Origin of the sequence: Acinetobacter suaedae, from assembly GCF_008630915.1 — a bacterium.
In the GTDB taxonomy this organism is placed as follows: Bacteria; Pseudomonadota; Gammaproteobacteria; order Pseudomonadales; family Moraxellaceae; genus Acinetobacter; species Acinetobacter suaedae.
In genome coordinates this window covers 1,326,443-1,384,113 of record NZ_CP043909.1, presented here as the reverse complement: position 1 = coordinate 1,384,113, position 57,671 = coordinate 1,326,443, and the positions used below count along the sequence as shown (strand labels likewise).

52 protein-coding genes (2 of these 52 running past the window's edge) are annotated in these 57,671 nt (G+C 39.1%); 17 read left to right on the top strand and 35 right to left on the bottom strand.

Annotated features, from left to right (window positions below; genetic code table 11):
* Nucleotides 1-1,518: the 5' portion of an aminopeptidase N gene (gene pepN / locus F2A31_RS06465; protein ID WP_150025680.1), read on the bottom strand. 1,089 nt of this gene lie to the left of the window's left edge; only the first 1,518 of its 2,607 coding nucleotides appear in the window; its start codon is at nt 1,516-1,518; its stop codon lies beyond the left edge, outside the window.
* Between the two features lie 414 nt (nt 1,519-1,932).
* Between pepN and F2A31_RS06460 the strand changes: the two genes are divergently transcribed.
* Nucleotides 1,933-2,190 (top strand): hypothetical protein, encoded by a 258-nt coding sequence (locus tag F2A31_RS06460; protein ID WP_150025679.1) that lies wholly within the window; start codon nt 1,933-1,935, stop codon nt 2,188-2,190.
* A gap of 129 nt (nt 2,191-2,319) precedes the next feature.
* Here the strand turns inward: F2A31_RS06460 and F2A31_RS06455 are convergent, their stop codons facing one another.
* Together F2A31_RS06455 and F2A31_RS06450 are read right to left on the bottom strand one after the other, a co-directional pair.
* Nucleotides 2,320-2,793 (bottom strand): DUF2147 domain-containing protein, encoded by a 474-nt coding sequence (locus F2A31_RS06455; RefSeq protein WP_150025678.1) that lies wholly within the window; start codon nt 2,791-2,793, stop codon nt 2,320-2,322.
* A 147-nt stretch (nt 2,794-2,940) separates the two neighbouring features.
* Nucleotides 2,941-3,414 carry a DUF2147 domain-containing protein gene (locus tag F2A31_RS06450; RefSeq protein ID WP_150025677.1) on the bottom strand — a complete coding sequence of 158 codons (474 nt, stop codon included), beginning with the start codon at nt 3,412-3,414 and terminating at the stop codon, nt 2,941-2,943.
* 267 nt (nt 3,415-3,681) lie between these two features.
* Between F2A31_RS06450 and F2A31_RS06445 the strand changes: the two genes are divergently transcribed.
* Genes F2A31_RS06445 through F2A31_RS06435 form a run of 3 tightly spaced genes read left to right on the top strand, consistent with a single transcriptional unit; the run spans nt 3,682 to nt 6,443 of the window.
* Entirely contained in the window at nt 3,682-4,842 is a 1,161-nt protein-coding gene (locus F2A31_RS06445; protein WP_150025676.1) for a hypothetical protein, read from the top strand.
* 18 nt (nt 4,843-4,860) lie between these two features.
* Complete coding sequence (thiM, locus tag F2A31_RS06440) at nt 4,861-5,676, top strand: hydroxyethylthiazole kinase (RefSeq protein ID WP_150025675.1); 816 nt, start codon at nt 4,861-4,863, stop codon at nt 5,674-5,676.
* A gap of 47 nt (nt 5,677-5,723) precedes the next feature.
* The gene (locus F2A31_RS06435; protein ID WP_150025674.1) at nt 5,724-6,443 is read left to right on the top strand and encodes an AAA family ATPase; all 720 of its coding nucleotides are present in this window, start codon (nt 5,724-5,726) and stop codon (nt 6,441-6,443) included.
* Between the two features lie 14 nt (nt 6,444-6,457).
* On the opposite strand, the gene F2A31_RS06430 is transcribed toward F2A31_RS06435, so the two are convergent.
* The 5 genes from F2A31_RS06430 to F2A31_RS06410 form a co-directional block, all read right to left on the bottom strand.
* Nucleotides 6,458-7,246, bottom strand: a complete 789-nt coding sequence (locus tag F2A31_RS06430; protein ID WP_150025673.1) for a Rossmann-like and DUF2520 domain-containing protein — start codon at nt 7,244-7,246, stop codon at nt 6,458-6,460.
* A gap of 58 nt (nt 7,247-7,304) precedes the next feature.
* Nucleotides 7,305-7,871: a hypothetical protein gene (locus F2A31_RS06425; protein ID WP_150025672.1), complete on the bottom strand. Its 567-nt coding sequence runs from the start codon at nt 7,869-7,871 to the stop codon at nt 7,305-7,307.
* 202 nt (nt 7,872-8,073) lie between these two features.
* Nucleotides 8,074-9,306 (bottom strand): dihydroorotase, encoded by a 1,233-nt coding sequence (locus tag F2A31_RS06420; protein ID WP_150025671.1) that lies wholly within the window; start codon nt 9,304-9,306, stop codon nt 8,074-8,076.
* 12 nt (nt 9,307-9,318) lie between these two features.
* Nucleotides 9,319-10,335: an aspartate carbamoyltransferase catalytic subunit gene (locus tag F2A31_RS06415; protein ID WP_150025670.1), complete on the bottom strand. Its 1,017-nt coding sequence runs from the start codon at nt 10,333-10,335 to the stop codon at nt 9,319-9,321.
* Nucleotides 10,336-10,453: 118 nt separating this feature from the next.
* Nucleotides 10,454-10,825: a hypothetical protein gene (locus tag F2A31_RS06410; RefSeq protein ID WP_150025669.1), complete on the bottom strand. Its 372-nt coding sequence runs from the start codon at nt 10,823-10,825 to the stop codon at nt 10,454-10,456.
* 265 nt (nt 10,826-11,090) lie between these two features.
* Here F2A31_RS06410 and rlmKL point away from each other — a divergent pair, with 265 nt between their 5' ends.
* Nucleotides 11,091-13,298 (top strand): bifunctional 23S rRNA (guanine(2069)-N(7))-methyltransferase RlmK/23S rRNA (guanine(2445)-N(2))-methyltransferase RlmL, encoded by a 2,208-nt coding sequence (rlmKL, locus tag F2A31_RS06405; protein WP_150025668.1) that lies wholly within the window; start codon nt 11,091-11,093, stop codon nt 13,296-13,298.
* A gap of 30 nt (nt 13,299-13,328) precedes the next feature.
* On the opposite strand, the gene F2A31_RS06400 is transcribed toward rlmKL, so the two are convergent.
* Together F2A31_RS06400 and clpB are read right to left on the bottom strand one after the other, a co-directional pair.
* Nucleotides 13,329-13,754 (bottom strand): hypothetical protein, encoded by a 426-nt coding sequence (locus F2A31_RS06400; protein ID WP_150025667.1) that lies wholly within the window; start codon nt 13,752-13,754, stop codon nt 13,329-13,331.
* A gap of 168 nt (nt 13,755-13,922) precedes the next feature.
* Nucleotides 13,923-16,502, bottom strand: coding sequence for an ATP-dependent chaperone ClpB (gene clpB, locus F2A31_RS06395; RefSeq protein WP_150025666.1), 2,580 nt, complete (start codon nt 16,500-16,502; stop codon nt 13,923-13,925).
* A gap of 263 nt (nt 16,503-16,765) precedes the next feature.
* Between clpB and F2A31_RS06390 the strand changes: the two genes are divergently transcribed.
* A complete protein-coding gene (locus F2A31_RS06390; protein WP_171490563.1) occupies nt 16,766-17,566 on the top strand; it encodes a peptidoglycan DD-metalloendopeptidase family protein in 801 nt (266 codons plus the stop codon).
* Between the two features lie 65 nt (nt 17,567-17,631).
* Here the strand turns inward: F2A31_RS06390 and F2A31_RS06385 are convergent, their stop codons facing one another.
* Nucleotides 17,632-18,054, bottom strand: coding sequence for an OsmC family protein (locus F2A31_RS06385; protein ID WP_150025664.1), 423 nt, complete (start codon nt 18,052-18,054; stop codon nt 17,632-17,634).
* A gap of 146 nt (nt 18,055-18,200) precedes the next feature.
* Here F2A31_RS06385 and crp point away from each other — a divergent pair, with 146 nt between their 5' ends.
* Together crp and F2A31_RS06375 are read left to right on the top strand one after the other, a co-directional pair.
* Complete coding sequence (gene crp, locus F2A31_RS06380) at nt 18,201-18,908, top strand: cAMP-activated global transcriptional regulator CRP (protein ID WP_005082645.1); 708 nt, start codon at nt 18,201-18,203, stop codon at nt 18,906-18,908.
* 203 nt (nt 18,909-19,111) lie between these two features.
* On the top strand, nt 19,112-19,891 hold the full coding sequence (locus F2A31_RS06375) for a M48 family metallopeptidase (protein ID WP_150025663.1): 780 nt from the start codon (nt 19,112-19,114) through the stop codon (nt 19,889-19,891).
* Between the two features lie 54 nt (nt 19,892-19,945).
* On the opposite strand, the gene F2A31_RS06370 is transcribed toward F2A31_RS06375, so the two are convergent.
* From F2A31_RS06370 to F2A31_RS06330, 9 genes are all read right to left on the bottom strand, one after another.
* Nucleotides 19,946-21,676, bottom strand: coding sequence for an acetyl/propionyl/methylcrotonyl-CoA carboxylase subunit alpha (locus F2A31_RS06370; RefSeq protein WP_150025662.1), 1,731 nt, complete (start codon nt 21,674-21,676; stop codon nt 19,946-19,948).
* The gene (locus F2A31_RS06365) at nt 21,660-23,252 is read right to left on the bottom strand and encodes a 5-oxoprolinase subunit B/C family protein (RefSeq protein ID WP_150025661.1); all 1,593 of its coding nucleotides are present in this window, start codon (nt 23,250-23,252) and stop codon (nt 21,660-21,662) included. The genes F2A31_RS06370 and F2A31_RS06365 overlap by 17 nt, the downstream gene beginning before the upstream one ends.
* Before the next feature lie 32 nt (nt 23,253-23,284).
* A complete protein-coding gene (locus F2A31_RS06360; RefSeq protein WP_150025660.1) occupies nt 23,285-24,046 on the bottom strand; it encodes a LamB/YcsF family protein in 762 nt (253 codons plus the stop codon).
* Between the two features lie 84 nt (nt 24,047-24,130).
* Nucleotides 24,131-25,060, bottom strand: a complete 930-nt coding sequence (locus tag F2A31_RS06355) for an LpxL/LpxP family acyltransferase (RefSeq protein WP_150025659.1) — start codon at nt 25,058-25,060, stop codon at nt 24,131-24,133.
* Nucleotides 25,061-25,139: 79 nt separating this feature from the next.
* Entirely contained in the window at nt 25,140-26,012 is an 873-nt protein-coding gene (locus F2A31_RS06350) for a class I SAM-dependent methyltransferase (protein ID WP_150025658.1), read from the bottom strand.
* A gap of 381 nt (nt 26,013-26,393) precedes the next feature.
* The gene (locus tag F2A31_RS06345; RefSeq protein ID WP_150025657.1) at nt 26,394-27,914 is read right to left on the bottom strand and encodes a flavin-containing monooxygenase; all 1,521 of its coding nucleotides are present in this window, start codon (nt 27,912-27,914) and stop codon (nt 26,394-26,396) included.
* 266 nt (nt 27,915-28,180) lie between these two features.
* Nucleotides 28,181-29,005, bottom strand: a complete 825-nt coding sequence (locus tag F2A31_RS06340) for an SDR family NAD(P)-dependent oxidoreductase (protein WP_004953592.1) — start codon at nt 29,003-29,005, stop codon at nt 28,181-28,183.
* Between the two features lie 36 nt (nt 29,006-29,041).
* Entirely contained in the window at nt 29,042-30,016 is a 975-nt protein-coding gene (locus F2A31_RS06335; RefSeq protein WP_150025656.1) for a metal-dependent hydrolase, read from the bottom strand.
* A gap of 177 nt (nt 30,017-30,193) precedes the next feature.
* On the bottom strand, nt 30,194-31,153 hold the full coding sequence (locus F2A31_RS06330; protein ID WP_004639504.1) for a metal-dependent hydrolase: 960 nt from the start codon (nt 31,151-31,153) through the stop codon (nt 30,194-30,196).
* 467 nt (nt 31,154-31,620) lie between these two features.
* On the opposite strand from F2A31_RS06330, the gene F2A31_RS06325 reads away from it, so the two are divergent.
* The 4 genes from F2A31_RS06325 to F2A31_RS06310 all read left to right on the top strand — a co-directional run bounded on the left by F2A31_RS06325 (nt 31,621) and on the right by F2A31_RS06310 (nt 34,110).
* Nucleotides 31,621-32,238: a TetR/AcrR family transcriptional regulator gene (locus tag F2A31_RS06325; RefSeq protein WP_004639509.1), complete on the top strand. Its 618-nt coding sequence runs from the start codon at nt 31,621-31,623 to the stop codon at nt 32,236-32,238.
* 78 nt (nt 32,239-32,316) lie between these two features.
* Nucleotides 32,317-32,889 carry a nuclear transport factor 2 family protein gene (locus tag F2A31_RS06320; RefSeq protein WP_005082621.1) on the top strand — a complete coding sequence of 191 codons (573 nt, stop codon included), beginning with the start codon at nt 32,317-32,319 and terminating at the stop codon, nt 32,887-32,889.
* A 20-nt stretch (nt 32,890-32,909) separates the two neighbouring features.
* Nucleotides 32,910-33,404, top strand: a complete 495-nt coding sequence (locus F2A31_RS06315; protein WP_150025655.1) for a chalcone isomerase family protein — start codon at nt 32,910-32,912, stop codon at nt 33,402-33,404.
* A gap of 10 nt (nt 33,405-33,414) precedes the next feature.
* Nucleotides 33,415-34,110, top strand: a complete 696-nt coding sequence (locus F2A31_RS06310; RefSeq protein ID WP_017395079.1) for a response regulator transcription factor — start codon at nt 33,415-33,417, stop codon at nt 34,108-34,110.
* Here the strand turns inward: F2A31_RS06310 and F2A31_RS06305 are convergent.
* The 10 genes from F2A31_RS06305 to adeR all read right to left on the bottom strand — a co-directional run bounded on the left by F2A31_RS06305 (nt 34,107) and on the right by adeR (nt 44,239).
* Entirely contained in the window at nt 34,107-35,435 is a 1,329-nt protein-coding gene (locus F2A31_RS06305) for a sensor histidine kinase (protein ID WP_150025654.1), read from the bottom strand. The genes F2A31_RS06310 and F2A31_RS06305 overlap by 4 nt on opposite strands.
* A gap of 22 nt (nt 35,436-35,457) precedes the next feature.
* Nucleotides 35,458-36,519: an SAM-dependent methyltransferase gene (locus tag F2A31_RS06300; protein WP_150025653.1), complete on the bottom strand. Its 1,062-nt coding sequence runs from the start codon at nt 36,517-36,519 to the stop codon at nt 35,458-35,460.
* An 8-nt stretch (nt 36,520-36,527) separates the two neighbouring features.
* Nucleotides 36,528-37,304 carry a DUF1295 domain-containing protein gene (locus F2A31_RS06295; RefSeq protein WP_150025652.1) on the bottom strand — a complete coding sequence of 259 codons (777 nt, stop codon included), beginning with the start codon at nt 37,302-37,304 and terminating at the stop codon, nt 36,528-36,530.
* A gap of 30 nt (nt 37,305-37,334) precedes the next feature.
* Nucleotides 37,335-38,531 (bottom strand): class I SAM-dependent methyltransferase, encoded by a 1,197-nt coding sequence (locus F2A31_RS06290; RefSeq protein ID WP_407643270.1) that lies wholly within the window; start codon nt 38,529-38,531, stop codon nt 37,335-37,337.
* Nucleotides 38,509-39,324 carry a DUF1365 domain-containing protein gene (locus F2A31_RS06285; RefSeq protein WP_008941343.1) on the bottom strand — a complete coding sequence of 272 codons (816 nt, stop codon included), beginning with the start codon at nt 39,322-39,324 and terminating at the stop codon, nt 38,509-38,511. Before F2A31_RS06285 ends, F2A31_RS06290 begins: the two co-directional genes overlap by 23 nt.
* Nucleotides 39,318-40,613, bottom strand: coding sequence for an NAD(P)/FAD-dependent oxidoreductase (locus tag F2A31_RS06280; protein WP_150025650.1), 1,296 nt, complete (start codon nt 40,611-40,613; stop codon nt 39,318-39,320). Before F2A31_RS06280 ends, F2A31_RS06285 begins: the two co-directional genes overlap by 7 nt.
* Nucleotides 40,610-41,596 (bottom strand): acyl-CoA desaturase, encoded by a 987-nt coding sequence (locus F2A31_RS06275; RefSeq protein WP_150025649.1) that lies wholly within the window; start codon nt 41,594-41,596, stop codon nt 40,610-40,612. The genes F2A31_RS06280 and F2A31_RS06275 overlap by 4 nt, the downstream gene beginning before the upstream one ends.
* A 195-nt stretch (nt 41,597-41,791) precedes the next feature.
* Nucleotides 41,792-42,340, bottom strand: coding sequence for a lipocalin family protein (locus F2A31_RS06270; protein WP_150025648.1), 549 nt, complete (start codon nt 42,338-42,340; stop codon nt 41,792-41,794).
* Between the two features lie 92 nt (nt 42,341-42,432).
* A complete protein-coding gene (gene adeS, locus F2A31_RS06265; RefSeq protein WP_150025647.1) occupies nt 42,433-43,518 on the bottom strand; it encodes a two-component sensor histidine kinase AdeS in 1,086 nt (361 codons plus the stop codon).
* Complete coding sequence (adeR, locus tag F2A31_RS06260; protein WP_150025646.1) at nt 43,508-44,239, bottom strand: efflux system response regulator transcription factor AdeR; 732 nt, start codon at nt 44,237-44,239, stop codon at nt 43,508-43,510. The genes adeS and adeR overlap by 11 nt, the downstream gene beginning before the upstream one ends.
* A 145-nt stretch (nt 44,240-44,384) precedes the next feature.
* Between adeR and F2A31_RS06255 the strand changes: the two genes are divergently transcribed.
* The 4 genes from F2A31_RS06255 (at nt 44,385) to F2A31_RS06240 (ending at nt 50,612) form a co-directional block, all read left to right on the top strand.
* A complete protein-coding gene (locus F2A31_RS06255; RefSeq protein ID WP_150025645.1) occupies nt 44,385-45,527 on the top strand; it encodes an efflux RND transporter periplasmic adaptor subunit in 1,143 nt (380 codons plus the stop codon).
* Nucleotides 45,524-48,649 (top strand): efflux RND transporter permease subunit, encoded by a 3,126-nt coding sequence (locus F2A31_RS06250; protein WP_150025644.1) that lies wholly within the window; start codon nt 45,524-45,526, stop codon nt 48,647-48,649. The genes F2A31_RS06255 and F2A31_RS06250 overlap by 4 nt, the downstream gene beginning before the upstream one ends.
* A gap of 78 nt (nt 48,650-48,727) precedes the next feature.
* Nucleotides 48,728-50,131 carry an AdeC/AdeK/OprM family multidrug efflux complex outer membrane factor gene (gene adeC / locus F2A31_RS06245; RefSeq protein ID WP_150025643.1) on the top strand — a complete coding sequence of 468 codons (1,404 nt, stop codon included), beginning with the start codon at nt 48,728-48,730 and terminating at the stop codon, nt 50,129-50,131.
* A gap of 85 nt (nt 50,132-50,216) precedes the next feature.
* Nucleotides 50,217-50,612, top strand: coding sequence for an acyl-CoA thioesterase (locus F2A31_RS06240; RefSeq protein WP_004639535.1), 396 nt, complete (start codon nt 50,217-50,219; stop codon nt 50,610-50,612).
* Nucleotides 50,613-50,655: 43 nt separating this feature from the next.
* Here the strand turns inward: F2A31_RS06240 and F2A31_RS06235 are convergent, their stop codons facing one another.
* The 5 genes from F2A31_RS06235 to F2A31_RS06220 form a co-directional block, all read right to left on the bottom strand.
* Entirely contained in the window at nt 50,656-51,597 is a 942-nt protein-coding gene (locus tag F2A31_RS06235; protein WP_005089984.1) for a Dyp-type peroxidase, read from the bottom strand.
* A gap of 81 nt (nt 51,598-51,678) precedes the next feature.
* Nucleotides 51,679-52,470 carry a formate dehydrogenase accessory sulfurtransferase FdhD gene (gene fdhD, locus F2A31_RS06230; RefSeq protein WP_150025642.1) on the bottom strand — a complete coding sequence of 264 codons (792 nt, stop codon included), beginning with the start codon at nt 52,468-52,470 and terminating at the stop codon, nt 51,679-51,681.
* A 49-nt stretch (nt 52,471-52,519) separates the two neighbouring features.
* Entirely contained in the window at nt 52,520-54,928 is a 2,409-nt protein-coding gene (locus F2A31_RS06225) for an FdhF/YdeP family oxidoreductase (RefSeq protein WP_150025641.1), read from the bottom strand.
* An 88-nt stretch (nt 54,929-55,016) separates the two neighbouring features.
* The gene (locus F2A31_RS15775) at nt 55,017-55,175 is read right to left on the bottom strand and encodes a hypothetical protein (protein WP_167365848.1); all 159 of its coding nucleotides are present in this window, start codon (nt 55,173-55,175) and stop codon (nt 55,017-55,019) included.
* Nucleotides 55,176-55,202: 27 nt separating this feature from the next.
* On the bottom strand, nt 55,203-56,039 hold the full coding sequence (locus tag F2A31_RS06220; protein ID WP_150025640.1) for a hypothetical protein: 837 nt from the start codon (nt 56,037-56,039) through the stop codon (nt 55,203-55,205).
* A 229-nt stretch (nt 56,040-56,268) separates the two neighbouring features.
* On the opposite strand from F2A31_RS06220, the gene F2A31_RS06215 reads away from it, so the two are divergent.
* Nucleotides 56,269-57,671: the 5' portion of an aminotransferase-like domain-containing protein gene (locus F2A31_RS06215; protein WP_150025639.1), read on the top strand. 4 nt of this gene lie beyond the right edge of the window; 1,403 of the gene's 1,407 nt are visible here — the first part of the coding sequence; the start codon lies at nt 56,269-56,271; its stop codon lies beyond the right edge, outside the window.

Here is a 57,671-nt window from a genome sequence, read left to right as displayed (position 1 = left end):
CAAGGTGTATTGCTCACCAGACTTCGCATTAAATAAGGCTAAAGCAATAGGAATAGGTACAGCTTTTAAATTCGGATATTTTGGATGTGCTTTTAGACTTTGCTTGAAACTCAAACGATAAGTTTGAGCCGTAGCATCATACGCACCATTGACTTCCAGCTTCGGTGTACCTGGTTGGTTATACCAAGTCAGGAAGTTTGATAAATCAACACCCGAACCTGCGCTAAGCGCAGCAACCCAATCTTCAACTGTGACCGCTTGTCCATCATGACGCTCAAAATATTCATCCGTACCTTGACGATATTTATCTTTACCCAATAGCGTTGCCATCATACGGTTAATTTCTGCGCCCTTTTCATAAACCGTTGCCGTATAGAAGTTATTAATTTCAACAAAATGGTCTGGGCGTGGAGGATGTGACAAAGGACCTGCATCTTCAGGAAATTGATGTGATTTTAACACAGCCACATCATCAATACGTTGTACTGCTGCTGACTGTAAATCTTCAGAAAAAGACTGATCACGGAAAACTGTCAAACCTTCTTTTAAACAGAGTTGGAACCAATCACGACAAGTAATACGGTTGCCTGTCCAGTTATGGAAATACTCATGGGCAATCACAGACTGCACTCGCATGATGGCAGCATCAGTCGTATATTCCTCATCAGCAAGCACACATGAGGTGTTGAAGATATTTAAACCTTTATTTTCCATCGCTCCCATGTTGAACTGGCTCACGGCGACAATCATATAGTTGTCAAGATCATAAGGACGGCCATAATGTTCTTCATCCCAACGCATCGAGTGCTTTAACGCTTCCATCGCAATATGACACTTAGGAATATCTTTTTCTACGGCATAAATTTCTAATGCGACATCACGACCTTCAGAAGTTGTATAACGGTCTTTGAGTACAGCCAAGTCCCCAATCACACAAGCAAATAAATAGCTTGGTTTCTTAGTCGGATCTTGCCAAATTGCGAAATGGCGATTTTCATCCACCTCACCAGTTTCAAGCAAATTACCATTTGCCAATAAAACAGGATATTTCTTATCGGCTTCAACCCGTGTCGTAAATACAGATAAAACATCAGGTCGATCAGGGTAGAACGTAATTTTGCGGAAACCTTCAGGCTCATTTTGGGTAACGTACAAATCCCCAGCCTTATAGAGACCTTCTAGTTGAGTATTGGATTCAGGATGAATAATCACCTGCGTTTGTAAAATGACCTCATCTGGTGCATCAATGATCACCAGTTGCTCACTGTCTAGCTCATATTGGTCAGAATTTAATACCTGACCATTGAGATTAATGGACTTTAACTCTAAATCACGGCCAAGGAGTGTCAGTGAGCCAGACGCTTGGCGTTTCATTACGAGCGTTGAGTCAACAATCGTATGATCCTCATACACTTGAATATCTAAGTGAATTGAATCAACCAAGAATGATGGCTTTTGATAATCTTTTAAATAAATGGTTTGATCCGTCTGTACAGGAGGTTGCGCCGCGATATTCATCAGTATTCCTTATCGTTCATAATTTCATGTCAACGGTCTTGTTGGCAAGACTTCTGGGTGCGTTTTCAATTAGCACAAATTATGCCGTTTAGTCTAAAAGTTTTGCATTCAAGATATTTAGCACATCTCAGCAAATCATACGCCAACTATGAGAACCTGTCTTTAAGACCTGCCATGAGTTTAAAATTTTTATTGGGTTAAAACAGCCCAATTTCAAATCTAATTCAGTCAAACAGTCTATTGTTTAGACAAAATTACAACATAGTTTTCCATACATATATAAAAGTGACAGAGTTTGCTGCTTTTCTTCACTTAACTTACATTTTTTTTGCCTGTTTTACATTTTGTGCACGGTTCTTGCTTAATCAATTATGCCAATGTAGGTAAATAAAATAACAAGCGAGGGCTACGACTGTGGAATTAAAAGCACACCTTTATCGTCTCGAAAACATTAAAGCAATCCATGATCTTGCGAAAGCAGGTATTGACCATCATGTGATTTCCGTTTTTCTAACAGCAGAGGGAGTTGAACTCACGACATTAGAAGTAACCAACATCGTAAATACTTACAATGCCTTAGGGAAAGAGAAAGTACCAAATAAGAAAGTACAAGCGCTTATTGCCGCTAAAAAAATTGGACAGGAGGACGAAAACTTACCATGCCCTGTTTAACCTTTTATTTTGTCTCATAAAAAAACCTCAAATCAGCCTCTGATTTGAGGTTTTTAACATCAGTAGATTTAAAACATTAAAGGTTTTCTGACATTTCTCAGATGATTAATGTCGGCAGACTCTATACGCTTAAGGAGTTCCACTATGAGTACGAATCCATACAACGGTTCGTCCAAGTGCAGATACCCCCATATAGCCACGCATTCTTACACGCTTACCTTCACCGGTTACAATACCTTTACCTTTATAAATACGACCACTCGTTGCCTCTAAAACGGTACCATCAATATACGCATTAGGGTTGTGAGGATCCTGCTTAAACCCTGATAATATTTCTAATCCAACAAGAGGTTTATTGGTATGTGGCGCTGGACACTTCACGCAATTGGTTAAAGCAATACCATGTGCATTTGGATAGCGATATACAATTTTTCCATTAAACCGGCCATCATCACCTTTTCGAATTTCCACAATAGAAAGTTGTTCCCCCGTACGCTCTTCGATACTTTTCCAATAACCTTCGATCGATGCAGCAGAGGATGTTACTGCGATAAAAGCAATAGAAAGCCCCATGATTATTTTCATGAACACATGATTTGACATCTTTATATTTTCCCCGTTAAAAACTTAAGTATGATTTATAGATTTAATAATCAAGAAAAAACTTATTTTTGGTAGTTATATCGCACAGCACCCCACCAATAAAAAATTAATAATCAAATATATAGTGCAACTGCCCAACGCCTTAGCTTAAGGATTTGGGCTATCCGTGCGAATCCAAACTTGAGTGCGCCCTAAAGCAGAAATCCCCATATACCCCCGCATACGCATACGCTTACCATCTGCACTAAGTTGTGCTTTGCCTTTATAAACATTCCCTGTTTTTGGTTCAAGAACACGGCCATCTATATATTGATTTGGATTTTGAGGATCTTGTTTTAGTCCCCATGCAATCTGCAAACCTAAGATTGGTTTATTCTTAAATGGTTCAGGACATTTCACACAATTCGTCAACACAGTTCCACCGGGTACAGGGTAACGATAAACAATCGTGCCAGTGTAAGTTCCATCGGCTTTCTTTTTCACTTCAACAATTGAAAGCTGTTCACCAGTCCGATCATCAATACTTTTCCAATAACCCTCTGGTGTTGAAGCAACACTCAGCGTAGTGAATAGGCTAAGAAAGACTCCCATGACTCCATTCATGAGAAGTTTTTTTTGCATTTAATGCCTCATTATTTCAAGTAATCCATTTGGTCTACATTTTTATTACAATGAGTCAGCATGGTCAACTAGAATCATGGATATTTCTCAAGCCAATCAGATATAAAACTTGTATTAAATCACACATTTAAGCATTAGCAATACATGGTTAGCATTCATAATCTTTGACCTTAAAATTTAAACACCTAGATCAATTCTCAACGATTTTTTGCATCACTTCATCTTTCAGCAATGTATAATCTATTTTTTTAAAAGATGATGAGATAAATGGATTTACAGATTCTACAAAAACAGTTAGATGAAAGTAGCCATTGCCCTTTATGTCAAGCCTCCATGTATTGGGTTGAAGCTGAACAATATACTCAAGACATACAATTTCATGAATGCAGTCATTGCCAACATCGTGTCTTTCAACAAGAAAGTAAGTTGAACTGTCATTGTGCTCAATGTACTGCTGCGAGAAAAAAACAAACGCAGCAAACTCGCTTACAAGAACAACGTAAATACAGCACCAAAGATGAAGTGATTTATAGCCTTAATCAGCTCAGTTTTTTGCATAAATTATTTTTACTTAGTTTGCTTGATCATTATGCTCGTGAAGATGTACAGCACGATGAAGTTATTCATTGGGAAAACGTCAAGTTCCATCATTTCACCCCTAATTATTTATTTCAAAACCAATTACTCCAAAGTTTGCTCAAATTAGGTGTCTTAAAACCACAGAATACGGGTATTGAGACCGAACATTATTATTTAAACATTCGTTTAGATGGTTATTCAGATCCAAGTCTATATAGTGTTGCCCAACAATTACGCCACTGGTTCTATGAAAACCTTAGTTTAGGTATCCCCTTTAAAACCACTGACGAAGTAAAGGATGCAATGTATTTGGTTCTGTACCAAGAGATTGTCCAATTTATGCAATTTTACTGCCGGACATGGGGTATTCAAATTGCAGGCAGTCGACCATTTCAAAGTTTTTGCTTTCGACTCATGGATAGCTTAGCCATCGGTCAGATCTATTATTTAATTCAAACAGCACTCGAATATTTATATAAGCAGAAAGCTTTACAGCCTAGAAATGATAAATTTATTAACACCAATTTATTAAAGAAAACATTAGAACAATATCGCGAACGTTCTTTAACTGAGCATTGGGAGACATCTACTCTGCCTAGGCCTCACAATATTCCATTAAGTAAGATGTCCGATATTTTACTATTTAAATTTCTAGGTTATGACGAAAATATCTTTATTCAACCAATATGGAAATCTTGGCGGAAGATTGAACCTCGTCTAAATTTTTATTCTGTAAAACGTTGTATGTATTGTGGTTCTAATGATCTCATGGTTGAGTATGATGCCTCAGATTATGTGTCCTTAATTTGTCGTCAATGCAAGCATCAGGATCATTATTTCACCCGTTAAAGCTTTAGGATTCTTATCATGTCATCAAAACAGCAATTGATTGATCAAGTCATTCAAGCTTGGCACGCGCTACAACAAAAAACACCTTTAATTCAGTGTATGACCAACAGTGTAGCTAACAATTACGTAGCCAATATACTGCTGGCAGCAGGCGCATCCCCTGCGATGATTGATAATCCTTATGAAGCTGAAGAATTTACCAAAATTAGTGCTGCTTTAAGCATCAATGTTGGCACACCGACCACAGAACAAACCCAAGCGATGTTGATTTCTGCTAAAACAGCACAACAACATCAGGTGCCATGGGTACTTGATCCAGTCGGCTACGGTCCAATATTAAAATGGCGAAGTGAAACCGTTGATCAATTGCTGCAATATTATCCAACGATCATTCGTGGAAACGCTTCAGAAATAAGTGCGTTGGCAGGTAATCACATTCAATCTAAAGGTGTAGATAGTACACTCAATAGTCAAGATGTTTATGACCATGCTCGGCGTTTATTGCAGCATACAGATTGTGTCGCCATTTCTGGTGTTTCTGATTATATTATTTCAAAGCAATTTGATATGGTGATTCAAGTCAATGGCGGCTGTCATCTACAACCGAAAATCACAGCTACAGGATGCGCGCTAGGCGCCTTAACAGCAGCTTATAGTGCAGTTGCCTCTCCTACAATTGCTGCTCTCGCTTCTCATCTACACTTTGCAATTGCAGGTAAGCTTGCTTATGACCAAGCACAAACCGTAGGAAGTTTTAATATTATGTTTTTAGACTATCTGCATATGTTAGATGATAATTTAATTCATCAATATTACAGTATTGATTGTCTATAATGCTTTTTACATCAATAAATTATTGTTCTGACCTAAATATTTGATTAATGAAACCTTTACTTACCAAAGTCGAATTACTAAATACCATCCCAGATGATTTTCCTTTTCTTCATCTCTATCCACTTGAGTTTAGAAAAAATATCACTGTAATTACAGGTGAGAACGGCAGTGGAAAATCAACGATTTTAGAAGCTTTAGCTTTAAAATTCGGCTGCTCGGCTGAAGGGGGCACTGTCAATTTTAATTATAAAACCGAAGATACCCATTTAGACTATAGCTCGCATTTGCGTATCCAAAAATCTCCACGTCGAATAAAAGATATCTTTTTTTATCGCTCGGAAACCTACTACAACTTTCTGACCGAAATGCGTCAACTCGATAATGCACCAAGTTTCGGGCCACCCATTCGAAATTTCTACGGCGGAAAAGATCTACATATGCTGTCACATGGTGAAGCAATGAAAACACTTATTGATCACCGTTTTCGTGCCGAAGGTTTATATATTCTTGATGAGCCAGAATCTGCACTTTCAGTCAATAATCAAATTAACTTTGTGGAAAAAGTAATTCAACTGAGTAAGCAAGGTACACAATTTATTATTGCGACCCACTCTCCTATTTTAATGCTGATGCCAGACATCCAACTGCTTCAATTAACTGAAAATAGCCTTCGAGAAGTCAATTTTACTGACACGCATATCTATTATATGTATAAAGAAATCATCAACTCAAACGGTGATTTTCTAAAACAAATTATTGATATTTGATAAAAAATATCCATCTAGCTTTTATTGTCAAGATGATGACGTTTGAAAATCCCTTCACTCATTAACGCATAAATCTGTGCGAAATCAGTTCTTTCAGATTGTGCGAGTAACTGCTGATGCATATTTATAATATTTTGATCCCCCCGCATTGCTGGACCTGTTTGCATAAGCTTGGGTTGATTAACAACAGCTTTACTGGCCGTTTCAGTTATCAAAGGATATAACAAACTAAAATCGACCTGTTCAGCATCTACAATTTGTTGTGCCATGTCATAGCAATAATTACTAAAATTGCACGCAAATACTGCCGCCAAGTGGAGTGTTTGACGCTGTTTAGAACTATATTGATAGACTCGATGACTTAGGCTATTAGCAAGCTCTGTCAGCAGTACCAAATCGGCTTGTGTCGATGCTTCTACAAAAATTGGTGTTTCAACCCACTCAATATCGCGATCCAAACTAAAAGTTTGTAGTGGATAAAATACCCCGCTTCGCTGTGACTCTTGCTCGAATGCAATTAAGCTCGTACTTCCTGAAGTATGCACAATTAAACTCTGTGGTACGAAGGAGGTCATTGAATTCATAATTTCAACAATCACCTGATCACTCACTGCGACAATAACTAAGTCCGTTTGCGAATCTAATTGTGTTACCTGATCAATCGCTTGTGCATTTACCTGAGAGGCTAGATTTTCCGCATGTTCTAAATGACGGCTAAAAACTTGAACAATGGTGTGCTGCTGATGTAATACTTTAGCTAAGTGAGTAGCAACGCGACCTGCGCCAATAAATGTTATACGCATAAACTCGATCTAAAAATTATTTGATGCTCAGCATGCCAATAACCGTAATCTAAATCAATTATTTACTGATCTGATATAACCAAAGGAGCGAAAAACTAGCAAAAATTAATGCAAAAAAAGGAAACGCTTTAGGTTGTTTTTGATCTTTAGGCGTCACAGGCATTGTGAGTATAGGTGGTACAAATTGTTGATTTGTAGGTTGACCCAAAATCAACACTTCATTCATCCATGTTGGTAATAGTGCATTAATGGAGTTTTTATGTTCTCGAAGATAATAAATAATGCTGACAGTATCATCACCAATCTCATTGGAAAGTACCGCTAAACTTTTAGGAATTGCCCGATTTAAAGTTTTCTCAACTTCTGCAATAGAGACTCGACCTGCTGCCAAACGTAATAATAATGCATTTTTAACCTGATCATTTTTTTCAAACAAATCATAAACTGAAGGTGTTAGTTTTTCTTTTAATTGATCAACGAGCTCAGGTTTTACTAAAAACCGAGACAATAAAATAGGATAAAATCTTGATAAAATATCATTTTTCTCATTCATTAAACTGGTTTGATCATTCACAATCACCATTGAAACCTTTTGTTTAAGTAACTCCATTGGATTTGTAGACATTGTATTAACTCCAACAATTCAAATGACTTATATCTCTTTTTTATAATTTTATGCAAAACCAATCTCATTTCTTGAATACTTTAATCTATTTTTTATCATTTTTATTCATTTTTTAAAAATTCAATACAATATACATACATCCACTACAGACTATGGAATAAACCTTCGGATTAAAGGTTTATTCCCGATAAAGCGTCCATCATCAAGCAAAAGTACAAAGTACCTTACCAATAAGCTGCGTCCCAAGTAGTGGTGTATTTTTACCTTGCGAAAGAATGCTCTCTTTCGATAGCGTCCACTCTTGTTCAGGATCAAGCAATACCCACCCTGCTTCTTGCAACCAACGTTCACGCATATTGGCAACCTCAGCTGGAATAATGGTTACTTTTTCAACCCATTCCAAAGGTTCAAATACACCTTCTTGAATCAATTGAACACCTAAAGCAACGTAAGTATCGAATGCTGAAATCCCTGGTTGCGTTTCTTCAAATGGTGCGATTTTAGCAGAACTACTTAATGGTTCATGATGTGTACAAATCGCATCAATCACCCCTTCCTTTAAACCCTGACGCAATAATGCTTTGTCCTGTTCAGAACGCAAAGGTGGACGTACATGCGCTAAGGAGTTAAAACCATCAATTAGATGTTCTGTTAAATGCAATTGATGCATAGCTACATCCGCAGTTACTGGTAAACCTTTGGCTTTTGCTGTACGAATCAACTCAACTGACGCACCACAAGACAATAGACCAAAATGAGCTTTCACCCCAGTGGCTTCAATCATCAAAAGATATTTAGCAATCGCCACTGTTTCTGCAATCGCAGGAATCATTGGTAAGCCTTGGCGTGATGCAATAAAGCCTTCATGCACACAGCCATCTTTTGCAATTTGAGCTTCTTCTGCATAAAACACAACTGTCAAACCCAAACCAGCAGCATATTCGAGTGTACGGATGACCACATCATCATTTTCAAAAGCTGCATTGGCGTTGGAAACGGCTGTACACCCACCTTTTTTCAACCCTGCCATATTGGCAGGTTGTTTACCATTCAAAGCCTGTGTTTGGGCACCGATGATTTGCATATAAATGCCACCATCTAACCATGCTTTTTCGATTAACCCATGGATCAAAGCACCATTGTCTTGAACAATTGGTTTAGAGTCTGGTGGTGTAATGACATGTAAAATACCATTGGCACGTGCTGCTTTACCTTCAGATTTTAAGGTACCATGTTGTTGTTGTCCTGGTTCACGTAGACGTGCACAAAGATCAACCATGGTCGGCATTAACCATTTACCTTGACCATTGATAACTTCATCAACTTGTTCGACAGCATCGATTAACTTGCCGTTTTCAATATAAACCGTTTTGACTTGATCAGTTTTTTGAATTGGATCGAGCACACGGACATTTTCAATTTTTACAATACTCATGTGATCTATCCTTTACAGTGCAATCGCTTCAATTAAACCTTGTTCTTGTAACTGCCCTTGCATCGCAAGTGCAAGTACAGCCATACGAACTGCAATACCATTGGTGACTTGTTTTAAAATCACCGATTGATCGCCATCAGCAACACTTGAATCAATCTCAACACCACGATTCATAGGACCAGGATGCATCACGATACAATCAGGTTTAGCCAATGCTAAGCGCTCTTTGTTTAAGCCATACATTTTATAGAACTCGGCTTGTGAAGATAAAGCAGGCGAATCAATACGCTCATTTTGAATACGCAATGCGATAATCACATCACAGTCTTTCACGCCCTGATCCATTTTATTAAACAAACGAACATGCTCACCATATTCATTAAATCCAACTGGCAATAAAGTATTTGGCGCAATCACGCGAATATCTTTACACCCCAGCGTCTGAAGCGCTGCAACATTTGAACGGGCTACACGTGAATGTTTAATATCACCAATAATGGCAACCGATAAGTCTTCAAAAGGCTTTTTGGTTTCACGACGAATCGTCAACATATCCAACATGGCTTGTGTTGGATGTGCATGACGCCCATCTCCAGCATTAATAATTGCAACATTTGGACAGACATCTTTGGCAATAAAATGCGCTGCACCAGATGACGAGTGGCGTACCACAAAAATATCGGCAGCCATCGCTTCTAGATTCCAAAGCGTATCCCGTAAAGTTTCGCCTTTAGAAGTGCTTGAACGTGCAATATCGATATTTAATACATTTGCAGATAAGCGTTTTGCCGCCGCCTCAAATGTAGTTCGAGTACGAGTCGAGTTTTCAAAGAACAGATTCATCACCGTTAACCCTTCTAATAAGGGACGGTTAATTAAATTATTATTTTCATCTAAAAAGCTTTGCGCTGTATCTAAAATTTTGGTCAGGCTTTCCTTGGAAAGACCCTCAATTGTTAAAAAGTGCTTTAAATTTCCTTGTTGATTCAATTGAACCTGACTTGGTTGATGCAGGGCTGCAATATGCATAATGGATTCCTATGGGTCGAATCACCAAAACCTGCATAGTGTAGCCCAATTCTTTTATTTTAGTAGCACAACTTTTCATCGATATGTTGCAATAAATTAGAGCCTTGCAACAAATGACTCATCGTAATGCACCAATATAGTGATGATGAACTTGAGCTTGATAGATCTCTTCTTCTGTTACTTCAGTCGTATAAAGTTCAGATACATCGAGAGATTCTGCAATCGTTTCTATTTTTTCTAGTTTCTTTGCTGGACTTCCTGTAGGCAGTAAATCAATTAATGTACTTAAGCGAGCAACATATCGCTCTAATTCCTGATCTTCAGTGGCCAAAGCAAGATCTGCAATGTATCGAGCGTAGTCTTGATTATGTACTAGATACATCACATCAATAACTCGACCAGATACACGTCGCATACGGACATACATTTGAGTTGCGATCGCAAAAGCATCGGCATTGATAACCACATCATTATTCAGATTATCTTTCATAATTCCCCCAATAAAATGCTTGAATTTCATCAACTTTAAGAAAAATAATTGTTCTGATGAACGATATTATTGTTAGCAAAATATGTACCAACTAATAAATTATTGCTCAAACTGCATTTCTAACTGACAAAGTCCGCAGCGACTAGATATTCGAAAAAAGCTGTTAATCGATGATAAAGCTGACAATCAAACAAATAAGCACCGACAGAATTGATAAAAATCAGTTAAAATAGCCGATTGCTGAACTGCTTTTTTGGAAATGTGCATGAATTCTACACAACGTCTGACAAACTATTGGGTGACCTGTGCGGATGGACTTGAAACCTTATTACAACAAGAATTGGAAAATTTAGGGATTCAAAACATTCAACGCTTCGCTGGACGTTTGGTGTTTAAAGGCACACTTGAAAATGCGTACCGCATTTGTATGTGGTCACGTCTTGCTTCTCGAGTACTTTTACCAATTCATACTCATGAGCTTGAACGAACCCATGATGCCCGCGATGTTGCTGAAGAACTCTACGAGGGCGCAATCAGCTTTGATTGGTCACTTGTCTTTGCACCACAAAGCACATTTGCGGTTCGTCTACATGTTGAGCGTGAAATCAAGGTCAATACACAATTTGCGACCTTACGTGTTAAAGATGGTGTCGTCGATTCCTTTATGGAAGCTGTGGGCAAACGCCCAAGCATTGATATTAAACAACCAGAAATCACGCTCTATGTCTTGGCTGGTAAAACTGAACATACTTACTGCCTAGACTTATCTGGTGATTCATTACATAAACGTGGCTACCGTCGTTTTATGACCGATGCTCCGATTAAAGAAAATCTCGCGGCAGCAATTTTACAAAAAGCAGAATTAGCGGAATATCAACCCGATATTATCCTTGATCCAATGTGTGGTTCAGGCACATTTATTATTGAATCACTAATGATATTAACTGATCGTGCTCCTGGGCTAGTTAGACGCTTCGGTTTTAACGGCTGGCATGGACATGATCGTGAGCTTTGGTTATCACTAAAAGCAGAGGCTGCGGAACGCCATGAAAAAGCATTAGAACGCCCCTTACCAAAACTATATGCTTATGATGCTGACTGGGAAGCTGTTAAAGCTACTCGTCAAAACATCATTGCCGCTGGTTTTGAAAAGTTACTTGATCAAATCCAAATTGAAGAACGTACTTTAGCCGATTGGGATAATTTCCATGCTGAAGGTAAAAAAGCATTTATTGTAACCAACCCACCGTATGGTGAGCGTTTAGGTGATAAAGCATCTAACCGTTCTTTATATCTTGGTTTATCAGCACTATTACAAAAGAATTTCCCAAATCAACGTGCAGCCATTATTGCGGCACAGGTTGAACAAGCTGATGTACTGGCTTTTCTTGAGCCTCAAACGCTACGCTTGATGAATGGTAAATTACCGATTTATGTGCGATTTGGTACGGTGAAGCCAGCCACAGTCACACAGCCATTTTTAGCAACATGGCAACCACAGCAATTTGAAAAAATTGAAGGTGCGGAAGACTTTACCAACCGTTTGCAAAAGAACATGCAGAACCTAAAAAAATGGGCTGTAAAAGAAAATGTTTACTGCTTGCGTTTATATGATGCAGACTTACCAGACTTCAATGTTGCAGTTGATCTATACGGTGATCGATTGCATGTACAAGAATATGCCCCACCAAAAAGTATTGATCCTGAAAAAGCAAAAAAACGTTTTAATTTAGCGCTTGCTGCGATTCGTGCTGTGACAGGTTTAGGTCGCGATGCTATCTTTATTAAAACCCGTGCACGACAAGCTGGATCAAACCAATATACAAAGCAAAGTACTGCATCTAAACGTTTTATTGTTCAAGAAGGCAATGCACGTATCCTGGTTAACTTGACCGATTACTTAGATACAGGTTTATTCTTAGATCATCGTCAAATACGCTTGAGAATTGCTAAAGAAGCCCGTGGAAAGCATTTCCTCAATCTTTATAGCTACACCTCAACAGCAAGTTTACATGCTGCTTTGGGCGGTGCAGCGAGTACAACTAGTGTAGATTTATCTAATACCTACCTGAGTTGGTCTAAAGAAAACTTTGTGTTGAATGGTTTAACTGTAGACCACGCTGATGAACAACATATGTTCTTTGCAAGCGATTGCTTTGAATGGTTAAAAGAAGGACATGAGCAGTACGATTTGATCTTTATTGATCCCCCTACTTTCTCAAACTCGAAGAAGTTCTATGGAACTTTTGACGTGCAACGCGATCATGTTTCGCTAATTAAACGTGCAATGAATCGCTTAACCAGTGATGGAACTTTGTATTTCTCCAACAACTATCGTGGTTTTGAATTAGATGAAGAGATCGAAGCCATGTACGATATTGAAGAAATTACAAATGAGACGATTGGTTTAGATTTTAAAAGAAATCATAAAATCCATCGAGCATGGAAAATTACCCATCCAGCAATAAAATAAAAATTAAGACAGTAACATGTTAGATCACGATTACTTCACCGTGATCGTGATCTCGCCATGTATATTCGTCGATTCAAATTCATAGACCATAAATCGATCAGGAGATTCTCTATGCGGTTTTATGGTTGCTCTCTTTTTATCACGGCTGTCTGAAACTGTATTTTTCTTTTGTTCTTCATAAGGCGATAGTGAACCATCTTCCAACATACTAATTCTAACTTCACGCAAAAAACGATCACTTAACGCCCGTTGAATACGCCAGCGCTCTTGTTCTGGTTGTAAAGCATCTTGTTTTGCTTTGAAAACAATATTCGGTAAAGTGCTTGTTGCTAATCCTGTTTGTAGTGCTAATGTTGATTCCGGCATTGGTTGAGCACTCCACCCAAATGAAGAAGGCAAAATACCCATGCACAAAATTACACAAATACCTGCGTAATAATGTTGCTTGTCTTTCATTTCTATTCATCCTGAATTTTTTTCTTATTTGTTCTGAAACTATCAAGTTTTTCATCAAGCCGCAATCTTATTCAGCATATTCCTAAAAAAAACTGATCAATAGCATATAAATAAAAAAAGATGGCGATTTTCATCACCATCTTTTTGTTCAATTGATAAATTTTAAGCTTAACTCAATTTGACCTTATCAAATACAAGCTGACTATTTTCACCTTTAATCAAGATGTTATCTCCAGCTTGGAATTCACCAGATAAAATTTTCTGAGCCAAACTATTTTCTACCTGTTGTTGGATTGCTCGCTTCAGTGGACGAGCACCATACACAGGATCAAAACCAGCATCTATCAATAGATCAAATGCAGTATCGTCCACAGTTAATCGCATATCACGCTCGGCCAAACGAGAACGTAAACGATCCAACTGAATATCAGCAATACCACGAATCTGAGCCTTTTTCAGTGAATGGAAAATGACCAACTCATCAATACGGTTAATGAACTCTGGACGGAAGTGCTGGCTCACAGCATTCATAACTACTGCCCGAACCTCATCATCTGTCGCCGTTTCGCCTAATTCACGTACATCTTGTGAACCAAGATTAGAGGTCATCACGATCACCGTGTTTTTAAAGTCCACTACGCGACCTTGTGAATCTGTTAAACGACCATCATCCAGTACTTGCAGTAAGATATTGAACACATCAGGATGTGCTTTTTCTACCTCATCAAACAACACCACACTATATGGTTTACGGCGAACAGCTTCCGTTAAAACACCCCCTTCTTCATAACCCACATAGCCTGGAGGCGCACCAACTAAACGACTGACTGAGTGTTTTTCCATAAATTCAGACATATCGATCCGAATCATGGCATCATCACTATCAAACAAGAAGTTTGCTAGTGCTTTGGTTAACTCGGTTTTACCGACACCTGTTGGACCAAGGAATAAGAAAGAACCACTAGGACGATTCGGGTCTGATAGACCTGCACGTGAGCGACGTACCGCATTAGAAACAGCCACCACAGCCTCATTTTGGCCAACCACACGATTATGTAAAAACTCTTCCATATGTAGAAGTTTTTCACGTTCACCTTGCAACATTTTCGCCACAGGAATACCTGTTGCCGCACTTACGACTTCCGCAATTTCATTCTCAGTCACTTTGGTACGAATGAGTTTTGGTTCTTCGTTTTCCTCAGCAATCTCAGCCTGCTCTAGTCGTTTCTGCAATTCTGGAATCACACCATATTGCAAGCGTGCCGCTTCAGCTAAGTCACCTTCACGTTTCGCTTTTTCCAAAGCGACTCGAGCTTGATCCAATTCGACTTGTGCTTTCTTATCACCTTCAACCAGTGTTTTTTCAGCTTTCCAAATCTCTTCAAGATCATTGTACTCTTTTTGCTTTTCAGCAATTTGCTGTTCAAGATGATTGACCTCAGCTTTACTGCCATCATCTTGATCTTTTTTCACGGCTTCCAATTGCATTTTCAACTGGATTAAACGACGATCAAGTTTATCTAAAGCTTCGGGCTTTGAGTCGATCTCCATTTTGATACGCGATGCTGCCTCATCAATTAAATCAATCGCCTTATCTGGTAATTGACGATCAGTAATATAACGATGCGACATTTTCGCTGCAGCAATAATCGCAGAATCTAAAATTTGCACGCCATGGTGAGTTGCATACTTCTCTTTTAGACCACGTAAAATCGCAATGGTATCTTCAACACTTGGTTCATCCACCAATACTTTTTGGAAGCGACGCTCAAGTGCAGCATCCTTCTCGATATATTGACGATATTCATCTAAAGTCGTTGCGCCAACGCAACGTAACTCACCGCGTGCCAATGCAGGTTTTAACATATTTCCCGCATCCATCGCACCGTCACCCTTACCGGCACCCACGAGTGTATGTAACTCATCGATAAACAGGATGATTTCACCTTCATGTTTAGCTAGGTCTTTAAGTACTGCTTTTAAACGCTCTTCGAATTCACCACGGTATTTTGCACCAGCAAGGAGTGAACCCAAATCCAGTGAAAGGACACGTTTATTCTTCAATCCTTCTGGCACTTCGCCATTAACAATACGTTGGGCTAAGCCTTCAACAATCGCAGTTTTACCTACCCCAGGTTCACCAATCAACACTGGATTATTTTTGGTACGGCGTGATAACACTTGAATCGTGCGGCGGATTTCGTCATCACGACCAATCACAGGGTCAAGTTTACCCGCTAATGCACGCTCAGTTAAATCAATGGTATATTTATTCAATGAGTCACGTTGATCTTCGTGATTATTGCTCATGACTTTGTCATTTCCTCTAATATTTTCAATAACTTTACGCAAGCTTTCTGAAGTTACACCGACACTATTGAGAATCGCCTTGGTCTCTCCTGTCTCAGCCAAACCAAGTAACACCCAATCCGTAGATAAGAACTCATCACCTGCTTTTTGAGCATAGCGATCAGCTAAATTCAATGCTTTTACGGCTTCAGGATTAAGATTAATATCACCCGTCGGATTTGCCAGTGTCGGTGCATTTTGTACAGCTTGATCAAGTTTTTGCTTTAGTTCTGGTAAACGAGCGCCCGCTTGTTGCAACAAACTTATATTGGCTGGCTCTTCTAACAAAGTTGTCAAGATATGAATCCCTGCAATTGCAGTATGATCCTTACCCATCGCCAAGGATTGTGCATCTGATAGCGCTTGCTGTAAGCGGTTTGTAAATTTTTCAAAACGCATTCTTGTTATTCCTCACAACAAATTTTTAACTTATCACTAAGATGGGAACGCTTTTTTAAATTTCAATAAAAATTTATATATTTTTCAAAATCTTATAAAAATATTAATCAATAAAACTCAGTGATAATATGGGTCTATAAGCAATCTATTTCAAGTATCTTTTGTATAATTTTTCAGTATGTTCCATTTTGAACAAAATCCTTATTGTGATTCTTAATTTAACGTTTTAGCTTAACACTTTACTTAAATCAAAAATGGCTCTTATGTATTTGAAAACAATATTGCTTGGCGCTATTTGCCTAGTCTCTACTCATTCGGCATTTGCCCAACTTCCACAAGATTCTCGTCGTGCTGGTGGCGTTGCTGTGATTCCCTTAACAGCAAATATCACACAAGTATTTTATCAGCAAAAGCCTGTGTTAATTACTCAAGAGGGTACACAACGTTATGCTGTATTCGGTATTCCTCTCTCTACACCTGTTGGTCAATTGCAGCTCACCACAAATAGCGCACCGATTCAAATCGAAATTCGCCCTTATAAATATGCTGAACAACGTCTCACCATTAAAAATCAAGACTATGTCAACCCAAGCCAAGCACAGTTAGATCGTTATGCACAGGAAGCTAAAGAACAAAATAGCGTTTATGAGTCATTTACAACCAGTACATGGCAAAGCATACCAAGCTTTATTCGACCAACAGCTGGGAAATTTAGTAACTCTTTCGGTCGTAAACGATTCTTTAATGGCGAGGAACGCGCTCCCCATTCTGGTTTAGATATTCCTGCACCAGTTGGACAAAAAGTGGTAGCGCCTGCTGATGGTATTGTTGTTCAGACTGGAGATTATTTTTTTAATGGCAAAACCGTATTGATTGACCATGGTCAAGGTTTAATCAGCATGTTCTGTCATCTTAGTAAAATTAATGTAGAAAAAGGACAATCTATTCGCCAAGGCGAAGTACTTGGATTAGTCGGTAAAACTGGTCGAGTCACAGGTGCACATCTGCATTGGGGAATGAGTCTCAACAATGCGCGTGTCGACCCTCAGTTATTTCTAAAATAAAAACCAATAAAAAAAGTGATCTATGCTAAATAGATCACTTTTTAGTTAAACTTAATAGTTTTCGTTTATTCCGCTTCAACAATTTCAAAATCATGTGTGATTTCTACACCACCATCAGAAAGCATCTTACTTGCAGAACAATATTTTTCTGCTGAAAGTTCCACTGCTTTTTCAACTTGCTTTGTTTTTACTGCTTTTCCTGTCACAATAAAATGCAAATGAATTTTGGTAAATACCGCAGGAATTGTATCTGCTCTTTCTGCTTTTAACTGACATACGACATCGGTCACATCTTGACGAGATTTTTTTAAAATAGTCACAATATCAAACGAAGCACACCCACCAAGTCCCATTAAAATCAACTCCATAGGACGTGGACCACGGTTTTCACCGCCATATTCAGCAGAACCATCCATCACTAAACTGTGACCACTTTCTGATTTCGCCTCAAAAGCAACATTCTCTAACCAATGTACACTTGTTTGCATTGCAACTACCCGAAAAACGTTATAAATTTACTCTGTTCTTGTACACTAACATAAAATGAGTTGATAAGGAATTTCATCTCTTCTGTGTAGAAAAAGCTCAAACGAGCCTGTGCGATCGGTTTTATCCAAATTCGGAAATTTTAAGCATGACTTCAAATTTTTCACATCTTAGCACTGATGCTTTGTCTCCAGGCCAACTACCTGAATCAGTTAAAGCTTTGCTAAAACGTGCTCATATTAACAGATACCCTAAACGCACCACGATTGTTGACGCTGGAACGGAATCAAGATCACTGTATTTAATTTTAAAAGGTTCAGTATCAATTATTTTACGTGAAGATGATGAACGTGAAATTGTTGTTGCTTATTTGAACCCTGGGGACTTCTTTGGTGAAATGGGTCTTTTTGAAAAAAACCCTCAACGTACTGCTGAAGTACGCACTCGAGATGTATGCGAAATTGCAGAAATTTCTTATGACAATTTCCACGAATTAAGTAAACAGTATCCTGATTTAAGTTACGCAGTATTTGCCCAACTGGTGCGTCGTCTTAAAAATACAACTCGTAAAGTAACCGACCTTGCCTTTATCGATGTGTCTGGTCGTATTGCGCGTTGCTTAATCGACTTATCTGCTCAACCAGAAGCAATGATTCTACCAAACGGTCGTCAGATTCGTATTACTCGCCAAGAAATTGGTCGTATCGTAGGTTGCTCTCGTGAAATGGTTGGACGTGTACTCAAAACACTCGAAGATCAAGGCATGATTCAAACTGATGGTAAAGCCATTTTAATCTTTGATGCATCTTTAGAAGAAAATACCTTCCCTGAAGATGAGTATGATGATGAAGATTGATCTAATCAAATCACCATAATATACAAGGCCAGTGTTCACACTGGCTTTGTTTTATAAATAAAAAATAGCAAAATCACTCGGCTTCTGATTACATAATTACTATGATTATAGAGATAATCAGAATGTAAAGAATGGTCAACTTTTTTTATAATTCGGCTTAAATATATTGATATTGATAAGATACTGATTTGGAGAGAATAAGTATGAAGAAGTTTGCGTTAAGCCTTTGTGCAATCACTGTGATGACCATTTCTGGCTGTGCATCTTTCGCTGAAATGGCTGGTGCTGACACTGCAACCCTCAATGCACAATCAGCACAGGGCTTTGCACAAATGACTCAAGAAGCCCGTGCAAAAAATCAACTTGATACAAGTTCTGCAACCTACCAAAGAATCAACACGGTATTTAATCGCCTAAAACCACATGCAGATAAGTTAAATAAAACAGGACAACGTTTTGACTGGCAGCTCGCTGTGTTGAAATCAGATACTGTCAATGCCTATGTAGCACCCGGTGGTAAAGTTGTATTCTATACGGGTATTGTAAATAAGCTTAATCTCACCAATGATGAAATTGCTGCAATTATGGGACATGAGATGACGCATGCTTTAGAAGAACATGCGAAAAGCAAAATTGGCGCTCAAGCATTGACTAACTTAGCAATTGGTATTGGTACCTCTTATGCAGGTGCGAATATTGGTGAAGCGGGTAATGCAGCAATCAATCTAGGCAGCCAAATTGGTATCGGCTTACCTTACTCTCGTAACCTAGAAAGCCGTGCTGACTACGGCGGTTTAATGCTGATGGCACAAGCGGGCTACAATCCTAATGCGGCTATTACTTTATGGGAAAAAATGAACCGCTTAGATGGTAAAGGCGGCTCTGCTTTCTTATCAACTCACCCATCAAATACACAACGTATTGCAGATATGCGTAAGAACTTACCTGCTGCAATGGCGATTTATAATAACAGCCGTCGTTAATCAGTCTCAGCCATTAAATCTCTAGTAGATTTAATGGCTTACATAACTCACTTGTTATCCTTCTATTCTTGCAATTTCCTCATCTGCATTTATGGTCAAATTTATACCTCTTAGATGCTGAATCCTTCCTGTGCAGTGAGCAATTACAGGAACCTCCATTTTCATCGCCTCCATCATGGCAATCACATCACCTTGTTGCACTTGATCATTCTCTTTAATTTTCCAAGCACTGATGACACCATTGATCGGTGCAAGTACAGCTTTTTCGTTTTTAGAAACTTGTTTAACATTGTTATGGACATCTGGGCGGTGCTTGTTCTCCATTTGAAAGAACGCTAAAGGCAACCCAATCTCATGCAGTTTACCGTCAATCTCAATATGATAGCGCTGCAATGTCATTTGATCCGATCTTTGACTGCGAGGCTGTACTGCAAAATCATGTGAACAATCCTGCTCAATCCAACGCGTATGAATTTTAAACTCATCCACAAAATCAGGTTCAGTTAAAATCGCCTGATGGAATGGCAATACAGAAGCAACTCCTTCTAATTGAAAATGAGCAAGCGCTCTCTTAGCACGTTGAATCGCTATTTCCCGTGTAGCTCCAGTCACAATCAATTTTGCCATCAAAGAATCAAAATGGCTGGACACCAGACTTCCATTTCCTACACCTCGATCTAAACGGATACCAATTCCTGATGGAGCATCAAACTGAGTGATTTGACCAAACGCAGGTATAAAACCACGTGCAGGGTCTTCTGCATTAATTCTAAACTCAATTGCATGCCCCTGAGGCTCAGGAGTTGTCTGAATCGAAAGTGGCTGACCCAAGGCGATTCTGATTTGCTCTACAACCAAATCGATGCCTGTAGTTTGTTCTGTCACAGGATGTTCAACCTGTAATCGTGTATTCACTTCAAGAAACGAAAGTTTGTTATCTTGACTCAATAAATATTCAACTGTTCCTGCACCCACATATTTTGCCATTCGACAGATATTGACTGACGACTGAATGATTTGCTGATAAATTTGTTCACTGATAAAAGGTGCAGGCGCTTCTTCGACTAACTTTTGATTACGACGCTGTAAAGAACAATCACGGGTACCAACGACCACCACTTGTCCATGTTGATCAGCAATGATTTGTGCTTCGATATGTCTAGGTTTTTCTAAATACTGTTCTACAAAGCATTCACCTCGCCCAAATGCAGCTTGCGCTTCACGTACCGCAGACGCATATAAATGAGCAACTTCATCTAACCGCCAAGCCACCTTTAAACCACGCCCTCCACCACCATAAGCAGCTTTGATTGCGATCGGTAATCCATATTGTTGAGCAAAAGTGACTGCTTCAGCCGCAGAGTTAAGCGGTTGTTCCGTCCCATAAACTAAAGGTGCACCAACAGATTGAGCAATTTTACGCGCTTGTATTTTATCACCTAGTTTCTCAATGCTTTCTGGCGATGGTCCAATCCAGATCAATCCAGCATCAATGACAGCTTGAGCAAAATCCGCACGCTCCGACAGAAAACCATATCCTGGATGGATCATCGTTACCTGTGCCTGTCGCGCAATCGATAAAATTTTATCAATGTCTAAGTAGGTTTCTTTGGCAGTCACCCCCGACAGCGCCCATGCTTCATCCGCATATTGGACATATAAACTATCAATATCATCATCTGCATACACTGCAACTGAACGAATATCTAAATCTTGACAAGCCTGAATAATACGAACCGCAATTTCCCCACGATTAGCGATTAAAAGTTTATGCTGTGTATTCATGTGATGCGATATCCATAAAATCTGAAATTTTTCTAAATTGAATGAAACACCCTGCTGCAAGTTGAGCAATCAGCCCCAGATGATACGGTGCTACAGCGGCAATCACTGGATACCCCCCTGTTAAAGGATGGTCGTTCATAAACAGAACTGGTTGACCATTTGCTGGAACTTGAATTGCACCCGTACAACATCCTTCACTGGGTAACTCTTGGTTTATTTGTCGTTGTAGCGGCTGCTCTCCCACGAGCCTTAGGCCAATTCGATTACTTTCTGTGGTGACCAACCAAGCTTGGCTAAATAATAGATCCACACTCTGTCGATTAAACCAATCCGCTCGAGGTCCGAGTATGACATCAACCACAACCGTCTCACCCTTGCTTGGTAGAGTAATAGCTGATTGATCTAAGTTTACAGCTTGTGTTTTTAATTGATCAGCATAAATTTGATCACCAACTTTAATCGGTAATGGTCCCAACTCAGCCAAAACATCATGACTTGCACTTTCTAGCACACGCTCAACAGCAAATCCACCACGAATAGCCAAATAGTTACGAAGTCCAGCTAGAGGTGGCGAGATATAAACTTCATCACCAGCGTCTAAAGCAATCGGTTGGTATAATGACTCTTGAACTTTGTTCGAGTTCGTATAAGTTATCCAAAGCGCTGCTGCTGCACCTGTCACTGCAATCACTGTTGATTGCAATACTTTCAATCGCAATCCACCATTCAATATTTCAAAGACAGCCGCATCAGAAGGGTTACCTACGATTAGATTCGCACTTTTAAAAGCACGATCATCCATCGCCCCCGCTCGCCCTATACCCAGTTTGGACATATTTTTACGCCCATCATCTTGCACTAAGACTTGTAAACCGACATTTTTAACTTCGAATATTGCTGATTTTTCATTCCTTTTTGGAATAGAAACGGGTTTGTTTGGGACAGAAATCTGTGTTGGATGATTACGAACATCTTTAAAGATAACCTGATCACTGGGTAACAATAAAGCAGGTTGAGCACGATGAATATCCCACATTTTTTCATCTGTTTGACCAATTAATTGCCAACCTCCTGGGCTATCTTTTGGATAAACACCACTATATTCACCTGCTAAACCCACAGATCCAGCCCGAATCTTCTTTCGTGGCGAGGCCAAACGTGGGATACTGGTGAATGGATGATCAGGACTGACCAAATACGCAAAACCTGGGGCAAAACCAATAAATGCAACCTGCCAATGACTGTGAGTATGCTTATAGATAACCTCATCAACACTGATTCCCAAATACTCAGCAACATGGGTTAAATCAGCACCTTGATAATCAACCTGTAGAATAACTTCTTTGCCTGTATTGAAAAAGTCTTGTTTTATTTTTTGCGTGGAGATCCACTGGATTAATTTCTTTACATCAATACACAAACAATCAAAATAAACCAATATCGTTCGGGCTGCGGGTATCATTTCCTGAATATAAGGATGCTGGCTATGTTGTAAAAAATGATACGTTGCAATTGTTTCTTCTAAACTAGGAAATTCAATTAACACACAATCCAAATTAACTGATAAAAACCGCATCTCATCACTCTTTTTATTATGGTCAAAAAGGCTTAACCCACAAAATTACGTATTTGAATATGCTGTGCTAACAGTATTTGTCGAATCTCTTGTGCCATTTGTACAGCACCCATCGTATCGCCATGCACACATATGGTATCGGCTTGAATCTTGGTGAACTCACCTTCAATCGATTCCACTCCACCTTTTAACACCATATCTAATACCCGCTGTGCAATCAGCCCAGTATCATGAATCACAGCATTATCTAACCGACGAGAGACCAAAGTACCATTGTTGTGATAAGCACGATCCGCAAACGCTTCTGAAACCACCGCTAAACCTTGCTTACGGGCAAAGGGAATCAACGGTGATCCAGCCAACCCAACCAACACGAGACTGGCGTCATATTGTTGAATCGCATCAATCACGGCTTGGGCTTGTTCTAAATCTGTAGCGATGGTGTTATATAACGCCCCATGTGGCTTTACATACTTAACGCGTGTTCCCGCAACCTGAGCCAAACCTTGTAAAGCTGAAATCTGATACAGCACATCTGCAAATAATTCATCATAAGACAAATCCATCTTTCGGCGGCCAAAGCCAACCAAATCAGGATAAGAAACATGTGCACCAACAGCGACGTTGCGTTGAGCTGCTTGTTTTAACGTTTTTAAAATATTCTGTGGATCACCTGCATGAAAACCACAGGCAATGTTAGCACTACTGACCACAGAAAGGATTTGATCATCATTGCCCATTTTCCATGCACCATAGCTTTCACCTAAGTCGCTATTTAAATCAATCTGAATCATGGTCTTATATCAAAATCCAAAAAGTAATCCGTTTAATTATTACACTATAGTTTCGACCATGCCAATAAACTTAAGGGTGTTCAATTAATAAATTTTTGCTTGTCCTTCGACTCTTGTTTTAAATCTACGATGAAACCACATATATTGCGTTGGCTGCATTCTGATCTGATTTTCGATAATCAAATTCACTCGCGTCGCATCTTCAATCTCATCAAGACTTGGAAAATTTTCTAAAGGTGGTTCTAATAAAATATGATATTGCGGATTTGTTATATCACCTTCACGATAAAAGAATAAAGGAATAGCCAATGCTTTGGTAATTTTCATCAATCGTCGATGCGCTGTTAATGTCGCAGCCTGAACACCAAAAAATGGCGCCATAACACCTTGCTTCAATCCAAAATCCTGATCAGGACTATACCAAATGGCATGCCCTTTTCTTAGGCTGTGAATTAAGCCTTTCATATCATCTTTGCCTATTTGATTCTTATAAATCGTCGCTCGACATCTACGAATCAACATATCAAGTAGAGGATTGTTCTGGGGGCGATAAACCACATCAAAATCAAAGAAACGACTACTTACAAAACCACCAGCATCTAAAAGTGTAGTATGTGTTCCTAACAATAGCACCCCTTGCTGTTGTGCGTTTTGAATATGTTGTAATCCATGGATATGAATTCGGTTTTTAAACCAACTTGGCTTATACCAAGCATTTAATGCCTCAAACAAACCAAGCATCATATTCAAGAAAACTTGTTGTGCATCCTTTTGTATTTCTAACTCACTTTTATTAGGGAAACAAACCTCTAGATTCCTAATTGTAGTTTTTCTGCGAGATTTCAAAGCTTTCCATGCAACTTTAGATAAAAGATCCGCTAAACGCCATTGGATTGCCCAAGGTAAAATTGCGAATACCATCAAGATCAGTAAAGCAATCCATATTCCCCAATACTTAGGCAGTAAAAAAGACCATTGAAATTTACTGGCCTCAAGTTGTTGTTCAGCGCTCATAGCGACAAGTTTCTTAAATAAAACTCACCAGCGTAGCATATCTAGTTTTTTTAATGTTCTTAATTGTGTTCTTCTCAATCTATTTTAAACACAAATGCAGCATATGCGTTGCTATGGTATGTCGAATATGGTCTGGACGCTGATGAAAATACCGTTGACTTAGACCATCACCTGATAAATCCTCTATGACCTGATAACCAAGTTTATTTACAGCGTGATGTAAGTCTTTCGGCCGAAACTGACCTTTTAATGGTTCTTTCAAAAAACGTGTAAATTGTGAAACAAACAAACTCCCAAAACGCTCAACACCATCCAACTCACGATAATCAATCGAATAATCTAAAACCACTTCACTGCCCTCGCTCGCGATTTGAGCAATACTGGATAAAGTATGTAATGTCGTTTGTGGTTCGAGATAATGGGTTGTGCCTAACCAAGAGAAAAATGCTTTTTGATCTTGTTGAAAGGAACTTCTTGCCAAAGCATCTGCAATCGACTCTTTTTCAAAATCAATTGATACAAACTCAACATTAGCTGGAATGTCACCAAACTCTTTGAGTTTCAAATGTTTTGCCGCTTGGGTATCAGGATGATCAACCTCAAAGATTGTTAAATTCGGATATTGTTGTGCTTGTCTCAACGTGAACGAATCTAAACCTGCACCCACCAAGACATATTGCTGAGTGCCTTGCTGAATCGCTTGCTGCAATAAGTCTTCTGCATAACGCGAACGACCAACAACTTGCCCTGTCAGTAAACCTAACGTTCGGTTAAATACAGTAGAATTCATCACTTTAACGGTCAGTGGAGTTTTTAATAATTTTTGCCAACCTTTACTGGTTAGCTCAAATGCAAATGGATCAGAAAAAACAGGATTTTCGGCATTTTTGAAATGATTTGCACGTAATGCTGCAGCCGCTTCAGCCGTTCGGCTTGATTGTCCATCTTTCATCTTTATTTCCTAATGTTTAGGGTCTGTTGACGTTTCAACCATGCATTGCGTTATAGGCTTAAAACAACATAAACAAGGCATGAAACGCAGGCAATGGCGACTCCCTTGTCAAGTTTCATAACATAGTTTAGGGAAGTTTTAGCCGTAACCCTACGGGACAGGGGCATTTTTGTCCGCTACGGCGTTATGTCTTGCTCACTTAGAATAACTAAGTTTCGCAAAACATGCCTTGTATCGTCTAAAAAATGCCCTCTGTCGCAATGAGAGCTGAATAGCTCGCAAGGTGAAATGTCAACAGACCCTATTTATCTTGCAAAAAAATAAGCAGCAAACTCCACCCTAAGATAAAATTTACTGCCCTTATATCACTCGACTGAAAAATTAGTTGGTTTTTTCAGTTTGATACGTCACTTGATAATCGTTTAAATCCATCTGTTTTAAACGTTGTTTTAACTTCTTCAATGACCAAGGCCAAGCAGCAAAGTTTCGACCATTTGTATCTAAATAGTAGCTCTTACATCCACCAGCATTGAAAACAGTTGTTTTAAGATGCTTTTGTACTAACTCATTGTGCTTTTTAATCACTTCAGGTTTGATGTTCAACTTGGCAATACCTTGGTCTCTAATTTTCAACAAACCATCAACGATATAATCAAGTTGAGCTTCTGCTAGACCAATAAAAGAGTCATAAACCAGAACGTTCGGCCCCAAAACTAAGAAAGCATTTGGTACATTTTCAATGCTTGTACCTAAATATGCTTCTGGAGAGCTACTTTTCCAAAGGTCATTTAAAATCTCACCTTTTTCATTCGCAACACGCTTACCAATCGGTGGATGAGAGACTTCAAAACCTGTACCCCAAATGATCACATCCACTTCATGACGCTCACCATTTGCAGCAACAACAGTATTGCCTTCCACTTTAACTAAGCCATGAGGGATCAATTTAGTATTAGGTTGCTGTAAAGCTGGATAATAATTGTTAGCGAACAACAAACGCTTACATCCGATAGTGAAGTTTGGCGTCACATTTTTACGCAATTCTGGATCTTCAACTTGGAAGCGTAAAATCAGTTTAGCTAATTCACCGACTGGTTTTAACACAGCAGGATTACGTAACCCAAAGTTAATGGCATTCAATGATTGAGCAACCGCTTGACGCCAAGTTTTTTGGATCAATGGATATTTTTCGATTAACTTTTTACTTACATCGCCTAAATCCGTATCAGGTTTTGGGACAACCCACGGCGCGGTACGCTGGAATACATACAATTCTTTAGCTTTAGGTTGAATTTGTGGCACAAACTGAATGGCTGAAGCACCTGTACCAATGACCGCGATACGTTTACCCGTCAAATCATAATCATGATTCCATTTTGCTGAATGGAACATTTCACCTGTAAATGTTTCTAAACCGTCTAGTTTTGGAATTTGAGCTTCGGTAATTGGGCCTGTTGCAAAGATCGCCGAACGTGATAAGAATTGACCTTTATTAGTATCCATCACCCACAAATTACGCTCATTATCCCATTTCGCACCGAGTAACTCTGTACCAAATTCGATTTTTGAACTTACGCCAAAATTTTCACTCACTTCTTCAAGGTAGTTTAAAATTTCAGGTTGACGAGCAAATAAGTGACTCCATTTTGCACTTGGTGCAAATGAGTATGAATATAAAGCTGACGGTACATCACAACCACAACCTGGGTAAGTGTTTTCACGCCAAGTACCACCAACGCGTGTTGCCTTTTCAATGATCTTGTAGTTACTATAACCAACTTGATCAAGACGGATTGCTGTCGCAATACCTGAAATACCTGCCCCCACGATAAATGTATCGTAAATATGCTGTGGGAGCGCTTTTTTGTCAGCAGAATTTAATTTTTTTGCTTGAGCTGTCATTCAAAATATCCTTTCATCTAAAAATAGATGTCAATAACGGTGTCTTACCGAATTCTCATCTAAATTTCATCATTAGCCTTCGGCTCGACCTACTTTTCTTTCGGGAAAAGTAGGCAAAACCATTTTCATCCGCAAAACCTGTTCACCACTTTCATTTATTTAATACTTTCTTGAATATAAAACCTTATTATCTTTTTGATACCATGCAGGTTGCGGATGATCATTACGCGTATCAAAACTCGATAGAGATTTTACATTTGCTTAGGCTATTTCATTAATCGGTATGATGTACCCAAGAATTTTGCATATAAATTCGGAGCAGTACGTTTCATCAGCCAAAATAGTTTTGCGTCAATCTGAGGGATGGTATAAAGCTGATCTTTATCCAAACGGTCTAATGTCAGCTTGGCAACTTTGTCACTAGTTGTAAAAGCCAAGTTTGTCAGTGCATAGTCCAAGATACCCTTGTGCGGTACTTTTCCGTTTTTGATGATATTGGTAGGTACCAATGTTGGACATAACACATTAACTTTGATGTTATGTTTTCTCAATTCAGCTGAAAGCGTTTCAGACAAAGCACGTACACCAGCTTTAGTCACGTTATACGCTGTCATTTCAGGTGCCGCAGTATAAGACGCCGCCGAAGCAACATTGATAATTGCACCACGACCAAGTTGTTTAAACTTTGGTACGAAATAGTGACAACCATGAATCACACCCCATAAGTTGATATCTGAAACCCACTTCCAATCTTCAAGTGAAGTTTCATCAAACTTACCACCCAACCCAACACCTGCATTGTTGATCACAAGTGTTGTTGGATGTTGCATCAATTGTTCTGCTTGGTCAGCAAGCTTTTCGACTTGTTTAGCGTTTCCAACATCACATTTCACTGCAAAAGCTTTTGAACCCAATTGCTCGATTAAGGCAACCGTTTCTTTTGCTGCATCCAAGTTAATATCGGAGCAAACCACAGTCCCGCCACGCTTTGCCAATTCAAGTGCAAAACTACGACCAATCCCACTTCCCGCACCAGTTACCACTGCATATGCGTTTTGGCTTGGTTTGGCTTTCTTTCCAAATAATTTCATATTTGTATTCCAAATTATTGTTCCAGCTTGACCAAGTTATGCAGATGCTGCACGAACAGGTGGTACAAATTCTTTTAAGAAATAAGGTGATAACAAACCTGTTTCTGGATTTAATAAACGTTCTTTGTAATATTCCATGTACTTGGTAGTGTCATGGTCATTTGGATGGAAGCTTGGACGTAAATATTCCAAAATATGCATAAAGCTGCTACCAAAGACACCTCTTTCACTACCAAATAACAATGCCGTACTTTCTACGATGTCTTTCATGTAGCGCGGATTGATCAAATTGCTTGGCTTACGAATAAACGGCATCAAGTAACCACCCAAAGACACACCACCTAAAATGGTTAAACTAGCAAGTAAGAATCCAGTGATACGAACCCAGTAATCACCCGACAACTCTAAAAACACATCATAAGCAATATCTTTATGTTCTGACTCTTCGAGCATGTGCCACATCCACATTGCACGTTGTCTTTCATCTTGCGAACCAAGTAAATATTCCTCATGCTGCATCATAAATTCAGCGAGTACAGCGGTGTAATGCTCAATACCTGCCATCAAAGATAGCTGCATAGAGTGCGGTAGTTTATAAATTCCGTACTCAAACACTTTATCTGCAATCGCACGAAGTAATTCGACTGGATAACCATTCTCTTTGAGAACTTCATCATTGAATTGATTATGAATTTTTGAGTGAATTGCTTCTTGACCAATTAATGAAGTCAATCTTTGTTTCAAAATCGGATCATTAATAAATTCACGATGGTGACGAGCTGTCTCAATGACCACATCCTCACCAAAGGTTAAGAAAATCGATAAAGCATGAAAATAAGAAGTTGCCAGCTCTTTATTTAAAAAGAACTTCTGATCCAACTCAGCTGGATTAAATTTGAAATCAAAATGACGAATTGGAATGGGTGCTTTGTTCGTAAGATTCTGAACAATTCCCTGATATTTAGTGCTTAATTTTGCTGAGAATACATTTCGGATAACTTGAGCGACCATAACTTGATCCCTCCTATAAAAGAGTAAAAAAATCAAAAACGTGTTGAGAACCTTGACAGCATAGTGCACGAATGAAATATGACTAGACCCAAACTGCTCATATAGCAATGAGCTATTTTGCCAACCAGAATCATAAATTCTGTCATGCACTTACTGAAACTCAGCTCAGAACCTAAATTAAGCAGCCTGAATTTTCGGTGTAAATTCCTTCACAAAGAACGGATGTAATGCCCCGCCTTCTGACAACAATTTCTTCTCGTAGTATTCGAAATAATGTGAGGCATCATGGTCATTTGGGTGAAAGTCACGACGCAGATAATCAAAGATTCGACCTTGTGTGCTACCAAATACGCCATCTTTCGGACTAAAGATTAATTTCACGCCACGTCGAGCATCTTTCCAAAATTTCGCAGTTAACATTTCTTGAGGTTTACGCAGAACTGGAACCAATGTTGCAGAGAATGGAATCAACCCAAGAATCGTGAAATAAGCAAGGAAGAATCCTGTAGCACGTAATGGATAATTACCATTCAGCGTTTGATAAACATCATAAGCGACATCTTTATGTTCAGATTCTTCAAGCATGTGCCACATCCACAAAGCACGTGTCTTGGCATCATCCGAGAAATAGAAATTCTGCTCATGTGCCATCATGTATTCAGCTAGAACAGCCGTGAAATGCTCGATTCCTGCCATTAGAGAAAGTTTTAATGGTTGTGGGAATTTCAAGAAAATATAATCAAAGAACTTTTCACCCAGGAAGCGGTATAAACGTACTGGATAATCTAGTTCAACAATTGCATCATTAAATTCATTGTGTAATTTCGAATGAATTGCTTCTTGACCAATCAAAGATGTTACACGTTGTTTTAAAATAGGATCTTTGAGCAAATCACGATGGTGACGTGCTGTTTCAATCACTAAGTCTTCACCATAAGTTAAGAAAACAGAAAGCGTTGCAAAGAAAATCGTTGCAAACTGGTTATTCATATAGAATGATAAATCAATCTGTTTACCTTCAAATCCGATTGCCAAGTGTCGAATGGGTATGCTTTTTTTACTCGCAAAATCGATTTGCTCAGTTATTGGGTTAGATTTAAATAAACTCAAACCTTTGTTCAACGTGCTGCTAATCATGGCTACACCTACCTACTTCACTTGAGCGTCATTTGCCCTTTTGCATTCTTTGGATTAGGCTCATCTCATTTCGTTATACTCATTCATCATTAAGTAACGAAAAAAGATTCGGGAGATTTTATTGAACCTAGTTCCCTACTAGAACCAATGTAAACCGATCTTATGTTCGGATTCAATTCGGGTAAAATCGTTTGGTTTTTGATCTTAAATCACTTACTTATAAAGCTTAAAAACATCAAAAATCCAAAACACCAAATGAGAATAAGTTGTTTAATAACAACATCTTAAAATCATTTTAATTTTTATAAGATTTCAATAAATTCAAATAGTCTATTTTATATTACAGATATGAAACATAAATTTTAAAAACTGTAATTTTATCTGTTCGGATTATTTTAATCAGTCTTTAACTTCAGATCGCAGCATGCTAATCTGACAATATGTTCGGATTTTAATAATAATGCATTATGGTTACTCGCAAACCCCGTCAATCTCGCTCAAAAGTTACTGTAGATACGATTATTGAGGCAGGATTTATCGCTGTTGCAACCAATGGTACAAGTGGCACAACCACACGTCATATTGCTGATATAGCAGGAGTAAGTGTCGGTTCTTTATATGAGTATTTTAAAAATAAAGAAGAAATTTACGATGCCATGGCCAAAACTTTTGTCAAAGAAGTACTCGACATGGTGAAAGAGCTCACCCCTATTATTGTTGAAATGGAGTTAGAGCCTTTATTTGAAATGATTTTCTATACATTTCGTGATCTGCTTACTCGTGACAATGATCGTTATTTGATATGTCTGCGATATGCAACCGAGCTCAAATATGAGCGTTATATTGGTCAGATCGAAATGGCACTCATGGAAGTGCTGATGAAATACATGATGCGCCATCCAAAATATTTAAAAGTAAATAATTTGAGCGTCACAGCCTATATCAGTATTAATAGCAGTATCTTTAATGTAGCTCGTCATCTGATATTACCAAATCCACAAATCACTTTCGATGAAATGATCAAAGGCCTAAGCACGATGATTATTAGCTATATTGAAGCTGAATTGGCCAAAGCAGAAGCCTAAAAACCATAGTATTCATCATTCACAACATTTTCACGTAACCAACTATAAGCTGGATACAATGAATATAGGAGAATGATGATGTCTACCGTTATAAAGCTTTCGATTGCTGCACTCAGCATCATTTCTTTGTCTGCCTGCAAAAGTATCCCTAGCTATACTCCTGATTATAGTCAAGCTCGTCAGCAAATCGCAGGGATTAATTTGAATGATCAACAAGCGTTGGAAGTAGGTCAACGATTTGTTGCAGCTTTCAATACGCTTGGTACCCCACAGTTTGTTGACACAGCAGGTCAACTCTATGCTGAGCAATTATTTATAAATGACACACTGGCTCAGTTTTCATCTAAGCAAGACTTAATAAAGCACTTCAATGGAATGAATCAACGCGTTAGTAATGTCTCGGTTAAGTTATTAAATACTACTTATCAACAAGACTCTGCATACGTGCACTGGCATATGACATACGACTTCAAATTTTTAGGTCGTAACAAAACCATGTCATCTTATGGAATCAGTGAAATTAAAATAAATCCGGCAAAACAAATTGTCTTCCAACAAGATTATTGGGATCCTGCCAATGGTTTGTATCGCTCACTTCCATACGTCAGTGGGATCTACGCTTGGTTAACACCGTTTAAGAAAGTTACCTAACAGAATCTTAAGGAGTTGATATGCTGATCTTTAAAAGACATTTGGCACTATTGTCATTTGGGGTGTTTACACTGGTAACAACAAGTCATGCCTCTTTACAAGCATGTGGTTCAGCGGCTTTAATTGTGACCAAAAAAAATGTGGGAACTGTCAGTTACCTCGCCGAAGATTGCAGTAAAAATTGGCAAGATCAAAGTATTCGCCTAGATTTCAACTACACTCACGATATTCCTGAATGGGCATTTAAGCGAGCAGCTCAACACTTCCTCAAAAAAAATGTTGATCGTTATAGTTCAGATTCTCCACTCAATCGCATTACCCAACTTTATCGGCCTGTACGGAAAGGTGATCTTTATCGTCTTGAATACACCGCCTCCTCAAAAACACTTGCACTAAGTCTAAACCAAAGAGTTTTAGGCTCAATTCAGGATTCACAAGCCAACCAATATTTTAAAATTTGGTTTGGGCAATCTCCATTTAATGCTAAATTAAAACAACAACTTTTAAATGAATAAATCAAACACAATGCCGAATACAAGTTATTTCATCTTGATGGTTGAAGATCATTACGAGCTAGCTTCAACCGTCTGTGAATTTTTAGAAGACCACGGTTTCGTTATTGATCACGCACGTAATCTAGATGCTGCTCGCCAATTCCTTAAACAACAGCCCTATCACCTATTATTGTTAGATATCAACTTACCTGATGGGTCTGGCTATGAACTATGCGAGTGGTTAAGAACAGAACGTGGTTTGGATATTCCGGTACTTATGCTAACAGCACGTGATACCTTGGACGATAAACTCAAAGGTTTTGCCTCTGGAACAGATGATTATTTAGTTAAACCTTTTGATTTTAATGAATTAGTCGTACGCATACGAGCCTTAATCAAACGTGCAATGGGTGAAGTGTCCAATAGTAAACTTCAAATACATGATCTTGTCCTTGATAGTGCCACTCAACAAATTACTCGTGCTGGTAAAATCATCGATTTACCCCCTATTCAGTTTAAATTATTAAAAATCCTGATGCGAAACTCACCTAAAGTGATTAGTAAACAAGAAATTGTCATGGAACTTTGGGGAGATGAAGAACCTGAAAGTGATGCCTTAAGAAGCCATATTTATAACTTACGTAAAATGGTTGATAAACCCTTTGAGCAAAAACTCATTCATACGGTATCTGGGGTCGGTCTTAAAGTTGCTGTTGCTTCTGATTAGTTTACATACACCACGACAATTAACCCTGTAGTTAAAGCCAAGTCCAGTTGTGGATGAGTCAAGAGATAAAATTGACGATCGTATAACTCTACTCGCCAACCCAATTGTTTGCATAACTTCTGTACAAGCTGCAATCCGATGCCGTGTCCTTTGGCTTTGAGTTGCAATTGTCGATCCGAGAGTTGTTGTACTTTTAAATCATCCGGCAATTTGATTCCAATGCCATTATCTGCAATCAAAATACTATTCTTCTGTTGAATGATATGAATATCTGAACCTTCAGAATAGTTAAGCGCATTACGCAATATATTACTGAGCACCATTTTAGTCATCGAAGGATATAACCAACGTAACTGCTCAGCCTGTTCTTGGATTACATGGATTTGCATTCCCTTGGAATGACTAACAGGTTCCAAATCAAATACCAAATCTTGCACGATTTCTGAGAGTTTAGCTTGCTCTATCGTCAAGGTATTCGTCGTATTTCTTGCTATCGCTAATAGGGTATCAACTAAAAGTTGCATATCCTCAATGGTATTTTGCAGACGAGTAAGCGCTTTATCTTGTCCATAACGTGCCTGACACAGTTGCACGTTACCTTTTAAAATCGTAAGCGGGGTACGCAGCTCATGACTAACATCTCCAGTGAACTCACGCTCTCGCTGGATAAACTCACTCAAAACCACATGATATTTTTCCAAAGCTTGCTTTAAATACTGTGCCTCCATATTGCCATTTGTCGAAATATCTTGAAATGGCGAAGCCTCTTTACTCTGATGCTCCCAATCTATTTGCTCAAGTGCATTTGCCAAACGAGTAATCGGTGAAAAATAGCGACGTGCGCGACGATTCGACCACCATAAAAAACTATAAAGAATAAATAAGCTAAACATAAGTGGCGCAAGACCAAATAGCCACACTAGTTTATTCACATTACTTTCGCCAAAGACTAATAACACATGTTGACCATTACGTTCACCATAAACAGTCATGCGTTCTTTACCATCAATGAAGATACGATGCACACCAGATTGGAGCGACATTTGTCTAAATGGTTGCGGTGGAATATCAGTCATCCAGCGATAACCATACAGATTTTTGGTGTCAGGTAAATCTGCATTCGGATTACGCTCTATACGCATCCAATAATGTTCCATTTCCTGCTCTAGAGCTGTTTTGAGCAGCGATCCTTTAATTACCCATGCACTGCATGAAATCCCGATCACAATTGATAGCGCAATTAAACCAATCTGCAACCAATAATGGCGGCTGAAAATCTCGCCTAAAGCGTGCGATTTCTTGATTGCAGTGGTTTTTATTATCATATCAACTCGATTATTTAAGGGATTAGGATGTTTTCAATCGCTTATTATTTTTAAATAAAAAGTGACCAATCACCCATTCCTGTCCTTGTTCAAAACCGAATAGCTCAGCACAAGCCATAAAGAATATACGCCAACGTTGCCACCAAGCGGCTGCATCTTGTCCATAAACACGTTCAAAGATTGGTTTTAAATATTGCTGTTGTCGATCCATATTTTCTAGCCATGCATTTGCGGTCTTTTCATAATGACTACCCGCCCATTGCCATTGCTGAGACAATTCTAAATGTTGTTGGAAATGTAAAAATGTTGATGTGGCTGGCATTAAACCACCAGTAAAAAAGTATTTTGACATCCAATCATATTCACTTTTTATCTCAAAAGGATAATGCATAAAACGGTGACAGAAAATATGACACCACAATAAACCGTCTGCTTTTAACCATCTGTGGATTTTTTCAAACAATTTTTCATAGTTCCGAACATGTTCAAACATTTCCACTGAAACCACTCGGTCGAAACGATCTGAATCCAACTCAAGTACATTCACATCACAAGTAAGCACCTCTATGTTATTCAATTTTCTGGTCGATGCTTGCGATAAAATATGTTCACGTTGTGTTGCAGAGTTTGAGACAGCAGTAATTTTGGCATTTGGATAACGCTCTGCCATCCATAAGGTGAGTGAACCCCAACCACAGCCTAACTCTAGAATATCTTGTCCATCATGTAATTGTGCACGCTCACAATATAGCTGCAATGCAAATTCTTCCGCATCATTTAAACTGGTTTTCTCATGCGGGAAATAACACGCGCTGTATTTTAAGCGCTTACCAAGTACAGCCTGAAAAAAAGCTGTCGGCAATTCATAATGCTGTTCATTGGCAATATCTGTGGCAATCGCAATATCGCTTTGCTTCAGCATAGCCAACACATCTATATATCGTTGTGCTGACTGTTCAGGATCATAACGCCCTTCCTGAATTAAGCGTTTTTTACTGAGCGCACGAATTGCCGCACGAATAGCTTGATCAGGGACAATCCCCGTTTCTACCAATTTTAAAGATTGTTGAATAATAAAGTCCATGTGCGCACCTACTTTTTGGGTTTCCACGGAATAAATATAGAAGTCCGTTGTTGATAGTCGAGATAATTCTGCCCTCTATTTCTCAGGGCTTGTTGTTCACTAAAAGGTATACCCGTGATGTAATATAAAAATAACCACATCAATACAGGGTAAATCCACAGCAAATATTGTCCTGCCGCCAAACCAATGATTGGATAAGCAAACCAATGTAACCATTCAAAAAAATAATTAGGATGACGTGAGTAACGCCATAAACCCTGATCCATTGTTTTGGCATGATTGTTAGGATTCTGCTTAAATCTGTACAGTTGTTGATCTGCAATCACTTCACCACAAAATGCGATTAACATCACAGCCCCAGCAATCAATAAAGACAAACTGGTCAAATCATTCCATTGAGCTGCAGGAGTATTGAGTAAAATCACCATGGGTAATGAGAATAAAATCGCCAAACCCGCTTGAAACATAAAAAATGCAAAAAAGCCCAAATGCTGATATTTGCCCATCGCACGACGCATATTGGCATAACGACGATCTTCAACTTGCTCATCGAGATAACGTCGCAATAAATGTCCAGCTAAACGCAAAAACCAAATCGAACTCAGGATTCCAAGAAAGTATCGAACCGAAAGCGGTGCTTGATCTTGAATGAACGCAGTTAATCCAATGTTGAGCGCGATACAGAAACTCCACGCCGCATCAACAATTCCAGCACGGGAGTTCAAACTTGCCCATAACCAGCAGCAAATCATGATCGAGACATTAATCAGAAGTAGTGTCAACATGGATTTACCTCAGGCATTCAACAAAATGACCTAATATGGGTTTGCTTGAAAGAGCATGTGTACATCACTGATCACGCCCTCTTTGAATCCACCTTCGCAATAACAAAGATAGAAATCCCACATCCGTATAAAATTATCATCAAACCCTAAAGCTAAGACTTGCTCACGGGCTGTTAAAAAGCGTTCACGCCAATGATGAATCGTTACAGCGTAACTTTGTCCAATATCCTCAAGATGCTTCAGTGTCAGTTTTTGTTCGGAAGCCGTCTGGGTCAACACACTGATGCAAGGAATAAAACTACCTGGGAAAATATATCGCTTAATATAGTCCACTGTAGTTAAGGCTTTTAAATATCGCGCATCTTCGATAGTAATGGCTTGAATCAAAGCCAAACCATTTGGCTTTAATAATTGACGGCATTGTTGAAAATAAGTAGATAAATATGCCTCACCAACAGCTTCAACCATTTCGATCGAAACCAATTTATCGTATTTTCCTTCAAGCAAACGATAATCTTTGAGCTGAATATCCACACGGTGCGATAACCCAGCGGCTTCGATCCGTTGCTTTGCTTCTTGATACTGGGCTTCAGAAATCGTAATCGTTGTAACTTTACAGCCATAGTTTTGCGCAGCATATATGGCAAAACCGCCCCAGCCACTACCAATCTCAACCAAATGGTCCATGGGTTGTAATTTCAGCTTTTGACAGATTAATTCCTTTTTATAATCAGATGCTTGTTCTAAGCTCATCTGCTCATTTTGGAATACTGCACTGGAATACATCATAGACTCATCTAAGAATAATTTAAAAAAATCATTACTAAGATCATAATGCTCTGCAATATTTTTACGGCTTCCAGAAATTGAGTTATGACGCGTTTTATACCAAGCTTTCAGTAAAAACTGGCTGGCTTGAGAGATCACATTTTGATTGATTTGATCAAGCAAATGACGATTTCGAGACAGAAGCTGTATCAAACCAACTAAATCTTCACAATGCCAATAGCCACGAATATAGCCTTCAGCAGCGCCGAGTACACCGTTCTTTAAAATGAGATCGAATAATTGTTTGTCGTGAACGTCAACCTCAACATGTAAATCAGCCTGCTCACCCACGGTACCATTCCATAAACCACGAAATGTAATTTGACCATGGCGAAGCTTAAATAAGCTTTTGAGTACCCAAGGGAGTGAATTTTGTTCACCGAAAATGAGAGTTTTCATAATGTTCTTTTCTATCCTTCTCTTTATTTGGGTGTCGATAAAATGGAACTTTTTTCTTCCATAAACGAAACGCTTGTAGATAAATTTGCGCTAACATTTTGAAAGGTTCAAAGACATGATAAATAGCATATCGACGTAGTTGTGAAGGCTGCGTGATGTCCGATAGCGTAAAGCGCATATTTGCATCAAATATCTTTTGTTCTTGTTGATAAAGCTGCATATAGATCACGTGTTGCTGCATTGAAAAATGAAATCGCCAGCGATAATCAAGCTGCATCGGCATGAAAGGTGAAACATGGAAAGATTTTTCAAAGTCAAATTGATAACCTTGAAAATCCGCACGCTGTTGAGCCTGTAACCGACAATCATGCACGTACACCTTACGCTCATTCCAAGGGGTATTGGTAATCTCACTTAAAATGAATAAAGGCTGCTGCTGTGCATCGAAAATGAAATAGAACACAACAGAGTTAAAACGAAATCCTAAACTTCTTGGCAATGCCAGTATTCGGATATTCGTGTGACTAGGTAATATGCTATCAGTCTGCTGTAGAATGATTCGCTTAATCTTTTCTCGGATTGAACCTGATTGTTCTGTCAGAAAATCTTCAGGATATAGATTTAACAAACTCCAATGGCGTTCAGAGCATAATTTTGATTGACTGAGTAAATCAGAGAGTTGCTCTGGATCAAACCAAAGATATTTGAGATCAGTTGAGAACTCATGTGACTTGGGTTGAAAACGCCGATGCCGTATCTGAGCAGAAGCGATGGCAAATGAACTGTTTAGCATAGCTCACCCCCTTGCTGTTCGGCGGCTGAAGATACCCGTTCAATCTGAGCCACAACACGTGCAGCACTGCTTGCTCCATCCTCATGAAAACCCCATCCCCAATAGGCACCGCAAAAGGAGCTACGATGTTGTCCATTGATTTCGCGCCAACGTTTTTGTGCGTCAATCGCTTCGGCATTAAATACGGGATGTCGATAATGTCGTTCAACTAAAATTTTATCCGCAGCAATGTTCAAATTTGGATTTAATGTTGCAAAAATTTGAGTTTTACAGGATAGGTTTTGCAACTTATTCATCCAATAACTAAAACCGTAATGCAAATGTTGCGACGAAATCGTATTTTGATTTTTCGTTACATGAACATGCCAGCTCGCCCACTGAGATCGACGTTTCGGCATGATAGACTGATCGTGATGAACCACCATATGGTTATCCTGATAACCAAACTGCCCTAACACATTTTGCTCCAACTGCGTCGCATCAGTTAATAGCGCTAAAGTATCATCTGCATGACTAGCAAAAATCACCCAATCATACTGTTCTACACCATGCTGAGTTCTCACACTAACTTGATCTGAGTGACGTGTCACAGCACTAACTGCCATAGCTCGCCATTGGATATTTGCACACGATTTTCGGATCGCCTCTATATAGGAAGCAGAACCACCTTGCACCGTTTGCCATTGCGGTCGTTGCTTGAGCTGTAACATACGATGATGCTGAAAAAAACTTACGACAAATTTATAAGGAATTTTTCCAACTTGATCGACTGGACTAGACCATAATGCGCCACACATTGGATACAAGTGTTCATGTCTAAAAGCGTCTGAATATGCGTGTCGATTTAAATACTGATCAAGCGTTAATTGCGAATCACAATCTGCAACAACCACGTCTTTATTGTTGTCATAAAAACGGATTAAATCTGCCAACATGTGTAGAAAATCTTTTTTTAAAAAATTCTGTGGCTTGGCAAATAATGACCATTTTTTTGACGGGTTGTACTGTAAGCCAGTTACGAGGTTGTTCACCGAAAAACTCATATCACTACTTTGCGACTCGACCTCTAACTCAGCAAGCATCTCACTAAACAAAGGATAGTTGTATTCATTGAATACGATAAAACCACTATCTACAGCAAGTGACTGCCCTTCGATGCAAAAACGATGCGTGTCCGTATGGCCACCAAAATAATCATTCTTTTCAAATATAGTGACCTGATGGCGCGATGAAAGTTTCCATGCGGCATAGAGTCCAGAAATTCCCGATCCAATAATTGCGATTTTCATGAAGACTCCCCTCGTCCAACTTTCTGTTTATTCATATTTATTTGCTGAGAGTAGGATTTTTTTGCCTCATATACCCGCTGAGGAACAGGTTTCATCCCCCAAACCAACCCTAAATAACTCATCATTTTTAATAAATAATAAGTAATGTCTATTTGCCACCAGTAAAAACCTTGACGTACGCTGCCTGCATAAAAATGATGATTGTTATGCCAGCCCTCACCTAAGGTGACAATTGATAAAATAAAATTATTCCGACTATTATCTGAAGTTTCAAAATCACGGCGACCATATAAATGAGCCATCGAGTTAATGCATAAAGTCGCGTGAATCAATAACACTGTAGAAATCACAAATCCCCATACCAAAAGCTGTAACCCAGATGTTGCCAAATGCGGATATGCAACAGCCAACCATTCTCCCAGACCATAAATAGAAGCAGCTGTGAGCAAAACAACAGGTAAACTAAAACGATCTAGCCAAACAAGTTCTGGATATTTAAGCCAATCTCTCACGACTTCTTTGCGGATCGCAAAATTCTGATCATTGAGAAACCATCCAATATGGCTGTACCAAAATCCATGTGTCGAAGAATGGGGGTCTTGTGCTGTATCCGTATAACGATGGTGGTAGCGATGGTGAGCTGCCCACCACAAAGGCCCTCGCTGAGCACTCATTGTTCCGATTAGGATAAAGATAAACTGAACTATACGAGAAGTTTGAAAGGTCTTATGGGATAAGTAACGATGAAAGAAAGCTGTGATTGCAAACATGCGAATCAGATAAAAGAACAACATAAAAACAACAGCAAACCAAGACACACCAACCCAAAACACCGCCAAACAAGCCACATGCAACAAGATAAATGGCAAAATTCTAAACCATTGGATGTTACTGTCTTTAACTGTATTTGTAGAATCAACGTTTGTACTTAAACTGGCAGTCGATGACCAACTATCGATCCATAGCAGAAAAAATTTAAGCATTTTGGCATCCTAGTTCGGATCATAAATATTCTTTTTATGATGTTAATAATATTGATATGAATTTTACGTGAAGCCATTTCACTAGATGCTGCATCAGACTCAATTCTACATTCATTTTATTTCATATTTTTAGCAAGTTATGAAGCACTTATACCTCATAACTCTGCTAGATAAAACGATTTAATGGATTGAAATTTAGGGAGTCTTATGTGATGTTTTGACCAATTGACTTACGTCGTAACCGTATTGACGCGCTGTTTCGACATAATCATTATAAATCTGCTCATTCAACTTTGGTGTTCTAGACAAAATCCAAAGATATTTCTGGCTCGGCCCACCCACCAATGCCACTTGATAATCGGGATCAACTCGTAAAATCCAATAATCCCCCTTAGTGAAGGGTACCCAGCGTAAACCTTTTGGTAGAAAACTCACCTTTAATTTACTTTTGCCTTCATTTTGAGGGTAAGCGACACCCTCAGCCTGATCGATTTGATTTTGATTATTGCGACAACGATTAACCACCTTAACTGTATTATCAGAATTGAGTTGATACTCGGCAGTCGTATCCCCTACGCAATTACGTTGAAAAAACATAGGCAGATGAGCAATTTCATACCATTTTCCAGCATATTTTTGAATATCAATACGTTCAACAGCTTGATTTTTGGGTGCTTCTGATTGAGCAAATGCAAAACTTGAAAACAGAGCTAAACAACTACAAAAAAATAATTTTTGATACATAAGACTTATCCATTTGCTTTGAATAGCAATAAGCCTAATCAATCCTATGTGAACATTCTGTGATGTGAAATTTCCGAAAGATCATGGTTCATCTAAACACGGTCTAAGTCAGTTGTCATCGGAATACGAATAGTAAACACACTATTTTGTTTTTTATTTTCATATTGAATCGAACCCTGATGCGCAACGACTATCGCATGGACAACGGCTAAACCTAGCCCCGTTCCACCAAATTCTTTATTACGAGACTCCTCTAAACGAAAAAAAGGATCAAATAAATCATGTTGGTACTCTGAAGCAATCCCAGGCCCTTCATCTTCTATTTGTAAAATCCAATCATTGGCATCTATTCTTGATCTTATGGTTAGCAATCCCGCATTGGCATATCGAACAGCATTATCGACCAGAGCAATGAGAACTTGCTCCATACGTTGTCGATCACAATGCACAATATCTTTTGAAACTTCTGTTTCAATCGTGAGGTGAGCTTGTTTGAGCCTTTCGCCAAACATCGAAATGACTTTATCTACACACAACTGAAAATTCACAGCTTCAATATTTAACCTGAGCTGTTGGTTTTCGACCAAACTCAATGTTCTTAGATCTTCAACTAAGTACGAGAGTCCCTCAACTTGGTTCAATAAACTTTTCATGAGTTCAGGTTTAGGCTCAAATACACCATCAACAATCCCCTGTAAACGCCCCTGTAAAATCGTGATTGGCGTACGTAACTCATGTGCAATTGCAGCATTCCAGACTTGTGCCATTTTCACAGAATCTTCAAGTTTTTGAGCCATATTATTAAAGTTATGCATCAACTCTGATATTTCTGTTGAATGTATTTTCGTATCTTCAGCTCTTGCAGAAAGATCACCTAAGCTAATTTCTTGTGCGGCATTGGCTAGAGAGTTAATTGGAACAATAAAACGTTTCGCCAGCAGTAAACCAATAATTAAGGAAATCACCGTACCACAAAATATCACCGTGAATAGCCAAACCCAATCAACAACATGAAATTCGGTCCAATCCTCTTCCAATGAACTCAGCGTAATCCACCCCGTTTCAATTGCATAATTGTAGATTACATAGCCTATAAAAACAGAAAATAGCGTCACACTTAAGTTCACAATACTCAGCGCGATAAAGAGTTGTTTGCTAATACCTGATTTATTTTTCATGTGGATGATCCAAGCGATAGCCAACACCACGTACATTGATCAACATATGTTGCAGCCCCTGTTCTTCTAGTTTCTTCCTCAATTTACTGACATGACTATCAACGGTACGCTCTAAAGCATCACTATCTGGCAAACAGTGATTCATAAGTTCACTACGGGTAAAAACTTTGTGTGGATGATCAATCATGAGAAGTAAAATTTTGTACTCAGTTAAAGTCAAATTGAGCAAAACTTTCTGAGTATCTCGATGTACATACACACTATGAATATCTGTATTAATCTCGATATTTTTATAAACTATATTTTTATTTAAAGCTTGAGTGTTTTGCTGAGTCCGTCTGAGAACAGCTTGTACACGAGCCACCACTTCATTTGGATTGAATGGCTTCACTACAAAGTCATCAGCGCCTATACGTAACGCCATGACTTTATCAATATCTTGATCCAGTGCAGTTAACATGATTACAGGCGTTTGTGCTTTTTGACGGATTTTGCTGAGCACCTCCCAACCATTTAACTCAGGAAGTTTAATATCAAGGAGAATTAAATCAATCGGTTGCGATGCATGTATTTCAATCGCCTGCTTCCCATTCATGGCACGAATTACACGCATTCCTTCGCGTTTTAAATAGTGCTCGATAATATCGCCAATATCATACTCATCCTCAACGACAAGAATAAATTTGTCACGACAATCGAATGAAAATGAAGCTTCCAACATAGAGATCAATCATAGAAAAATCAGTCAATCTTCATAATACGACGATTTATCAATTGATCTCCACACTTTTTCCACACTTTACGGACGGTGGTTACACAAAATCAGAAAATACTGTCAACATCAAAAACTCCTGAGATTTGGCAGTATGCAAAAGCATCTTTTACTCCCATTAGTTTTATCCATTGGACTGGTTCTACACGGTTGTAGTTCCGAAGTAGAACAGCCTGAAGCACCTCCTGCAAAAGTGAGTGTGATCAATGTTCAACCTCAATCTGTAAATTTTAGCGAAAACCTACCCGCACGCGTACAAGCATTTCGTACGGCTGAAATTCGTCCTCAAGTCGGTGGCATTATCGAAAAAGTGCTATTTACTCAAGGGAGTGAGGTAAAGGCAGGACAAGCTTTATATAAAATTAATTCTGAAACTTTCCAAGCTGATGTAAATAGTAATAAAGCTTCACTTAATAAAGCAGAAGCGGAAGTTACACGTCTAAAAGTTCAACTGGAACGTTACGAGCAATTACTTCCGAGTAATGCAATTAGTAAACAAGAAGTCAGTAATGTTCAAGCTGAATATCGCCAAGCTTTGGCGGATGTTGCTCAAATGAAAGCCTTGCTTACTCGACAAAATTTAAACCTTCAATATGCGACAGTTCGAGCACCGATTTCAGGACGTATTGGACAGTCCTTTGTGACAGAAGGTGCACTGGTGAGCCAAGGTGATGCCAATACCATGGCGACCATCCAACAAATCGATAAAGTTTATGTCGATGTGAAGCAATCCATTGGAGACTTTGAACGTTTACAAGCTGCGTTACAAAGTGGTGAGTTATCTGCAAATGATCAAAAAACTGTTCGAATTTCCAACAGTCATGGGCAGCCTTATAACGTCACAGCAAAAATGCTGTTTGAAGACATTAATGTCGATCCAGAAACAGGTGATGTCACCATTCGCATTGAAGTCCACAACCCTGAGAGAAAGTTACTCCCTGGCATGTATGTCCGCGTGAATATTGATCGCGCTTCCGTCCCACAAGCCTTGTTGATTCCAGCGCAGGCGATTCAGCGCAATATTTCTGGAGAGCCTCAAGTCTATGTCATCAATGCCAAAGGTACTGCTGAAATTCGTCCAATCGAATTAGGGCAACAATATGAACAATATTACCTTGTCAATAAAGGACTTAAAACTGGTGATAAGGTTGTTGTTGAAGGTACTGATCGTATTCAACCTGATCAAAAACTTGAAATGACAGTGTGGAAAAGCCCTGCCACCCAAGGAGCACAATGATGTCCCAATTCTTCATTCGTCGCCCAGTCTTTGCGTGGGTGATCGCGATTTTTATTATTTTATTTGGGTTACTGAGTATTCCTAAATTACCGATTGCTCGTTTTCCAAGTGTAGCTCCACCGCAAGTCAATATTAGTGCGGTCTATCCTGGTGCAACACCTAAAACCATTAACGATAGTGTGGTTACACTGATTGAACGAGAACTGTCTGGCGTAAATAATTTACTTTATTACAGCTCGACAACGGATAGCTCTGGTATGGCAGTCATTTCTGCTACCTTTAAGCCTGGCACTGATGTTGATATGGCACAGGTTGATGTGCAAAACAAGATCAAAGCGGTTGAGGCACGCTTACCTCAAATTGTTCGTCAACAAGGTTTACAAGTTGAGTCTTCATCATCCGGTTTCTTGATGTTAGTCGGTATGAATTCACCCAATAGTCAGTATTCAGAAATTGACTTGAGTGACTATCTTGCTCGTAATGTGGTGGAAGAATTAAAACGTGTCGAAGGGGTCGGGAAAGTTCAATCCTTTGGTGCAGAAAAAGCCATGCGAATTTGGGTCGATCCAAACAAACTTGTGGCTTATGGTTTATCAATTAGCGATGTAAATGCAGCTATTCGTGAAAATAACGTTGAAATTGCACCTGGTCGTCTTGGAGACATGCCTGCAGAACAGGGTCAACTCATCACAATTCCATTATCTGCACAAGGCCAACTCGATAGTGTAGAGCAATTCAAAAATATCAGTTTGAAAAGCAAAACCAGTGGTAGTGTGATCCGACTTTCTGACGTTGCCAATGTTGAAATTGGATCTCAAGCGTATAATTATGCGATCTTAGAAGATGGTAAACCCTCAACTGCCGCTGCAATTCAGCTCAGCCCAGGTGCCAATGCGGTAAAAACAGCAGACGCAGTCCGTGAAAAAATTGAAGAGTTAAAAGTCAATTTACCCGAGGGAATGCAGTTTAGTATCCCTTATGACACAGCGCCATTCGTTAAAATTTCAATTGAAAAAGTTATTCATACTTTACTTGAAGCGATGGTTCTGGTTTTCATCGTGATGTACTTATTCTTACATAACGTCCGCTATACGCTGATTCCTGCGATTGTTGCGCCCATTGCATTACTCGGCACCTTTGCCGTGATGTTGGTTGCTGGGTTTTCCATTAACGTATTGACGATGTTTGGTATGGTACTCGCCATCGGGATCATCGTGGATGATGCGATTGTCGTCGTGGAAAACGTTGAGCGGATTATGGCAACAGAAGGTTTGTCGCCTAAAGAGGCAACCTCTAAAGCCATGAAGGAAATCACCAGTCCAATTATCGGGATTACACTCGTACTGGCAGCGGTATTTTTACCAATGGCATTTGCGAGTGGTTCAGTGGGTATCATTTATCAACAATTTACCCTGACTATGTCGGTGTCTATTTTATTCTCAGCACTATTGGCACTGATTTTAACGCCTGCACTTTGTGCCACGATTCTCAAACCGATTGATGGGCATCATCAGAAGAAAGGTTTTTTTGCATGGTTTGATCGTAGCTTTGATAAAGTTACGAAAAAATATGAACGCATCCTACTTAAAGTGATTAAACATAGTATTCCAATGATGGTGATCTTTGTTGTGATTACAGGTTTAACCTTTGCGGGGATGAAGTATTGGCCAACTGCATTTATGCCTGAAGAAGATCAAGGTTGGTTCCTAACTACATTCCAACTACCATCTGATGCAACCACTGAGCGTACAAAAAACATCGTAAATCAGTTTGAGGATAGCCTTAAAGACAATCCAAATGTTAAGAATAACACCACGATTCTCGGTTGGGGCTTTAGCGGTGCTGGACAAAATGTGGCTGTTTCATTTACTACATTGAAGGATTTTAAAGATCGTACTTCTAGCGCATCTGAAATGACCAATGCAGTCAATGCTGAAATGGCAAATAGCAAGGAAGGCGCAACGATGGCTGTGCTTCCACCCGCAATTGATGAGTTAGGTACTTTCTCAGGTTTCAGTCTCCGCTTACAAGACCGTGCCAACTTAGGTATGCCTGCATTATTAGCCGCACAAGACCAATTGATGGCAATGGCAGCTAAAAACAAAAAGTTTTACATGGTTTGGAATGAAGGTTTACCACAAGGTGACAATATTTCTTTAAAAATTGACCGTGAAAAACTGAATGCTCTAGGTGTGAGATTTGCTGATGTCTCCGATATTATTTCGACCTCTATGGGTTCAATGTATATCAATGATTTTCCAAATCAGGGTCGTATGCAACAAGTGATTGTCCAAGTGGAAGCAAAGTCACGTATGCACTTAAAAGATATTTTGAATCTCAAAGTCGCAGGTGCAAGCGGTCAATTAGTCTCTTTGTCTGAGGTAGTTACACCTGAATGGAACAAAGCTCCCCAACAATATAACCGATACAATGGTCGTCCTTCATTAAGCATTGCGGGTATCCCTAATTTTGATACCTCTTCTGGTGATGCAATGCGTGAAATGGAAAATCTGATCGCTCAATTGCCGAAAGGAATTGGCTATGAATGGACAGGAATTTCACTGCAAGAGAAACAGTCTGAATCGCAAATGGCATTCTTATTGGTTCTATCAATGTTAGTGGTCTTCCTTGTGCTGGCTGCATTATATGAAAGTTGGGCAATTCCACTTTCTGTCATGTTAGTTGTTCCATTGGGTATCTTCGGTGCCATAGTTGCGATTATGACGAGAGGAATGATGAATGACGTATTCTTTAAAATTGGTTTGATTACCATCATTGGACTCTCTGCCAAGAACGCCATTTTGATCGTTGAATTCGCAAAAATGCTCAAAGAAGAAGGGATGAGTTTGATCGAGGCAACAGTACAAGCAGCGAAACTGCGTTTACGTCCGATTTTGATGACCTCACTTGCCTTTACCTGTGGTGTCATTCCCTTAGTGATTGCCTCTGGTGCAAGTTCAGAAACCCAACACGCATTAGGTACAGGTGTATTTGGCGGCATGATATCAGCCACTATTCTTGCAATTTTCTTCGTTCCTGTTTTCTTCGTCTTTATCCTTGGCGGCGTAGAGAAACTGTTTAAATCAAAACGAACATACACGAAGCAAGAAACTACCTCCTAAACTGAAAAATCAGAGGAAAGTCACCTTTCCTCTGATACAGCAGGCCTAAACCATATTCATTTCTATTTGGAGCGTACCATGTCTAGATCGACTGTACTTTTATCACGTGGAATCGTCATCTCTACCCTTACTATCGCCCTGACTGCTTGTGTCAGTATGCAAGCCCCTTCACCAGTCATTCGCTCTGATATTCCGCAAAGCTTTAGTCATGCTAATGATGGAACCTCAATTGCAGAACAAGGTTATAAAGATTTTTTTTCTGATCCTCGTTTATTGCAAGTCATTGAGATCAGTTTAGAGAACAATCGAGATTTGCGCACTGCAACGCTCAATATTCAACGCGCTCAGCAACAGTACCAAATCACTCGAAATGACCAACTACCAATGATAGGAGCCACAGGCAGCGCAGTACGACAAGTAAATCCCTCGATAAATCCCAATAATCCCTACTCTACTTTTCAAGTTGGTTTAGGTGTAACAGCCTATGAATTGGATTTTTGGGGACGAGTGAAAAGTCTCAAAGATACCGCTTTAAATCAATACTTAGCCACGCAAAGCGCACGCGACGCCACACAAATTAGCCTCGTGAGTCAAATCACACAAGCATGGTTAAATTATGCATTTGCGAAAGAGAATCTCAGCCTAGCTGAACAAACCTTAAAAGCTCAACTTGATTCATACGAGCTGAATAAAAAGCGCTTCCACGTTGGGATTGATAGTGAAGTACCATTACGACAAGCACAAATCTCTGTAGAGACTGCTCGTAATGATGTGGCAAATTATAAAACCCAAGTCTTGCAAGCACAGAATTTATTGAATCTATTGGCTGGGCAAACCATTCCACAGGACTTACTGCCTCACCAAGCGATCTCCAATATCACTCAAGAAAAGACCTTTGCAACGGGTTTAAGTAGTGACTTATTGAATAATCGTCCAGATTTAAAAGCTGCCGAATATCAACTGCGTGCTGCAGGCGCAAATATTGGTGCAGCGAAAGCACGAATGTTTCCGACTATTAGCCTAACTGGTTCTGCTGGATATGCTTCAACTGAACTGAATGATTTATTTAAGTCTGGTGGTTTCTCTTGGTCAATCGGCCCAAGTATAGACCTCCCCATTTTTGACTGGGGCACTCGAAAGGCGAATGTTAAAATCTCAGAAACAGACCAAAAGATAGCACTCTCTGAATATGAAAAATCAATTCAAGCTGCTTTTCGTGAGGTGAATGATGCACTTGCTGCCCATGCACATATTGATGAACGTCTTGATGCTCAACGCCGCTTAGTCTCGGCAACAGATACGACTTATAAGCTATCTAGTGCTCGTTTTAGAGCTGGTATTGATAGTTATCTGACTGTATTGGATGCACAACGTTCAGCTTATGCAGCTCAACAAGGCTTATTGATACTTGAACAAACTAAATTGAATAATCAGATCGAACTCTATAAGGCTTTAGGAGGTGGATTATCTCGACATTCGTAAACGCTTAAGTCTGTTATTCGGGCTGATTTTTAAAGACTCAGCCCTTATAGTGTTTAAGTTTAAATCAGAAAATAACCGTTAATCTATGTTTACACTTTCGCTCACACCAAGATTTTATGAAACAGATGCTTTCGGACATATCAACAATACTGTAATCACAGGTTGGTTTGAAACCGCACGCGAACCTGTTTTTCGTTTATTCAACCCAAGTATGGAAATCAAAAACCTACCTTTGATTCTCGCACGAGTTGAAGTCGATTTTGTTGCCCAAATTTATTATGGTGCTGAAATCGAAATCAAAACATGGATTGAACAGATCGGGAATTCTTCATTCATTGTCGCACATGAAGCTTGGCAAAATGATCACTGTGTTGCGCGAGGTAAAGCTGTTCAAGTGTATTTCGATTTCAGCGCGCAGAAATCAGATCGTATTCCAGATCAATTCCGTACTCAGTTACAAAAATATCTGATTAGCCAATAAGCATTTTCGCTGAAATAAACTGATTCATTTCAGCGAATTAAACTTACTCGCCTAAATCTTCGAGGAAGTCAAAGGTCGGTACAAAGAATAAGCTCCCAGAAACAGGTGTACTGAAATCTAATAACCGATCCACATGACCATTTTCTTTGCCAAGAAACATATTTTCTAACATCGTTTTGGTGATATTGAATGAGCGTGAATACCCAATAAAGAAAGTGCCGTACTCTCCTTCAGTTGGGTTTGAAAATGGCATATTGGCTCTGAGAATTTTCAATTCATTGCCATCAGCATCGTGTGCTTTACTCACCACATTATGTGCATTTTGTGGCTTAACATCATCACCTAATTCAACATCATCATATTTCTTTCTGCCAATCACTTTTTCTTGTTCTTCGGTGCTTAGCCCTTTCCACATTTCCATGTTATGTAAATATTTTTGAATGAATACATAACTACCACCAAGGAACTCAGCATCTTCTGCACCTACATAGGCGATTTCTTTGGCAATTTCATGTTCAGGATTTTCAGTACCGTCCACAAAGCCTAAAATGGCACGGCCATCAAAATACCTGAAACCTTTGGTTTCACTGATGGGATAGGTATCTTGTTTAAGTTGTTCATGGAGAATCGCAGCAAGTTCATAGCAGATCGCCACCTGATCCGCTCGGATATGGAAAAATAAATCTCCTGCCGTCGCTACCGCAGTATGTTTGATTCCCTTTATTTCCTGAAATGGAGTTAGCTCTTTCGGTTTATTTAACTGTGGAAATAATAAGTCCCAGGCATTTGAACCAATCCCAACAGAAGCACTAAAATTACTCTGTGGAAATCGATGATTGAGACTCCGAACCAAAGCAGAAAAGTTTGCAAGAAAATCAATCACCCCAGAATAATCAGGTTGAGCATTGATACCTAGAACGATAAATAAGGCATTTTCACCTGAAAGATTATTAATTACAGGCTGTGGTCTAAGCGGTATATTCATAATTTTTAGGAATAAAAAAAGTTAATACGTATATCCTACACAAATCGATGAATCACTTAGCAACAGAAACACAAATTTTTACTATTCCTGCGTATAAACGACGAAGCTATCTCCACGACAAAAACTTGCTAAGGTTAGGTTCAATTTTTTTGCCATTTCGATTGCCATGCTAGTCGGTGCCGAAATCGTTGCCAATAAAGCAATGTTGAATTGCGCACATTTGCGAATCAGCTCATAACTGGCACGACTGGTCATGACCACAAAACCATCCGCAACATTTAACTTTTGTTCAGCCAAATAACCCAATAATTTATCTAAGGCATTGTGTCGCCCAACATCTTCAAACAAAGCAATGATCTGACCTTTGACCACCCAAGCAGCGGCATGGGCACCACCTGTTAATTCACTAATTTTTTGTTTAGCTTTGAGTTGAGCAATTGCACTTGGAATTTGATTAAGCCAAGAGGACGAAACATGACTGCTCACCAATGGCAGCTCGGAATAAAGTTGCTTTAAACTCTCAATCCCGCATAAACCACAACCTGTTCGCCCAACCATCATCCGTCGATGTTGTTTGAGAGCCATAAATGCACGCGATGCAATTGTCATCTCGACTTGCACACCCAGTTCATTTTGACTAATTTCAATCGAATATAATTCGTTGGGACTCTGCACAATTCCTTCAGATAGGCTAAAGCCTTTGGCGAATACCCCAATATCGGACGGCGTTGCCATCATAACTGCGTGAGAAATGCCGTTATATATCAATGCAACTGGATATTCCTGAACGATATAATCCATTTCATTTTCAGACAAATCCTGATGGAAACGGTGTACTTGCACCGTTTCATAGCCGCGTATTTTTGTATCCACCTATAAACCTCTTTGATATTTCTCACTCGAATATTAAAAATCGAATACGTTATACGCCACTGACCCGTTGATTTGCATGTTCTGGATCAACTTCAACTGCCAAATTAAAATGTTCAGGTGCTTGCCCAGCATGAAGAATGACAGGAATACTCTTTGATGCAGGAATCTTGGCGTATTTATCGTGGCTACCTAATGCGACTAACGGATTGGTTTCTGGATAGTATGCCGCTAAGCTACCTTGGGGAATGTTATAGGGTACGATACGGAAACTATGCACAATCCGCTTAACCCCATCAGAGAATACACTTTCAATATCAACCCATTGATCAGCTTCAAAACCTGCCGCATCTATATCCGCTTGATTCATAAACAACACACGACGTTGTCCATAGACACCCCGATAACGATCATCTAATCCATATAAAGTCGTATTGTATTGGTCATGCGAGCGTGTGGTCATTAAGGTATAAACTTGTTGTTCGCTATAAGCGGCCGCATATTGATTTTCAGCATCCTCATAAACTTCTGCCAAAGGCGTAATCAAGAATTGGGCTTTACCACTTGGTGTATTCCAAACATGTTGATTGGCAGGATGCTCTAAGTGAAAACCACCCGGTTGGTAAACCCGCTGATTAAAGTCATGGAACTCATCAAAAACATCAGCAATAGAATCACGAATACGATCATAACTCTCGATATACCAACGCCATTTGACTTGGCTGTCAGGCAAAGTGGCTGCTGCCATACGCGCCACAATGTCAGGTTCAGACAAAATATTGTCTGAGATTGGTGGATTGCGTCCTGCGGATAAATGGACATTACTCATAGAGTCTTCGACGGAAATTGCTTGTGGACCATGCACTTGCATATCAACTTCGGTACGTCCGAGACAAGGGAGCATCAATGCATCTTTGCCACACACCAAATGGCTTCGATTAAGTTTAGTGGTGATGTTTACGGTCAAATTACAGCGTCGAAGTGCTTCTTGTGTATAAGGTGTGTCTGGTGTAGCAACTGCAAAATTACCACCTAAACCAATAAAGACTTTTACCTCTCCTTCATACATCGCTTTAATGGTATCAACCACACCAAAGCCATGTTTGCGAGGAGATGTGATCCCAAACACACGGTCAATGCTATCTAACAACTTATCGCTTGGATTTTCATTAATACCCATCGTGCGATCACCTTGTACATTGCTGTGACCACGTACAGGACATAAACCTGAGCCCGAGCGACCAATATGCCCTCTAGCCAACATTAAGTTAGCAAGCATATGAATATTGGCAGTCCCATGACGATGTTGAGTGATGCCCATGCCCCAACAGAAAATTGCGGTTTTAGCATCTAAATACATTTTTGCAATCGATTCTAAATGCTCAGGTGAAAGCCCTGTATATTTATGGATTTGTTCCCAGTCCGTGCGATCAACTTCAGCTAACATTTCATCGAAACCAATCGTATTCATCGCAATAAAACTACGATCAAATACACTCGGTTTTCCTTGCGCTATCGCCTTTTTGTCCCATTCAGATAAATGCTTGAGCACCCCAAATAGTAGTGCATAATCTCCCCCAATTTTGGGCTGGAAATAATAACGACTGATCGGCGTACTACCATTGGTCATCATTTCCAACGGTGCTTGAGGATCTTGAAAACGTTCCAAGCCACGTTCTTTGATGGGATTAATGGCAATAATATTGCCGCCACGCTTTGAAACCTCTCTCAGCGTTGCCAACATTCGTGGATGATTGGTACCCGGATTATGACCAAAACTAAAGATCGCATCTGCTTGATCAAAGTCATCTAAGATAACCGTACCTTTTCCCAAACCAATTGAATCTTTTAAACCAACGCTCGTCGTCTCATGGCACATATTGGAACAATCAGGAAAATTATTGGTTCCAAAATTTCTTACAAAAAGTTGGTACAAAAAAGCGGCTTCGTTACTGGCACGACCAGAGGTATAAAATGCGGCTTGGTCTGGATGATCTAAAGCTTGTAAATGTTTGGCGATGAGCTGGAAAGCTTCATCCCAAGAAATTGCGACATATTTATCTGAGCTAGGATCGTAGCGCATCGGATCAGTTAAACGCCCAAGATCTTCTAGATAGAAATCACTCTGCTCTGCCAACCAACTGACCGTATGCTCTGCAAAAAACTCAGGTGTTACTGTTTTACTGGTTGCCTCAAAAGCAACTGCTTTGGCACCGTTTTCACAAAAATTAAATGCATGTGCATCTTTTTTTTCAGGCCATGCACAACCCGGACAATCAAAACCTGTTGGTTGATTAATATTGAGTAGTGTGATTGAACCTTTCTTTAGAATATCTTGCCTTTTGAGGTTACGGGCAACACTGAGCAATGCTCCCCAACCACCCGCAGGTTGGTTATACGGCTCAATTCTGGCAAAGCCATTATTTTCTTGCTTATGAATGGTTTGTTCTGAATTATCCATCTAGCTGCCCTCATGTGAGCTTTTCTCATTTCTACACAAGTAGAATTAACATGAAAGCAGCTTGCTTGACTATTCAAGTTTTGTCTGATTATTTTAACTGTTGAGCTTCAACATTTTTTTGCTGCTGTGAAGGCATATAATCAGGTTGATGACTTACTGCTAAAAAGAAGAACAGTAGGAATAAGCAACCTAGAAAAATACTAATTCCAACAGTAAGATACGGAAATTTTGATTGTGCTTGAGACATATAATCTCTCCTCTTTAAATCCTAAACTCAATGATGTGACAACTCATTTGTAGATAAAACTTTAAAGTTGGCACCATTTTGAATACGTGTTTGCATGTATTCGCCATAAACTGATAATTTTTCAAAGATATGTTCCGAATAAAACATATCCTCAATGAGATGCATTGCTTGCTGCTGGTTAAATTGACCAGTCTGAGCAATCAGCGACGTATTTAATTGAGAAAACAATACACAAAGATTTCGATGAAACTCATCTTTGGTTTTAAACAATAATTTCCGAGTATTAATCAAATCATCATTTACAACTGATCGCTGTTTATCCGCATAGATCACATGAATTTTAATTTCAAAATAATCTTGTAAGATGCAAAGCTGTACTTCATCGATACGCAAATATGTAATTAAAAACACTTCAGAAACGTCGGTTCTACACAAGGCCTTAATCAAACTCCGATACAAGAAATCTTCTTCATTTCTCGGCTGATCAACCAGATCGATATATAAGTTGAGGCTTTGTATCACCTCTTCAATTTTTAAATGAATACTTCGATCTGATTGATAATATTGATTCAGAATCTTAAATACAGACAGTGAGTACGAAGTGGTATAAATCACAGATTGATTTAAGTTGGCGATGATCAATGGCGCAAATAAGTACGCAAGATTATTGTCATTCTTAACAATTTGGGCTTGCGCAATATACACGACACGCGCTTTAGAAAAGTTTCTTAGTACTTTCGCTCTGAGTAGCGTCGCTTCTAAATTGACATATTCTAGACATAACTTGTGCTGTATCCATTCAGAAGGGTGCTGCTCTGGAAAAAGCCGTGTTATTGCATTGAGTTCTGGGGTTACAAACTTCATTGATGCCATCCAGCCGAATCAGTAGCTTGAGATCCAGCAACTTATTTTTTGAGTAATCTAACAAGCTGCTTGGTTGATGGCTTTATTGTGCAATGAATACAAATTGATAAGTAGCTACAGAGTTTTACTAAAAAAATATAACAGATCATTTCTTTTTCATTTATCTGTTATAAAATTATTTATATAAAAGGCATTACTCATAAACAGAAAAGTTTGATCTGGGTATTTTATGTATAAATCAGAACAGTTAGCACATCAGCTGAAACTTCTCATCGAAAATGGATCATGGGAACCCCATAGCAAATTGCCGTCCTTACGAGAACAAGTCCAACGATCTGGTTTTAGTCTCATTACAGTAATGAATGCTTATCAAGAACTAGAAGCACAGGGCTTAATTTATTCAAAAGAAAAATCGGGTTATTTCGTTGCTGAACAAAGTCATCAACATATTCCACAAGCCTCCACTGTGGTGTCATTAAATCCCAAAATTGAAATCAACTCGCTAGTATTTAAATATCTAAAGTCGATTCAGTCGGATCAAATCTGTCCCTTAGGATCAGCGTTTCCAGACAGCCAATTGCTCTATCCACCCAAATTAATTCAAATCATGGGACAGCTCTCTCGCAATCGGCAAAGTTATGATCAAACTTCCAATCTGCCACCGGGAAATTTTGCCTTAAGAAAACTGATTGCTCAGCGCTATTGTATGCAAGGCATACCAACCGATGCTGATGATATCGTTATCACATCTGGGGGCTTGGAAGCTTTAAATTTATCACTACAGACCATCACGCAACCTGGTGATTATATTCTGTTGCAGCAAACAATTTTCTATGGTGCATGGCAAGCGGCTGAACGTTTAGGTTTGAAGGTCATCACCCTGCCTGAACATCCCCTACATGGCTTTGATCTTGAGGCTTTTGAGCAAGTGATTCGAGATTATCCAATTAAAGTCTGTTGGTTCATGCTCAATGCTCATAACCCGATTGGCTTCACAGTCAGTAACGAGACTAAGTATAAAATTGCCAAGCTTTTACACGAGCACCAAATTCATTTAATCGAAGATGATGTCTATGAAGAGTTGTTCTATGGTGCTCAAAAACCACTGCCCATGAAATATTTTGATCAACAAAACTTTGTCTTACACTGTTCATCTTTCTCCAAGACCCTAGGCTCTGGCTTTCGTATAGGCTGGGTTTATGCAGGTAAGTTCTCAGAACACATCCAACATTTACAATTGATGAGTACTATTTCTGCGAATGCACTGATTCAAAATGCATTGGTTGAGTTCTTATCACATCATCATTATGAAAAGCATTTGAGAACGCTTAGACGTGCTCTAGAAAAGAATAAAAAGCAATTTTTTCAATATCTCAAACATCATTTACCCAAAGGCTGCAAAGTCTTTAACTACCCAAGTGGCTATTTTCTATGGATTCAACTGCCTGACAAAGTCAACAGTATGCAAATCTATGAACAGCTGATCCAACAACAGATTGGAATCGCGCCAAGTCCGCTCTTTAATGTACTACCTTCACATCAACACTTTATTCGAATGAATTGCTCTTTTGAATGGACAGTGCATATTCAATATGCAGTAGATCAATTTATTCAAGCTGTTCAAGATGCAAT

Coding starts and splice junctions, on each gene's coding strand:
- F2A31_RS06425 (WP_150025672.1), bottom strand. CDS start 7,871: ATGTCTACAAATCCAATGGAGTTACTTAAACAAAAGGTTTCAATGGTG.
- F2A31_RS06330 (WP_004639504.1), bottom strand. CDS start 31,153: ATGATTAGCAGCACGTTGAACAAAGGTTTGAGTTTATTTAAATCTAAC.
- F2A31_RS06400 (WP_150025667.1), bottom strand. CDS start 13,754: ATGAAAGACAAGCAACATTATTACGCAGGTATTTGTGTAATTTTGTGC.
- F2A31_RS06335 (WP_150025656.1), bottom strand. CDS start 30,016: ATGGTCGCTCAAGTTATCCGAAATGTATTCTCAGCAAAATTAAGCACT.
- F2A31_RS06275 (WP_150025649.1), bottom strand. CDS start 41,596: ATGCTTAAATTTTTTCTGCTATGGATCGATAGTTGGTCATCGACTGCC.
- F2A31_RS06270 (WP_150025648.1), bottom strand. CDS start 42,340: ATGTATCAAAAATTATTTTTTTGTAGTTGTTTAGCTCTGTTTTCAAGT.
- F2A31_RS06420 (WP_150025671.1), bottom strand. CDS start 9,306: ATGAGTATTGTAAAAATTGAAAATGTCCGTGTGCTCGATCCAATTCAA.
- F2A31_RS06345 (WP_150025657.1), bottom strand. CDS start 27,914: ATGACAGCTCAAGCAAAAAAATTAAATTCTGCTGACAAAAAAGCGCTC.
- F2A31_RS06450 (WP_150025677.1), bottom strand. CDS start 3,414: ATGCAAAAAAAACTTCTCATGAATGGAGTCATGGGAGTCTTTCTTAGC.
- F2A31_RS06365 (WP_150025661.1), bottom strand. CDS start 23,252: ATGCGGTTTTTATCAGTTAATTTGGATTGTGTGTTAATTGAATTTCCT.
- F2A31_RS06305 (WP_150025654.1), bottom strand. CDS start 35,435: ATGATAATAAAAACCACTGCAATCAAGAAATCGCACGCTTTAGGCGAG.
- F2A31_RS06360 (WP_150025660.1), bottom strand. CDS start 24,046: ATGATTCAGATTGATTTAAATAGCGACTTAGGTGAAAGCTATGGTGCA.
- crp (WP_005082645.1), top strand. CDS start 18,201: ATGACTTCAAATTTTTCACATCTTAGCACTGATGCTTTGTCTCCAGGC.
- F2A31_RS06355 (WP_150025659.1), bottom strand. CDS start 25,060: ATGAGCGCTGAACAACAACTTGAGGCCAGTAAATTTCAATGGTCTTTT.
- F2A31_RS06290 (WP_407643270.1), bottom strand. CDS start 38,531: ATGAAAACTCTCATTTTCGGTGAACAAAATTCACTCCCTTGGGTACTC.
- F2A31_RS06410 (WP_150025669.1), bottom strand. CDS start 10,825: ATGAAAGATAATCTGAATAATGATGTGGTTATCAATGCCGATGCTTTT.
- F2A31_RS06235 (WP_005089984.1), bottom strand. CDS start 51,597: ATGAATATACCGCTTAGACCACAGCCTGTAATTAATAATCTTTCAGGT.
- F2A31_RS06320 (WP_005082621.1), top strand. CDS start 32,317: ATGTCTACCGTTATAAAGCTTTCGATTGCTGCACTCAGCATCATTTCT.
- F2A31_RS06370 (WP_150025662.1), bottom strand. CDS start 21,676: ATGAATACACAGCATAAACTTTTAATCGCTAATCGTGGGGAAATTGCG.
- F2A31_RS06435 (WP_150025674.1), top strand. CDS start 5,724: ATGAAACCTTTACTTACCAAAGTCGAATTACTAAATACCATCCCAGAT.
- F2A31_RS06390 (WP_171490563.1), top strand. CDS start 16,766: ATGTATTTGAAAACAATATTGCTTGGCGCTATTTGCCTAGTCTCTACT.
- adeS (WP_150025647.1), bottom strand. CDS start 43,518: ATGAAAAATAAATCAGGTATTAGCAAACAACTCTTTATCGCGCTGAGT.
- F2A31_RS06375 (WP_150025663.1), top strand. CDS start 19,112: ATGAAGAAGTTTGCGTTAAGCCTTTGTGCAATCACTGTGATGACCATT.
- F2A31_RS06295 (WP_150025652.1), bottom strand. CDS start 37,304: ATGTTGACACTACTTCTGATTAATGTCTCGATCATGATTTGCTGCTGG.
- F2A31_RS06445 (WP_150025676.1), top strand. CDS start 3,682: ATGGATTTACAGATTCTACAAAAACAGTTAGATGAAAGTAGCCATTGC.
- F2A31_RS06310 (WP_017395079.1), top strand. CDS start 33,415: ATGCCGAATACAAGTTATTTCATCTTGATGGTTGAAGATCATTACGAG.
- clpB (WP_150025666.1), bottom strand. CDS start 16,502: ATGCGTTTTGAAAAATTTACAAACCGCTTACAGCAAGCGCTATCAGAT.
- adeR (WP_150025646.1), bottom strand. CDS start 44,239: ATGTTGGAAGCTTCATTTTCATTCGATTGTCGTGACAAATTTATTCTT.
- F2A31_RS06280 (WP_150025650.1), bottom strand. CDS start 40,613: ATGAAAATCGCAATTATTGGATCGGGAATTTCTGGACTCTATGCCGCA.
- F2A31_RS06300 (WP_150025653.1), bottom strand. CDS start 36,519: ATGGACTTTATTATTCAACAATCTTTAAAATTGGTAGAAACGGGGATT.
- thiM (WP_150025675.1), top strand. CDS start 4,861: ATGTCATCAAAACAGCAATTGATTGATCAAGTCATTCAAGCTTGGCAC.
- F2A31_RS06250 (WP_150025644.1), top strand. CDS start 45,524: ATGATGTCCCAATTCTTCATTCGTCGCCCAGTCTTTGCGTGGGTGATC.
- F2A31_RS06285 (WP_008941343.1), bottom strand. CDS start 39,324: ATGCTAAACAGTTCATTTGCCATCGCTTCTGCTCAGATACGGCATCGG.
- F2A31_RS06350 (WP_150025658.1), bottom strand. CDS start 26,012: ATGAAAGATGGACAATCAAGCCGAACGGCTGAAGCGGCTGCAGCATTA.
- F2A31_RS06240 (WP_004639535.1), top strand. CDS start 50,217: ATGTTTACACTTTCGCTCACACCAAGATTTTATGAAACAGATGCTTTC.
- F2A31_RS06315 (WP_150025655.1), top strand. CDS start 32,910: ATGCTGATCTTTAAAAGACATTTGGCACTATTGTCATTTGGGGTGTTT.
- rlmKL (WP_150025668.1), top strand. CDS start 11,091: ATGAATTCTACACAACGTCTGACAAACTATTGGGTGACCTGTGCGGAT.
- F2A31_RS15775 (WP_167365848.1), bottom strand. CDS start 55,175: ATGTCTCAAGCACAATCAAAATTTCCGTATCTTACTGTTGGAATTAGT.
- F2A31_RS06255 (WP_150025645.1), top strand. CDS start 44,385: ATGCAAAAGCATCTTTTACTCCCATTAGTTTTATCCATTGGACTGGTT.
- F2A31_RS06415 (WP_150025670.1), bottom strand. CDS start 10,335: ATGCATATTGCAGCCCTGCATCAACCAAGTCAGGTTCAATTGAATCAA.
- F2A31_RS06225 (WP_150025641.1), bottom strand. CDS start 54,928: ATGGATAATTCAGAACAAACCATTCATAAGCAAGAAAATAATGGCTTT.
- F2A31_RS06385 (WP_150025664.1), bottom strand. CDS start 18,054: ATGCAAACAAGTGTACATTGGTTAGAGAATGTTGCTTTTGAGGCGAAA.
- F2A31_RS06220 (WP_150025640.1), bottom strand. CDS start 56,039: ATGAAGTTTGTAACCCCAGAACTCAATGCAATAACACGGCTTTTTCCA.
- F2A31_RS06430 (WP_150025673.1), bottom strand. CDS start 7,246: ATGCGTATAACATTTATTGGCGCAGGTCGCGTTGCTACTCACTTAGCT.
- adeC (WP_150025643.1), top strand. CDS start 48,728: ATGTCTAGATCGACTGTACTTTTATCACGTGGAATCGTCATCTCTACC.
- F2A31_RS06340 (WP_004953592.1), bottom strand. CDS start 29,005: ATGAAATTATTTGGAAAGAAAGCCAAACCAAGCCAAAACGCATATGCA.
- F2A31_RS06455 (WP_150025678.1), bottom strand. CDS start 2,793: ATGTCAAATCATGTGTTCATGAAAATAATCATGGGGCTTTCTATTGCT.
- F2A31_RS06325 (WP_004639509.1), top strand. CDS start 31,621: ATGGTTACTCGCAAACCCCGTCAATCTCGCTCAAAAGTTACTGTAGAT.